General features: G+C 68.8%; 56 protein-coding genes (1 of these 56 running past the window's edge). 18 read left to right on the top strand and 38 right to left on the bottom strand.

The genetic code is table 11. From position 1 onward, the window contains the following. The coding region (locus ACFOMP_RS05715) for an exodeoxyribonuclease VII large subunit (RefSeq protein WP_379028476.1) at positions 1–437 on the top strand (437 nt) is incomplete at its 5' end. A gap of 49 nt (positions 438–486) precedes the next feature. On the opposite strand, the gene ACFOMP_RS05720 is transcribed toward ACFOMP_RS05715, so the two are convergent. From ACFOMP_RS05720 to ACFOMP_RS05740, 5 genes are all read right to left on the bottom strand, one after another. Beyond that, positions 487–1,719 carry an MFS transporter gene (locus tag ACFOMP_RS05720; protein ID WP_379028478.1) on the bottom strand — a complete coding sequence of 411 codons (1,233 nt, stop codon included), beginning with the start codon at positions 1,717–1,719 and terminating at the stop codon, positions 487–489. After that, positions 1,716–2,354 (bottom strand): bifunctional 4-hydroxy-2-oxoglutarate aldolase/2-dehydro-3-deoxy-phosphogluconate aldolase, encoded by a 639-nt coding sequence (locus ACFOMP_RS05725; protein ID WP_379028480.1) that lies wholly within the window; start codon positions 2,352–2,354, stop codon positions 1,716–1,718. The genes ACFOMP_RS05720 and ACFOMP_RS05725 overlap by 4 nt, the downstream gene beginning before the upstream one ends. Positions 2,355–2,535: 181 nt before the next feature. After that, on the bottom strand, positions 2,536–3,183 hold the full coding sequence (locus ACFOMP_RS05730; RefSeq protein ID WP_379028482.1) for a DUF1190 domain-containing protein: 648 nt from the start codon (positions 3,181–3,183) through the stop codon (positions 2,536–2,538). Between the two features lie 3 nt (positions 3,184–3,186). Next, positions 3,187–4,410, bottom strand: coding sequence for a glutathionylspermidine synthase family protein (locus ACFOMP_RS05735; RefSeq protein ID WP_379028484.1), 1,224 nt, complete (start codon positions 4,408–4,410; stop codon positions 3,187–3,189). A 101-nt stretch (positions 4,411–4,511) separates the two neighbouring features. Continuing rightward, positions 4,512–5,219: a VIT1/CCC1 transporter family protein gene (locus tag ACFOMP_RS05740; RefSeq protein ID WP_379028486.1), complete on the bottom strand. Its 708-nt coding sequence runs from the start codon at positions 5,217–5,219 to the stop codon at positions 4,512–4,514. 211 nt (positions 5,220–5,430) lie between these two features. On the opposite strand from ACFOMP_RS05740, the gene ACFOMP_RS05745 reads away from it, so the two are divergent. Beyond that, positions 5,431–6,180, top strand: a complete 750-nt coding sequence (locus ACFOMP_RS05745) for an SDR family oxidoreductase (RefSeq protein WP_379028487.1) — start codon at positions 5,431–5,433, stop codon at positions 6,178–6,180. Here ACFOMP_RS05745 and ACFOMP_RS05750 read toward each other — a convergent pair. The 4 genes from ACFOMP_RS05750 to ACFOMP_RS05765 are packed head-to-tail and all read right to left on the bottom strand — an operon-like array spanning position 6,177 to position 9,643. Further along, on the bottom strand, positions 6,177–7,022 hold the full coding sequence (locus ACFOMP_RS05750; protein WP_289895271.1) for a metal ABC transporter permease: 846 nt from the start codon (positions 7,020–7,022) through the stop codon (positions 6,177–6,179). The two genes, ACFOMP_RS05745 and ACFOMP_RS05750, sit on opposite strands and share 4 nt — an antisense overlap. Beyond that, positions 7,022–7,882 carry a metal ABC transporter permease gene (locus ACFOMP_RS05755; RefSeq protein ID WP_289895272.1) on the bottom strand — a complete coding sequence of 287 codons (861 nt, stop codon included), beginning with the start codon at positions 7,880–7,882 and terminating at the stop codon, positions 7,022–7,024. The genes ACFOMP_RS05750 and ACFOMP_RS05755 overlap by 1 nt, the downstream gene beginning before the upstream one ends. After that, complete coding sequence (locus ACFOMP_RS05760) at positions 7,879–8,745, bottom strand: manganese/iron ABC transporter ATP-binding protein (RefSeq protein ID WP_289895273.1); 867 nt, start codon at positions 8,743–8,745, stop codon at positions 7,879–7,881. The genes ACFOMP_RS05755 and ACFOMP_RS05760 overlap by 4 nt, the downstream gene beginning before the upstream one ends. Then, the gene (locus ACFOMP_RS05765; RefSeq protein WP_289895274.1) at positions 8,738–9,643 is read right to left on the bottom strand and encodes a metal ABC transporter substrate-binding protein; all 906 of its coding nucleotides are present in this window, start codon (positions 9,641–9,643) and stop codon (positions 8,738–8,740) included. The genes ACFOMP_RS05760 and ACFOMP_RS05765 overlap by 8 nt, the downstream gene beginning before the upstream one ends. Before the next feature lie 105 nt (positions 9,644–9,748). Between ACFOMP_RS05765 and ACFOMP_RS05770 the strand changes: the two genes are divergently transcribed. Next, positions 9,749–10,171 carry a Fur family transcriptional regulator gene (locus tag ACFOMP_RS05770; RefSeq protein ID WP_379028490.1) on the top strand — a complete coding sequence of 141 codons (423 nt, stop codon included), beginning with the start codon at positions 9,749–9,751 and terminating at the stop codon, positions 10,169–10,171. Further along, positions 10,168–10,527: a YigZ family protein gene (locus ACFOMP_RS05775; protein ID WP_379028492.1), complete on the top strand. Its 360-nt coding sequence runs from the start codon at positions 10,168–10,170 to the stop codon at positions 10,525–10,527. The genes ACFOMP_RS05770 and ACFOMP_RS05775 overlap by 4 nt, the downstream gene beginning before the upstream one ends. Here the strand turns inward: ACFOMP_RS05775 and ACFOMP_RS05780 are convergent. From ACFOMP_RS05780 to pth, 3 genes are read right to left on the bottom strand one after another with little or no spacing between them, the layout of a single operon-like run. Beyond that, positions 10,524–10,898 (bottom strand): DUF2237 family protein, encoded by a 375-nt coding sequence (locus ACFOMP_RS05780; RefSeq protein WP_289895277.1) that lies wholly within the window; start codon positions 10,896–10,898, stop codon positions 10,524–10,526. The two genes, ACFOMP_RS05775 and ACFOMP_RS05780, sit on opposite strands and share 4 nt — an antisense overlap. A gap of 3 nt (positions 10,899–10,901) precedes the next feature. Further along, positions 10,902–11,951, bottom strand: a complete 1,050-nt coding sequence (locus ACFOMP_RS05785) for a DUF2332 domain-containing protein (protein ID WP_379028494.1) — start codon at positions 11,949–11,951, stop codon at positions 10,902–10,904. Beyond that, on the bottom strand, positions 11,951–12,655 hold the full coding sequence (pth, locus tag ACFOMP_RS05790; RefSeq protein ID WP_379028496.1) for an aminoacyl-tRNA hydrolase: 705 nt from the start codon (positions 12,653–12,655) through the stop codon (positions 11,951–11,953). The genes ACFOMP_RS05785 and pth overlap by 1 nt, the downstream gene beginning before the upstream one ends. A 195-nt stretch (positions 12,656–12,850) precedes the next feature. Here pth and ACFOMP_RS05795 point away from each other — a divergent pair, with 195 nt between their 5' ends. The 5 genes from ACFOMP_RS05795 (at position 12,851) to ACFOMP_RS05815 (ending at position 16,629) form a co-directional block, all read left to right on the top strand. Beyond that, entirely contained in the window at positions 12,851–13,480 is a 630-nt protein-coding gene (locus ACFOMP_RS05795; RefSeq protein WP_379028497.1) for an ATP-dependent Clp protease proteolytic subunit, read from the top strand. Positions 13,481–13,643: 163 nt separating this feature from the next. Continuing rightward, a complete protein-coding gene (gene clpX / locus ACFOMP_RS05800) occupies positions 13,644–14,909 on the top strand; it encodes an ATP-dependent Clp protease ATP-binding subunit ClpX (protein WP_289895281.1) in 1,266 nt (421 codons plus the stop codon). 361 nt (positions 14,910–15,270) lie between these two features. Further along, a complete protein-coding gene (locus tag ACFOMP_RS05805) occupies positions 15,271–15,645 on the top strand; it encodes an NADH:ubiquinone oxidoreductase subunit NDUFA12 (RefSeq protein ID WP_289895282.1) in 375 nt (124 codons plus the stop codon). Between the two features lie 4 nt (positions 15,646–15,649). Further along, positions 15,650–16,117, top strand: a complete 468-nt coding sequence (mlaD, locus tag ACFOMP_RS05810; RefSeq protein ID WP_289895283.1) for an outer membrane lipid asymmetry maintenance protein MlaD — start codon at positions 15,650–15,652, stop codon at positions 16,115–16,117. After that, positions 16,114–16,629 (top strand): DUF2155 domain-containing protein, encoded by a 516-nt coding sequence (locus ACFOMP_RS05815; protein WP_379028498.1) that lies wholly within the window; start codon positions 16,114–16,116, stop codon positions 16,627–16,629. Before mlaD ends, ACFOMP_RS05815 begins: the two co-directional genes overlap by 4 nt. On the opposite strand, the gene aat is transcribed toward ACFOMP_RS05815, so the two are convergent. The 6 genes from aat to tkt form a co-directional block, all read right to left on the bottom strand. Further along, positions 16,593–17,231, bottom strand: a complete 639-nt coding sequence (aat, locus tag ACFOMP_RS05820; protein WP_289895285.1) for a leucyl/phenylalanyl-tRNA--protein transferase — start codon at positions 17,229–17,231, stop codon at positions 16,593–16,595. The two genes, ACFOMP_RS05815 and aat, sit on opposite strands and share 37 nt — an antisense overlap. 38 nt (positions 17,232–17,269) lie before the next feature. Beyond that, complete coding sequence (gene accC / locus ACFOMP_RS05825; protein WP_379028500.1) at positions 17,270–18,619, bottom strand: acetyl-CoA carboxylase biotin carboxylase subunit; 1,350 nt, start codon at positions 18,617–18,619, stop codon at positions 17,270–17,272. Between the two features lie 7 nt (positions 18,620–18,626). After that, positions 18,627–19,151 carry an acetyl-CoA carboxylase biotin carboxyl carrier protein gene (accB, locus tag ACFOMP_RS05830; RefSeq protein WP_379028502.1) on the bottom strand — a complete coding sequence of 175 codons (525 nt, stop codon included), beginning with the start codon at positions 19,149–19,151 and terminating at the stop codon, positions 18,627–18,629. A 98-nt stretch (positions 19,152–19,249) separates the two neighbouring features. Beyond that, complete coding sequence (locus ACFOMP_RS05835; RefSeq protein ID WP_379028504.1) at positions 19,250–20,140, bottom strand: lysophospholipid acyltransferase family protein; 891 nt, start codon at positions 20,138–20,140, stop codon at positions 19,250–19,252. Positions 20,141–20,151: 11 nt separating this feature from the next. Beyond that, a complete protein-coding gene (locus ACFOMP_RS05840) occupies positions 20,152–21,078 on the bottom strand; it encodes a DMT family transporter (protein WP_379028506.1) in 927 nt (308 codons plus the stop codon). Between the two features lie 217 nt (positions 21,079–21,295). Continuing rightward, positions 21,296–23,314 carry a transketolase gene (gene tkt / locus ACFOMP_RS05845; protein ID WP_379028508.1) on the bottom strand — a complete coding sequence of 673 codons (2,019 nt, stop codon included), beginning with the start codon at positions 23,312–23,314 and terminating at the stop codon, positions 21,296–21,298. A gap of 558 nt (positions 23,315–23,872) precedes the next feature. Between tkt and ACFOMP_RS05850 the strand changes: the two genes are divergently transcribed. Then, positions 23,873–25,363 carry a nucleobase:cation symporter-2 family protein gene (locus tag ACFOMP_RS05850; protein WP_379028510.1) on the top strand — a complete coding sequence of 497 codons (1,491 nt, stop codon included), beginning with the start codon at positions 23,873–23,875 and terminating at the stop codon, positions 25,361–25,363. Here ACFOMP_RS05850 and ACFOMP_RS05855 read toward each other — a convergent pair. From ACFOMP_RS05855 to ACFOMP_RS05870, 4 genes are read right to left on the bottom strand one after another with little or no spacing between them, the layout of a single operon-like run. Next, positions 25,357–26,748: an HlyC/CorC family transporter gene (locus tag ACFOMP_RS05855; RefSeq protein WP_379028512.1), complete on the bottom strand. Its 1,392-nt coding sequence runs from the start codon at positions 26,746–26,748 to the stop codon at positions 25,357–25,359. The two genes, ACFOMP_RS05850 and ACFOMP_RS05855, sit on opposite strands and share 7 nt — an antisense overlap. Next, a complete protein-coding gene (locus tag ACFOMP_RS05860; protein WP_379028514.1) occupies positions 26,745–27,719 on the bottom strand; it encodes a tyrosine recombinase in 975 nt (324 codons plus the stop codon). The genes ACFOMP_RS05855 and ACFOMP_RS05860 overlap by 4 nt, the downstream gene beginning before the upstream one ends. 7 nt (positions 27,720–27,726) lie before the next feature. After that, positions 27,727–29,364, bottom strand: coding sequence for a hypothetical protein (locus ACFOMP_RS05865; protein ID WP_379028516.1), 1,638 nt, complete (start codon positions 29,362–29,364; stop codon positions 27,727–27,729). Beyond that, positions 29,351–29,599, bottom strand: a complete 249-nt coding sequence (locus tag ACFOMP_RS05870; protein WP_289895295.1) for a hypothetical protein — start codon at positions 29,597–29,599, stop codon at positions 29,351–29,353. The genes ACFOMP_RS05865 and ACFOMP_RS05870 overlap by 14 nt, the downstream gene beginning before the upstream one ends. 124 nt (positions 29,600–29,723) lie before the next feature. On the opposite strand from ACFOMP_RS05870, the gene ACFOMP_RS05875 reads away from it, so the two are divergent. Further along, the gene (locus ACFOMP_RS05875; protein ID WP_289895296.1) at positions 29,724–30,260 is read left to right on the top strand and encodes a shikimate kinase; all 537 of its coding nucleotides are present in this window, start codon (positions 29,724–29,726) and stop codon (positions 30,258–30,260) included. Then, positions 30,257–31,363 carry a 3-dehydroquinate synthase gene (gene aroB / locus ACFOMP_RS05880; protein ID WP_379028518.1) on the top strand — a complete coding sequence of 369 codons (1,107 nt, stop codon included), beginning with the start codon at positions 30,257–30,259 and terminating at the stop codon, positions 31,361–31,363. The genes ACFOMP_RS05875 and aroB overlap by 4 nt, the downstream gene beginning before the upstream one ends. On the opposite strand, the gene mnhG is transcribed toward aroB, so the two are convergent. The 15 genes from mnhG to proS all read right to left on the bottom strand — a co-directional run bounded on the left by mnhG (position 31,360) and on the right by proS (position 45,576). After that, the gene (mnhG, locus tag ACFOMP_RS05885; RefSeq protein ID WP_379028520.1) at positions 31,360–31,830 is read right to left on the bottom strand and encodes a monovalent cation/H(+) antiporter subunit G; all 471 of its coding nucleotides are present in this window, start codon (positions 31,828–31,830) and stop codon (positions 31,360–31,362) included. The two genes, aroB and mnhG, sit on opposite strands and share 4 nt — an antisense overlap. Beyond that, positions 31,827–32,108 carry a K+/H+ antiporter subunit F gene (locus ACFOMP_RS05890; protein WP_289895299.1) on the bottom strand — a complete coding sequence of 94 codons (282 nt, stop codon included), beginning with the start codon at positions 32,106–32,108 and terminating at the stop codon, positions 31,827–31,829. Before ACFOMP_RS05890 ends, mnhG begins: the two co-directional genes overlap by 4 nt. Then, a complete protein-coding gene (locus ACFOMP_RS05895; RefSeq protein WP_019353229.1) occupies positions 32,105–32,593 on the bottom strand; it encodes a Na+/H+ antiporter subunit E in 489 nt (162 codons plus the stop codon). Before ACFOMP_RS05895 ends, ACFOMP_RS05890 begins: the two co-directional genes overlap by 4 nt. After that, entirely contained in the window at positions 32,590–34,320 is a 1,731-nt protein-coding gene (locus ACFOMP_RS05900; RefSeq protein WP_289895300.1) for a monovalent cation/H+ antiporter subunit D, read from the bottom strand. Before ACFOMP_RS05900 ends, ACFOMP_RS05895 begins: the two co-directional genes overlap by 4 nt. Then, entirely contained in the window at positions 34,317–34,661 is a 345-nt protein-coding gene (locus tag ACFOMP_RS05905; protein ID WP_019351253.1) for a Na+/H+ antiporter subunit C, read from the bottom strand. Before ACFOMP_RS05905 ends, ACFOMP_RS05900 begins: the two co-directional genes overlap by 4 nt. Next, a complete protein-coding gene (locus tag ACFOMP_RS05910; protein ID WP_379028523.1) occupies positions 34,661–37,540 on the bottom strand; it encodes a monovalent cation/H+ antiporter subunit A in 2,880 nt (959 codons plus the stop codon). The genes ACFOMP_RS05905 and ACFOMP_RS05910 overlap by 1 nt, the downstream gene beginning before the upstream one ends. A 163-nt stretch (positions 37,541–37,703) precedes the next feature. Further along, on the bottom strand, positions 37,704–38,954 hold the full coding sequence (locus ACFOMP_RS05915; protein ID WP_379028525.1) for a type III PLP-dependent enzyme: 1,251 nt from the start codon (positions 38,952–38,954) through the stop codon (positions 37,704–37,706). Further along, positions 38,947–39,183 (bottom strand): acyl carrier protein, encoded by a 237-nt coding sequence (locus ACFOMP_RS05920; protein WP_379028527.1) that lies wholly within the window; start codon positions 39,181–39,183, stop codon positions 38,947–38,949. The genes ACFOMP_RS05915 and ACFOMP_RS05920 overlap by 8 nt, the downstream gene beginning before the upstream one ends. A 4-nt stretch (positions 39,184–39,187) precedes the next feature. Next, the gene (locus ACFOMP_RS05925) at positions 39,188–40,777 is read right to left on the bottom strand and encodes an AMP-binding protein (protein WP_379028529.1); all 1,590 of its coding nucleotides are present in this window, start codon (positions 40,775–40,777) and stop codon (positions 39,188–39,190) included. After that, positions 40,770–41,336 (bottom strand): serine O-acetyltransferase, encoded by a 567-nt coding sequence (locus tag ACFOMP_RS05930; RefSeq protein WP_379028531.1) that lies wholly within the window; start codon positions 41,334–41,336, stop codon positions 40,770–40,772. Before ACFOMP_RS05930 ends, ACFOMP_RS05925 begins: the two co-directional genes overlap by 8 nt. 99 nt (positions 41,337–41,435) lie before the next feature. Then, positions 41,436–42,488: a glycosyltransferase family 61 protein gene (locus ACFOMP_RS05935; RefSeq protein ID WP_379028533.1), complete on the bottom strand. Its 1,053-nt coding sequence runs from the start codon at positions 42,486–42,488 to the stop codon at positions 41,436–41,438. A 61-nt stretch (positions 42,489–42,549) separates the two neighbouring features. Then, entirely contained in the window at positions 42,550–43,704 is a 1,155-nt protein-coding gene (locus tag ACFOMP_RS05940) for an SGNH/GDSL hydrolase family protein (RefSeq protein ID WP_379028535.1), read from the bottom strand. 81 nt (positions 43,705–43,785) lie between these two features. Further along, positions 43,786–43,911, bottom strand: coding sequence for a hypothetical protein (locus ACFOMP_RS05945; protein WP_379028536.1), 126 nt, complete (start codon positions 43,909–43,911; stop codon positions 43,786–43,788). Beyond that, positions 43,908–44,042, bottom strand: coding sequence for a hypothetical protein (locus ACFOMP_RS05950; RefSeq protein ID WP_019352128.1), 135 nt, complete (start codon positions 44,040–44,042; stop codon positions 43,908–43,910). Before ACFOMP_RS05950 ends, ACFOMP_RS05945 begins: the two co-directional genes overlap by 4 nt. Before the next feature lie 181 nt (positions 44,043–44,223). Continuing rightward, positions 44,224–45,576, bottom strand: coding sequence for a proline--tRNA ligase (gene proS / locus ACFOMP_RS05955; protein WP_379028538.1), 1,353 nt, complete (start codon positions 45,574–45,576; stop codon positions 44,224–44,226). Positions 45,577–45,704: 128 nt separating this feature from the next. On the opposite strand from proS, the gene ACFOMP_RS05960 reads away from it, so the two are divergent. The 4 genes from ACFOMP_RS05960 (at position 45,705) to ppx (ending at position 51,509) form a co-directional block, all read left to right on the top strand. Then, positions 45,705–47,009 carry an AI-2E family transporter gene (locus tag ACFOMP_RS05960; protein WP_379028540.1) on the top strand — a complete coding sequence of 435 codons (1,305 nt, stop codon included), beginning with the start codon at positions 45,705–45,707 and terminating at the stop codon, positions 47,007–47,009. A 3-nt stretch (positions 47,010–47,012) separates the two neighbouring features. Then, a complete protein-coding gene (locus ACFOMP_RS05965; protein ID WP_289895309.1) occupies positions 47,013–47,702 on the top strand; it encodes a DnaA ATPase domain-containing protein in 690 nt (229 codons plus the stop codon). 32 nt (positions 47,703–47,734) lie between these two features. Next, entirely contained in the window at positions 47,735–49,900 is a 2,166-nt protein-coding gene (locus ACFOMP_RS05970; RefSeq protein WP_379028542.1) for an RNA degradosome polyphosphate kinase, read from the top strand. A gap of 67 nt (positions 49,901–49,967) precedes the next feature. Then, positions 49,968–51,509, top strand: coding sequence for an exopolyphosphatase (ppx, locus tag ACFOMP_RS05975; RefSeq protein WP_379028544.1), 1,542 nt, complete (start codon positions 49,968–49,970; stop codon positions 51,507–51,509). A 161-nt stretch (positions 51,510–51,670) separates the two neighbouring features. Here ppx and ACFOMP_RS05980 read toward each other — a convergent pair whose 3' ends face one another. After that, entirely contained in the window at positions 51,671–52,720 is a 1,050-nt protein-coding gene (locus ACFOMP_RS05980) for a dipeptidase (protein WP_379028546.1), read from the bottom strand. 145 nt (positions 52,721–52,865) lie between these two features. Here ACFOMP_RS05980 and ACFOMP_RS05985 point away from each other — a divergent pair, with 145 nt between their 5' ends. Together ACFOMP_RS05985 and parA are read left to right on the top strand one after the other, a co-directional pair. Further along, positions 52,866–53,189 carry an antibiotic biosynthesis monooxygenase family protein gene (locus tag ACFOMP_RS05985; protein ID WP_019351580.1) on the top strand — a complete coding sequence of 108 codons (324 nt, stop codon included), beginning with the start codon at positions 52,866–52,868 and terminating at the stop codon, positions 53,187–53,189. A 114-nt stretch (positions 53,190–53,303) separates the two neighbouring features. Continuing rightward, positions 53,304–53,521, top strand: partial view of a ParA family partition ATPase gene (gene parA / locus ACFOMP_RS05990; protein ID WP_289895314.1) — the 5' portion only. It continues 418 nt past the right edge of the window; 218 of the gene's 636 nt are visible here — the first part of the coding sequence; it begins with the start codon at positions 53,304–53,306; its stop codon lies beyond the right edge, outside the window.

Consider the following 53,521-nt stretch of genomic DNA (forward strand, 5'->3'; position numbering starts at 1 on the left):
AGCGCCTGCCGCTGTCGCTGGCCCGGCTGCGGCAGCGCCGGGCCGAGCGGCTGGCCGATCTGGGTCAGCGGCTGGAACGTGCCCGGTCGCGGATGCTGGCCGACAGCGCCCGGCAGCTCGCCCGCGACCGCGCGGCGCTTGACCAGTTCGCGGCGCGGCTGGCCGCCGGCGCCACCCGCCTCCTGCCGCCGCGCCGCGAGGCGCTGGAGCGGCTCGACCGGCTGCGCCAGACCCTGGGCTATCGCGAAACCCTGCGCCGCGGCTTCGCGGTCGTGCATGGTCCCGCAGGCCTGCTCACCTCGGCCGCGGAAGCGGCGCAAACCCCGCGCTTCGAGATCGAGTTCCACGACGGCCGCATGGCGGCCCGCCCCGACGCGCCGCCGGCCAAACCCGCCCGCAAGCCAAGGCAGCCCAAGGGCCAGCCATCGCTGTTCTAGAAGCGGCGCCGGCGCGTCCCGCCGGGGGACGCGTCTCCAGACCGCGCCCCTAGCGCGCGATCTCGCGCGGCCGCAGCATCAGCCACAGAAGCGCGCCGCCCGCCAGCACCAGGAAGGGCAGCATGGCCAGGTTCACTGCGCTCCAGCCGGCCTGCGGCGAGCCGCCCATGCAGTTCATCAGCCCGCCCGAGGACAGCGAGGCCAGGAACACGCCGGAAAACACCACGGCGTCGTTCAGGCCCTGCACCCGCTCGCGCTCCTCGGGGCGATAGGCGCGGGTCAGCATGGCGGTGGCACCGATATAGCCGAAGTTCCAGCCCAGCCCCAGCAGGATCATCGCCAGGTAGAAATGCGACAGCTCGACCCCGGACAGCGCCACCGCCCCGGCGCCGGCCAGGATCGCCAGGCCCAGCATGACGATGCGGGTGGCGCCGAAACGGGCGATCAGATGGCCGGTGAAGAACGAGGGCGCGAACATCGCCAGCACATGGCCCGAGACGATGTTCGCCGCATCCGCCGTGGCGAAGCCGCAGCCCACCACCGCCAGCGGCGCCGAGGTCATCACCAGGTTCATCAGCGCATAGGAGACCATGCCGCAGATCATCGCCACGGCGATCTGCGGCACCCGCAACAGCGCACCCAGCGGCCGGCCCTCGGCATGGCCCCCGGCCGGGGCGGGCGGGCGCGGGATGTCGAGAAAGGCGAAGATCGCCGGGCCGAGCAGGTTCAGCCCGATGATCGCCGCATAGGTGGCCAAAAAGGGGATGGCGGTCAGGTCGGCGGTCAGCCGCACCAGCAGCGGGCCGGTGAAGGCGGCGGCAAGCCCGCCGGCCAGAACCCAGGAAATGGCGCGCGACTGGAACTCGGGCGGGGCGCAATCGGTGGCGGCGAAGCGGAAGAAGCCCTGCGCCGCCATATAGACCCCGGTGAACAGCGCGCTGGCGGTGAAAAGCCAGAAATTGCCCGCCGACAGCGCATAGGCCGCGATCCCCGCCCCCAGCGCCGCCGAGCCGCAGGAGAGCAGGAACCCGGCCCGCCGCCCATGCCGGCGCATGAAGCCCGAAAGCGGCCGGGCTGACAGCGCCGAGCCCAGGATCATCATCGACAGGGGCAGGGTGGCGATGCAGGGATTGGGGCTGAGCATCTGGCCGGCCAGCCCGCCGACGATGAAGATCATCGACATTTGCGCCCCCAGGAGCGCCTGGGCCAGCAGCAGCACGATGACATTGCGCCGGGCGCGGCGCATGGCGTCGGGACCGGCAAGATCGGGTGCGGCGGTCATGTCAACGCGACGGCCTCACGGGCGCGGGTTTCGATGGCCTGCCAGTCGCCGGCGGCGACATCGGCATCGGGGGCGATCCAGCTGCCGCCGACGCAGACCACGTTCGGCAGCGCCAGGTAGTCGGGGGCGTTTCGCGGCGTCACGCCGCCGGTCGGGCAAAAGCTGACCTGCGGCAGCGGCCCGGCCAGGGATTTCAGCGATTTCGCCCCGCCCGCCGCCTCGGCCGGGAAGAATTTCAGCATGGAATAGCCCAGCTCCATCGCCCGCATCACCTCGGAGGCGGTGACCGCGCCGGGCAAGAGCGGCAGGCCGATCTCCTCGCAGGCCCGGGCCAGCCGCTCGGTCAGGCCGGGCGAGACGGCGAAGCTGGCGCCGGCATCCTTGGCGCGTTTCGCGTCGTCGGGGGTCAGCACCGTGCCGGCGCCGACATGCCCGCCGGGAACCTTCGCCATCTCGCGGATGACGTCGAGCGCGGCGGGAGTGCGCAGCGTGACCTCCAGCACCGGCAGGCCGCCTGCGACCAGGGCGGCGGCCAGCCCCTCGGCGCGGCCGGCGTCGCCCACGACCAGAACGGGGATCACCGGGGCGAGTTCGCAAAGCGCGCGGGTGTTCCGGGACTGGGTTTCGGGGGTCATGGCGGGCCTCGTTCTTGCGGAAACTGCCGGCAGGTTGCGCTTTTCCGCGCGGCTGCGCAAGGGTCGGTGTTAGCGTTAACTGCCGTCAAGGGGGCGGGCTTGCCGGGGCAGGGGCTGTCCGCCCCCCTGACGGCTGGCGCCGCCAATCACCCCGGCGCGGATTTCGGCAACGGAACGCCCCTCAGCCGCCGAAGCTGCTGCGCCCGCCCGAGCGGGCGGTGGAGGAAGCGCCGAAGCCGCCGCGCTGGCTGACCTGGGCGGCGCTCATCGGCGGCTTGCCGATGGTCGAGGGCGCGCGCTGGAAGGTCGTGGCCGACACCTTGCCGGCGCCGCGGTTGCTGGCGAAGCTCTGGTCGCCCTTGGGGGTGGAATAGCGGCCGTCGGCGGTGTTCACCATCGGCTGCGAGAAGATGCCGCCGCCGCGCGACAGCATCGAGCCCATCATGTAGCCGACCAGCAGCGGCATGAAGGAAAAGCCGCCGCCGGAATTCTGCGCCTCTTGCGTCTGCGCCGGATCGCCGCCGCAATTGCCGGCGCCGTGTTCCTGCTCGCACAGTTCCTTGGATTCATAGCGCGGGGCGGTTTCCATGAATTCCTGCTGGGCGGCGGCGAAGTTCTTGCGGCAATCCTCTTCGGTGAACCACAGGGTTTCCTGCTTGCTGGCGGCGATGCAGCTTTCCAGGTCGGGAAAGCTCTGCGCGTCCATGCGGTCGTCCTCGCAGCCGGCCAGCGCCAGGGTGGCGGTTCCGGCCAGCACCAGGGCGACATGGCGGCCGCGCTTGCGGGCGGGGCGCTTGCCGGGATCGGGATTGGAGAATGCTTCGGTCATGGATCAGCCCTCGATGAAATGCGGCTTGAAGCGGGACAGGTTGTGGGTGATGCGCGAACGGTCCTCGCGCAGGCCGAGGCCGCAGCAGGCCTCGCCGACGATCCAGGCGCCGAGCACCGGATGGAAGCCGCCCAAATCCGGCAGCGGCGCCAGGGCCTGCACGATCATCGGGTGGTGCGAATAACTGTCGTCCTGGGTGCGCGCCACTTCGCGCCCCTGTTCGTTGATCACCACCCCCGCACCCTCGCGCGAGAAGATCGGCTTGGTCACATGGCCGTGCGCCAGCGTCTCGCGCGCCGCCTCGAAGGCCGCGGCCACGGCGGCGGCGGGGCTGCCGCCGGCCAGCGCCTCCTGCACGTCATCGAGGAAGAAGGCGGGCAGCAGGTTCGGGTGGCCGGGGAACATCTGCCAGAGCAGCGGCAGGATGCCCTTGTTCGACAGAACCGCCTTCCAGGGCGGCTCGATGAAGCGGGTGCCGGAGCTTTGCAGATGCGCGGCGAACTCGTCGCGCAGCATGTCCTCCCAGGGGTAGAGCTTGAAAAGCGTGCCGATGACGCGGGACTGCTCGTCGGCGAACTGGCCCTCCTCGGTCAGGCCGATCTGGCCGAGCGCGGTGAAATGCGCGCCCAGACCCGCCTCGCGCGCCGCCCAGGCCAGGGTCTCGACGGTGGCGTAATCCTCGGGATTGTCGGGATCGGCGGCGAAATGCACGTCCTCGCCATCGGCGCATATCTGCGTCCAGCGCGCCACGATCGCCTCGTGGATGCTGTTGAACTGGTCGCAATCCCCGTCGAGGACCCCCGCCGCCCGTTGCTGCTCGAACCAGAGCCACTGGAAGCTGGCGGATTCGTAAAGCGAGGTCGGGGTGTCGGCGTTGTATTCCAGCAGCTTCGCCGGACCGCTGCCGTCATAGGCCAGGTCCATGCGGCCATAAAGCTCGGGTTCGCCCCGCGTCCAGCTGGAGGCCACCAGATCCCAATGGCGCTGGGGAATGCCCAGCCGCGCCAGCCAGGTCTCGTCGGCGATGGCGCGGGCCACCGCTTCGCGGCACAGGGCATGCAATTCGGTCGCGGGCGCTTCGATGTCTTCCTCGATCTCGCGCAGGGTGAAGCGATAGGCGCTGGTCTCGTCCCAATAGGGCTCGCCGCCCATGTCGGCGAAGGTGAAGCCGAGCTTCTCGGCCTCGTCGCGCCAGCCGGGGCGTTCGGGAAGGGTGCGTTTTTCCATGATCTCTCCTTGCCTCCCGAGATAGGGCGGCAGGCCGGCCCGGCGCAACCCCGCGGGGCGCGGCGGGCGCTGCATTTTCGCGCGGTCGCCCGGAACGCAGCTCAGACCGCGACGCCGAAGAGCTTGCCGATCCCCGCCGTCACGGCCAGCGCGAAGATACCGCCCAGCACCACGCGCAGCACCGCCCGGCCAAGCGGCGCGCGGCCGGCCCAGGCCCCCAGCGCCCCCAGCAGCGCCAGGGCCAGCACCACCGCCGCCAGCACCGTCGCGATGACCGCGCCGCCCGGCGCGAAGACCGCCGCCAGCAGCGGCACCGCCGCCGCCAGGCTGAAGGTTGCGGCCGAGGCCAGCGCCGCCTGCAGCGGATTGGCGGCCAAGACCTCGCTGAGCCCCAGCTCGTCGCGCAGATGCGCGGCCAGCGCGTCCTGCTCGGTCACCTCGCGCGCCGCCTGCAGCGCCGTGCCGGGCGTCATGCCACGCGATTCATAGATCGCCGCCAGCTCGTGCAATTCGTCCTCGGGCATCTCCTTCAGCGCCGCGCTTTCGCGGGCGATGTCGGCGCGCTCGGTATCCGATTGCGAACTGACCGAGACATATTCGCCCATGGCCATCGACAGCGCCCCGGCGACCAGGCCGGCCAGCCCGGCGATCAGCACCGCCTCGCGTCCCGGGGCGGCGGCGGCGACGCCGGTGATCAGCGCCCCCACCGAGATGATGCCGTCATTCGCCCCCAGCACGGATGCGCGCAGCCAGCCCATGCGGTTGATATAATGCGGGTCGTCGGGATGGGCGCTCGGCTTCGGGGTCATCGTTTCCTCGTCTGGTTTTTGCCGCCAGCTTAACCGCAGGGGCGGTATTTGCCAGCCTTGCGTCCCGCGCCCGGCGCGGTCAGGCTGCGGACAGGCGAATCCCGCCGAAACGAGGGCGACGATGCGGCAGAACCCGGCCGGCCGCGGCCGCGGGAGGGTTGCAATCCGGCGCCAGACGTCATCACGCATGGTTTTGCACAAGGGGGATTTCATGCGGCTTCAGGGCAAGACGGCTTTGGTCACCGGCGCCGGCTCGGGCTTCGGACGCGGCATCGCCGAAACCTTCGCGCGCGAGGGCGCCAAGGTCGCGCTGCTGGACATCGACCTGGCGGCGGCCGAGACCGCCGCGCAAGACATCGGCGCCCCGGCCATCGCCATCGCCGGCGACGTCAGCCAGGCCGAGCAGGTCGCCGCCGCCGTCGCCCGGACGCGCGCGGCCTTCGGCGGGCTCGACATCGTGGTGAACAATGCCGGCTGGACCACGCCGAACGGGCCGCTTCTGGCCACCGACGAGGCGGCGTTCCGCAGGATCTACGAGGTCAATGTGCTGTCGATCTTTCACATGACCCATGCCGTGGTGCCCTATTGGCGCGAGCGCGGCCAAGGCGTGATGATCAATGTCGGCTCGACCGCGGGCATCCGGCCCCGGCCGGGCCTGACCTGGTACAATTCCTCGAAAGGGGCGGTGAATACCATGACCCGCAGCCTGGCGGCCGAGCTGGCCCCGGACGGGATCCGGGTGAACGGCATCGCCCCGGTGATGGGCGAGACCGGGATGCTCGGGCAGTTCATGGGCTGCGAGGACACGCGCGAGAACCGGGCCCGCTTTATCGCCACCATCCCGCTGGGGCGGCTGTCGACGCCGCGCGACATCGCCAACGCGGCGCTCTACCTCGCCTCGGACGAGGCCGATTTCATCACCGGCGTCATCCTCGAGGTCGATGGCGGGCGGACGATCTAGCCCGCGCTTTGGTCAACCGCGCCCTGCGCCCGCCGCGTGGCGATGTTGCGCCACAGGAAGGCCAGCACGAACAGCGCCGTCAGCACCAGCACGATGGTCGGCGCCGGGGCGCTGTTCAGCCAGAAGCTGGCCCAGACCCCGCTGACCGAGGCGAAGGCCGCGACGCCGACCGCGGCGGCCAGCATGGCGGGCAGCCGCCGCGTCATCAGGAAGGCCACGGCCCCCGGCGCGATCAGCAGCGCCACCGCCAGGATGATGCCGACCGCGCTGAGCATGGCGACCACCGTGGCCGAGATCATCGCCAGAAGCCCGTAATTCAGCACCTGCAACGCCAGCCCCGAGACCCGCGCCTGCACCGGGTCGAAGGCCAAAAGCGCGAAGTCGCGCCATTTCAGCAGCAGCGCCAGCCCGACCAGCGCCGAGATGCTGCCCGCGAGGCGCAGATCCTCGGGACCGACGCCCAGCATGTTGCCGAACAGGATGTGATCCAGGTGCAGATCGGTCTGGATCGCGGTGTAAAGCACCACCCCCAGCCCGAACATGCCCGACATGACCACGCCCAGCACCGTGTCGGCCTTGACCCGGCTGTTGCCCTGCAGCCAGCCCGACAGCATGGCACAGCCCAGCCCGGCCACGAAGGCGCCGAGGATCAGCGGCAGGCCGGCGATATGGGCCAGAACCACGCCGGGCAGCACCGCATGGCTGACCGCGTCGCCCATCAGCGACCAGCCCTTGAGCACCAGGAAACAGGACAGCAGCCCGGCGGGCAGGGCGACCATCAGCCCGATCAGCGCCGCATCGCGCATGAAGGGAAAGGAAAACGGCAGCAGCAGCCAGTCCATCACGCGGCCTCCTCCAGCGCCGCGCGGGCCCGGCGGCGGGCGGCGAGCAGGCCGTGTTTCGGCGCCAGCAGGAAGACGGCCAGGAAGATCAGCGTCTGCAGGCAGACGATCACCCCGCCAGTCGCGCCGTCCAGAAAGAACGAGACATAGGCCCCCAGCGCCGAGGTGGCCGAGCCGATCGCCACCGAGATCAGGATCAGCCGCGGAAAGCGGTCGGTCAGCAGATAGGCGGTCGCGCCGGGCGTCACCACCAGCGCCACAACCAGGAAGGCGCCGACGGTCTGCATCGCCGCGACCGTGCAGGCCGAAAGCAGGGTGAAGAACAGCACCTTCAGCGCCTGCGGGTTCAGTCCGACGGTGCGGGCATGGCTTTCGTCGAAGAACACCACCATCAGGTCGCGCCATTTCGCCGCCAGGATCAGCAGCGAGAGGCCGCCGATCAGCGCCAGTTGCAGCGTATCGCCGGGGGTGATCGCCAGGATGTTGCCCATGGTGATGGTCTGCACGCTGACCGCCATCGGATTGAGCGAGACCATGAACAGCCCCAGACCGAAGAAGCCGGTGAAGATCAGGCCGATGATCGCGTCCTCGCGCAACCCGCTGCGCTTGTTCAGGAACAGCATGGTCAGCGCCGCAAGCCCGCCCGACAGGAACGCCCCCAGCGCGAAGGGCAGGCCCAGCATGTAGGCCCCGGCGACGCCCGGCACGATGGAATGCGAAAGCGCGTCGCCGATCAGCGACCAGCCCTTGAGCATCAGATAGGCCGACAGGAAGGCGCACACCCCGCCGACCAGGCCCGAGACCCAGATCGCGTCGGTCATGTAGCCGTATTCGAAGGGCACCAGCAGGGTGCTGATCATTTCGATTCCGCCTCCTCGCGGGCGCTGCGCTGCCGGTCGTCGTAAAAGACCAGCGGCCGCTCGTCGTCCGACAACACGGTCAGCGCACGTGGGTCGTCGTCGTCATGCAGGCGCCGCCCGCCCAGCACGAAATGCCGCAGCACGCCGCCGAAGGCGAGGCGCAGATTGTCGGGGGTGAAGATTTCGGCCGTGGGGCCATGGGCCAGCACGGTGTTCTTCACCAGCACCACCCGGTCGCAATATTCCGGCACCGAGCCGAGGTCGTGGGTCGAGACCAGCATGACCCGCCCCTCCTCCCGCATCTGCTGCAACAGCGCGATGATGGCGGATTCGGTCTTGACGTCCACGCCGGTGAAGGGCTCGTCCAGCAGGATGACCCGGGCGCCCTGCGCCAGCGCCCGGGCCAGGAAGACGCGCTTCTTCTGGCCGCCCGACAGCTCGCCGATCTGGCGGTGGCGGAAGTCCTGCATGTTCACCCGCGCCAGCGCCTCGTCCACGGCGCGGCGATCCTCGGGCCGGGCGCGGCGCAGAAAGCCCATATGGCCGTAGCGGCCCATCATCACCACGTCCTCGACCAGCACCGGGAAGGTCCAGTCCACCTCCTCGGCCTGCGGCACATAGGCGATCAGGTTCTGGCGCAGCGCCTGCGGCACGGTCAGGCCCAGCACCCGCACCTTGCCGGCGGCGGCAGGCACGAAGCCCATCAGCGCCTTGAACAGCGTGGACTTCCCCGAGCCGTTCACCCCCACCAGCGCCGTGACCGAGGCTTGCGGCACGGAAAAGCTGGCATCGCGCAGCGCGGTGAAGCCGTTGCGATAGGCCACCGTCAGGTTGGATACCTCGATGCCGGGGGCGTCATCCATGGGACAGCCCCTTCACGATGGTCTCGGACGTCACGCGCAGCAGGTCCAGATAGGTCGGCACCGGCCCGTCCGGCTCGGACAGGCTGTCGACGTAAAGCACGCCGCCATAGCGCGCCCCGGTCTCGGCGGCGATCTGCCGGGCCGGGCGGTCCGAGACGGTGCTTTCCGAGAACACCACCGGGATCTTGTGCTGCTTGATCGCATCGACGACGCGGCGCACCTGCTGCGGCGTGCCCTGGGCATCGGCGTTGATCGGCCACAGGAACAGCTCGTTCAGATGGAAATCCCGCGCGAGGTAAGAGAAGGCCCCTTCCGATGTCACCAGCCAGCGCCGTTCCTCGGGCAGGGCGCGGGCGGCGTCGCGCAGCGGGCCGACGGTGCGGGCGATCTCGCCCTTGTAGCGGCCGGCATTGGCGCGATAGGTGCCGGTGCCCTGCGGATCGGCCTTGGACAGCGCGGCGGCGATGTTGTCCACATAGACCAGCGCCGTATCCAGCGCCATCCAGGCATGCGGGTTGGGTTTGCCGTCGTAATGTCCGCCCGAGATCGGCATCGGCGCGATCCCCTCGGTCAGCGTGGCCGAGGGCAGCGCGCCCAGATTGTGTAGGAACTGCTCGAACCACAGTTCCAGGTTCAGCCCGTTGCGCAGGATCAGGCGCGCGTCGCGGGCGCCGATCAGGTCGCTGGGCGTCGGTTCGTAATTGTGGATCTCGGCCCCCGGCTTGGTGATCGAAACCACCTCGGCCCGGTCGCCGGCCACGTTGCGGGCCATGTCGGCAAGGATGGTGAAGGTGGTCGCCACCTTGAGCCGGCCGGCCTGCGCCCGCGCCGGGCCGGAGGCCAGGGCGGGGGCGGCAAGCCCGGCAAGGGCCGTGGTCAGGAAAGTTCTGCGCTTCATGATCCGATTCTTGTGCTCTGGGCCTCGTCCTGTCGCCGTTATCTGCGAACCATTCTCAACTGTCAAGCCAGTTGCAATTTCTTCGCATCTGAGCCAGAAAACCGCATGGAGATCGAGACCCGCGCCCAATCCTTCGAGGACGCGCTGCGCCGTGTCGGCGTGCGCATCACCCGCCAGCGCGCCGCGCTGCTGCGGGTGCTGGCGGCGGCCGAGGACCATCCCGATGCGACGCAGCTGCACCAGCGGGCGACCGCGGCGGGGGCAGGGGTGTCGCTGGCGACGGTCTATCGCACGCTTTCCGCGCTCGAGGCGCAGGGCGTGATCCAGAAGCTGGAATTCGAGGGCGAGCCGGCCCGGTTCGAGCCCGCCGACGGCACCCATCACGACCACATGATCGACGTCGAGACCGGCGAGGTGATGGAATTCGTCAACGAGCGCATCGAGCGGCTGCAGGCCGAGATCGCCGCCGAGATGGGCTACGAGATCGTCCGCCACCGGCTGGAGCTTTACGTCCGGCGCCGCCGATGAGCCTGACGGTCTTCGACAAGATCATTTCGGATCGCGGTTCGCGCTATGCGGTGTCGGGCGGGCCGGCACGGACCCGCGCCGAGGCCGAGGCGCTGCTGGCCGAACTGCGCCGCAACAAGCGTTTCGCCAAGGCCACGCACAACACCTGGGCGGCGATCCTGTCGGGCGAGGCGGTCCGCGACGACGACGGCGAAAGCGGCGCCGGCCAGATCATCCTGCAGATGCTGGAACGCGCCGGGCTGGCCGACCATGTGGTGATCGTGACCCGCTGGTATGGCGGCAAGCATCTGGGCGGCGACCGTTTCCGGCATGTCGTCGATGCGGTGCGGCACTATCTGGCGCAGACCGGGCGCTAATCCTCGCGCCCGACCGCATGGGCGCGCAGCAGCGCCAGCGGCACGATCTCCAGCGTGCGGGCATGGGTGGCCTCCAGCACCACCTGGGGCGCGGCGAATTCCTGCGCCGCCTGCAGGAAGCGCGCGGCGCAAAGGCACCAGCGGTCGCCGGGTTTCAGCCCCGGAAAGCGGAATTCCGGCCGCGGCGTGCTCAGGTCGTTGCCCAGGTATTTCGACAGCGCCAGGAATTCGGCGGTGACGACGACGCAGACGGTATGCCGCCCGCTGTCCTCGGGGCCGGTATTGCAGCAGCCGTCGCGGAAGAATCCGGTCAGCGGCGCGGTCGAGCAGGTCTCGAGCCGGCCGCCAAGGACATTGAGCGCCGCGTCCATCCCTCAGGCCTCCCTTGGCTGCCAGTCGATCCAACGGGCATGGAAATCCGCCCGCCCCAGATCCCAGGCCCGCATGGCGCCCCCGGACCAGAGTCGCAGGCGCAGCCCCGCGCCATCGCCGCCGTCGTTTTCCATGGCGAAATGCGCCAGCGGCTGCGCGGCGTTGGCGCGCGCGCCGGCCTGTTGCAGCGTTGCCTCGATGCAGTCGCGGGTGGCTTGTGGAAAATATTGCGCAGCGACGGTGTGATAGACCAGCCGGCCATGCGCGGCCGAGCCTGCCAGTCGGGATTCAAGCCATTCGCCGGCATCGCCCCGGTCGACGCAAGGCGGATGCGCGGCCGCGACCGCCAGCGCCGCGCGCAACCGCGCCAGCCGGTCTTGCTGATCGGGCCAGACATAGGCCATCAGCCGGAACCCGTCCGCCGCCGGATCGAGCGGGTTCAGATCCACGCCGCGCGCCTCTCCGACCTTCAGTGCGGCGGCCGACGGCGGCGTGCCCCGCCAGCGCGGCATCAGCCGCACCTGCGGCACCGCTTCACCCGCCATCGTGGCCCGGGAACCTTGTTCATCGACAAGGCTATAGAGCGGAAAGTTCAGGTTGAGTCCGGCACTGGAGCCCAGTTCCAGCAGGTCGAAGCGCGTGCCAGGCAGCAACCCGGCCAGGAAGCGCGCCGCAGCGATCAGCACCGCCGAGCGGCCGACCTCGTTGGTCTGTGGCGGAGACTCGATGAAATCGAGGATATGATTCCCATGCATCTTGATTTCATTGAAAATATCCAGATCAAGCTGCGTGCCGCCACCCATGGCATAGGCCCGCGCCAGGTCGGGTGCGCGCCCCGACAGCGCCAGCGCATGCAGCGCCCCGCACAGCCGCAGCGGCAGCGAATCCGCGCCCACGGCCAGATCGCCCGGCCAGGTCTTCACCCGCCGCCCGACCGGCCCCTGGTCGGCAGCGATGATGCGGGTCAGTGCCTCGCAGATCCGCGCCGTCAGCCCCGAGCCAAGCTCTCGGCAGGTGCGGGTCTGATGCGCGAATGCCTCCTGCCAGGCCATCAGCGGAACCTGTCGCCAAGCGCGCGCAGCCGGTCGGCGAAGCTCGACGGCTCGGGCGGCGTTTCCGCTGCGGGTTTCGCTAAAGGTTTCAAGGATTTTCCTCCCGGATCCCCCGGTCGCGTGCCACTGTTGCGAGGCGGCGAGACCCGCACCGCCACGGCGTTCATCACCCGCGCGTCATCGCCCGCCGCCAGCGCCACGGCACCGTCCGAGATGCCGCGCAGCAGGTCGTCCAGCCCGGTCCCCTCGGCCTTGGCGAAATCCGACAGCACATAGCCCGCGACGCGATCCTTGTGGCCGGGATGGCCGATGCCGATGCGCAGCCGGCGATAGGATTCGCCGATATGCTGATGGATCGAGCGCAGCCCGTTATGCCCGGCATGGCCGCCGCCGGTCTTGAGCCGAACCTTGCCCGGCGCCAGGTCCAGCTCGTCATGCAGCACGATCACGTCCTGGGGGGTGAGCTTCAGATAGCGCATCGCCTCGCCCACCGACTGGCCCGACAGGTTCATGAAGGTCGCGGGCTTGAGCAGGGTGGCCCGCTCCTCGCCCAGCCGGCCCTCGGCCGTCTCGCCCTGGAAGCGGCTGCGCCAGGGGGTGAAGCCGTGGTCCGCGGCGATGCGGTCCACCGCCATGAAGCCCACGTTATGCCGGTTGGCGGCGTATTTCGCGCCCGGATTGCCCAGGCCGACGATCAGTTTCATGCGTTTCTCCGTGGCATGGCGCCAGCTTACCGGCGGCTCGGGGAAGGGGCAAATTTTATCGCTCTCTTGTCCTCGCGGGCTGGCGTTACTAAGACTCTGTCAACCTTTCGCGTCTAAGAGCGGTCCAGGGCGAGCACGCTCTTGGGTCGAATCGCGGAACGGACAGGCCAGGCAGGGACAAAAGCAAGGACAGACATGCACGATCCGGCAGAATTCTACATGAACACGCTCGTCCCGATGGTCGTCGAACAGACCAGCCGCGGCGAACGTGCCTACGACATCTTCTCGCGCCTGCTGAAGGAACGGATCATCTTCATGTCCGGTCCGGTTCATGACGGCATGGCGACGCTGATCTCGGCGCAGCTGCTGTTTCTCGAGGCGGAGAACCCGACCAAGGACATCAGCATGTATATCAACAGCCCCGGCGGCGTGGTGACCGCCGGCCTGTCGATCTATGACACCATGCAATACATCAAGCCGCGCGTCTCGACGCTGGTGGTGGGACAGGCGGCCTCGATGGGCTCGCTGCTGCTCTGCGCTGGCCAGCCGGGGCACCGCTTCTCGCTGCCGAACAGCCGCATCATGGTGCACCAGCCCTCGGGCGGCTTCCAGGGTCAGGCCACCGATATCCTGATCCATGCGCGCGAGACGGAAAAGCTCAAGCGCCGCTTGAACGAGATCTATGTCAAGCATACCGGCCGCACCCTGCAGGAGGTCGAGGAGGCGCTGGAGCGCGACCGTTTCATGTCGCCCGAGGAGGCCAAGGAATGGGGCCTGATCGACGAGATCCTTGAGGCGCGCGGCAAGGCCGAACCCGACAAGTGATCACGGCTGCGGGAAGCGGCCAAGCCTGACGTTTTGGGGATTGTGACGGGCCGGGGTGGCCCGTAACATATACACTGACGCGGGGCGTGGCCTGGCCACGCCGCAAAAAGGGCGGTCGTCCGGCACTTCTGCCGGGCCTCCGGGACAATACGAGGATCATCTGATGGCCAATCCGACCGGCGGCGACAGCAAGAACACGCTCTACTGCAGCTTCTGCGGCAAGAGCCAGCATGAGGTGCGCAAGCTGATTGCCGGTCCGACCGTGTTCATCTGCGACGAATGCGTCGAGCTTTGCATGGACATCATCCGCGAAGAGACCAAGTCCTCGGCCCTGAAATCCGGCGACGGCGTGCCCAGCCCGCGCGAGATCTGCGCCGTGCTGGACGATTACGTCATCGGCCAGGAACATGCCAAGCGGGTGCTTTCGGTCGCGGTGCACAACCACTACAAGCGGCTGAACCACAGCTCCAAGACCGATATCGAGCTGGCGAAGTCCAACATCCTGCTGATCGGCCCCACCGGCTGCGGCAAGACGCTGCTGGCGCAGACCCTGGCCCGCATCCTCGACGTGCCCTTCACCATGGCCGATGCGACCACGCTGACCGAGGCCGGCTATGTCGGCGAGGATGTGGAAAACATCATCCTGAAACTGCTGCAGGCCAGCGAATACAATGTCGAGCGGGCGCAGCGCGGCATCGTCTATATCGACGAGGTCGACAAGATCACCCGCAAGTCCGACAATCCCTCGATCACCCGCGACGTCTCGGGCGAGGGGGTGCAGCAGGCGCTGCTGAAGATCATGGAAGGCACCGTGGCCTCGGTGCCGCCGCAGGGCGGGCGCAAACATCCGCAGCAGGAATTCCTGCAGGTGGACACGACCAACATCCTGTTCATCTGCGGCGGCGCCTTCGCCGGCCTCGACCGCATCATCGCGCAGCGCAACAAGGGCACGGCGATGGGCTTCGGCGCCTCGGTCAAGGAAAACGACGACAAGGGCGTAGGCGAGCTCTTCAAGCAGCTTGAACCCGAGGATCTGCTGAAATTCGGCCTGATCCCCGAATTCGTCGGCCGCCTGCCGGTCATCGCCACGCTGGGCGACCTGGACGAGGCCGCGCTGATCATCATCCTGACCCAGCCCAAGAACGCGCTGGTCAAGCAGTATCAGCGGCTCTTCGAGCTGGAAAACGTCAAGCTGACCTTCACCGAGGACGCGCTGACCGCCATCGCCAAGCGCGCCATCAAGCGCAAGACCGGCGCGCGCGGGCTGCGCTCGATCATGGAGGACATCCTGCTGGATACCATGTTCGAACTGCCGGGCATGGACAGCGTCGCCGAGGTGGTGGTCAACGAGGAAGCGGTGGAGAACCCCGCCGCCAAGCCTCTGCTGATCCACACCGATTCGAAGAAGGAAACCGCGACCGCCGGCTGATCCCGGCGCCGGGTTTCCGATCCGCCCGGAACACGCGGGCTGCGCCGGGCCGCTGCCGCGGGACGCGCGCCGCAGGACGGGCAAGGCAGCAAGGGCCATCGGCTTGATGGCCCTTTCGCATGTCTGGCGGCCTTTGGCATCTGCTTTGGGTGTCGCTTTTCCGGCGGCCTTTGCCCGACGCAACTCTCATCGACCGGTCAGCGCCCCTCCTCGGCGATCCCCGGCTCGGGCAGGCCGCGCCGGGCCAGCGCCAGCTGCGGCCCGGTGCCGCGCTCGCGAAAGGTTTCGTCACGCTTCTCTGGACCTTCGGCGCGAGTTGCGCCATATCTCGGCCGACACCCGTATGAAGAGGTTCTGACCCATGTCGCTTCTGCTTCGCATCCTGACCTGGTGGAACAGCCAGACCCTGAACACCCAGGTCTGGACCAGGCTCTATGGCGAGAAGGTCGGCGAGGACGATCAGGGCAACATCTATTACCAGTCGGGCGGCGGCAAGCGGCGCTGGGTCATCTACAATGGCGAGGCCGAGGCGAGCCGCGTCTCGCCGGAATGGCATGGCTGGCTGCACCACACCTACAAGGAGCCGCCGACCCGCGAACCGCTGGCCCGCAAATCCTGGGAAAAGCCGCATGAGCCGAACCTGACCGGCACCGCCGCCGCCTATCACCCGGCCGGCTCGCTCTATCGTGCCGAGCCGGTCGAGCGGCGCGATTACGACGCCTGGCAGCCCGAGTAAGCGCATGAACAGCGCCGCGGAACGGGCCGAGCTTTGGGTTGGCGCGGCCGTTCTGGCCGTCGCTGCCGGCTTTCTGGCCTGGTCCACCTCTGGCAGCCCGCTGACCGCCCGGCTGGGCGGCGGCTATGAGTTGCGGGCGGCCTTTCCGAATGTCGACGGCATCGAGGTCGGCACCGAGGTCAGGGTCGCGGGCGTGCGCGTCGGCCGCGTCGCGGCGGTCGAGCTGAACCCGCAGACCTATTACGCCGAGGCCCGGCTGCGGCTGCCGCCCGAAATCCGCCTGCCCAGCGACAGCGCCGCGCTGATCCAGTCGGACGGGCTGCTGGGCGGCGCCTATATCGAGCTGCAGCCCGGCGGCGCGCCCGACGACCTGCAGCCCGGCGACGAGATCGAGGACGTGCAGGGCGCCGTCAGCCTGATCTCGCTGATGATGAAATTCGTGGATTCGCAAAGCTCGGAGGATGGAACATGACCGATCTTCTGGCCCGGACCTGCCTGTGCCTGCTGCTGGCCGCCACCGCCACCGCCTTCGCCACTCCCGTACGCGCGCAGGAGGAGGAACCGCCGGCCGAGGACCAGCATCTGATGGTCGACCCGGCCTTCAGCGACGATCCCGACGCGGTGGTCCCGGCCGAGCCCTCGGCCGCCGAGCGCCAGCGCGCCGCCGAGGCCGCCCGTGGCCCGGAAACCGCGCGCGGCAATGGCGCGCAGCTGCGCGGGCTCGACAAGATCACCGGTCGCACCGAGGATTTCAACCTGGCGATCGGCCAGACAGCCGAGTTCGGCCGGCTCGAGGTCAGCCTGGCCGAATGCCGCTATCCGGCCGCCGATCCCAGTTCGGACGCCTATGCCGAGCTGACGATCATCGACCGGCGCGCCAATGCGCGGCTGTTTTCCGGCTGGATGATCGCCTCGTCCCCGGCGCTTTCGGCGCTGGATGATTCCCGCTATGACGTCTGGGTTCTGTCCTGCAGCAGCGCCTGAGGGCTGGGCAGGCGATGCGCCCGGATATCGGCCCGGACCCGCAGCGCCGCGGCAAGCCGGTGGCGGTATTCCACCTTGGGAATGGTCAGCCCGCCCATCGAGGCCAGGTGCGGGTTGGGATATTGCGTGTCCCACAGCGTGAAACCGCAGCGCGCCAGATGCGCCGACATCCAGATCATCGCCGCCTTCGAGGCATTGCTGCGCCGCGAGAACATGCTTTCGGCGAAGAAAGCCCCGCCCAGGGTCAGGCCGAACATGCCGCCGATCAGTTCATCGCCGGCATAGACCTCGAGCGAATGGGCATGGTCCAGGCGGTGCAGCTCGCGGTAAAGCGCGAAAAGCGGCTTGTTGATCCAGGTCTCCTCGCGGTCGGCGCAGCCCAGCACGGTGCCGGTGAAATCGCGGTCGATGCTGGCCCGCCAGTCGCAATGCCGCAGGAAGCGCCGCATCGAACGCGAGATATGCACCCCGCCCACCGGCAGGATGCCGCGCAGCGCCGGGTCGAACCAGTAGAGCTGCGGATCGGTGGCGGATTGCGCCATCGGAAACACGCCCTGCGCATAGGCGGCCAGCATCCGTTCGGCCGTCAAGCCGCTGCTCATGCGCGGCCTCCGGGTCGTGCCGGCCGCACCAGCATGGCTCAGGCGGCGGCCATCTCGGCCAGCCAGCGCTCCAGCCAGTGGATCGAATAGTCGCCGCTCTGGATGTCGGGATTCTCGATCAGGGCGCGGAACAGCGGCACGGTGGTGTCCACCCCGTCCACGATCAGCTCGCCAAGCGCGCGGTTCAGCCGGGCCAGCGCCTCGGGCCGGTCGCGGCCATGCACGATCAGCTTGCCGATCAGGCTGTCGTAATAGGGCGGGATGCGATAGCCGTCATAGATGGCGCTGTCCATCCGCACGCCCAGGCCGCCCGGCGCGTGATATTGCGAGATGGTGCCGGGCGAGGGAATGAAGTTCGGCAGCCGCTCGGCATTGATCCGCACCTCGATGGCATGGCCGCGGATCTCGAGATCCTCCTGACGGAACTCCATGTCCTCGCCCGCGGCGACCAGGATCTGCTGGCGGACCAGGTCGACGCCGAAGATCGCCTCGGTCACCGGATGTTCGACCTGCAGGCGGGTGTTCATCTCGATGAAGTAGAATTCGCCGTCCTCGAACAGGAACTCGATGGTGCCGGCGCCGCGATAGCCGAGCTTCGCCATGGCATTGGCGCAGATGCCGCCGATGCGGGCGCGCTGCTCGGGCGTGATGACCGGGCCCGGGGCTTCCTCCAGCACCTTCTGGTGGCGGCGCTGCAGCGAGCAGTCGCGTTCGCCCAGGTGCACGGCCTTGCCGCGGCCGTCGCCGAAGACCTGGATCTCGATATGGCGCGGGCGCTGCAGATATTTCTCGATATAGACCTCGTCATTGCCGAAGGCGGCCTTCGACTCGGCCCGGGCGGTGCGGAAGGCGTTTTCCAGTGCCGCCTCGTCCAGCGCCACCTTCATGCCGCGCCCGCCGCCGCCGGCGGTCGCCTTGATGATGACCGGATAGCCGATCTCGGCCGCGACGCGCTTGGCGGCCGCCACGTCCGGCACGCCGCCCTCCGAGCCGGGCACCACCGGGATGCCTAGCGATTTCGCGGTTTCCTTGGCGGTGATCTTGTCGCCCATGATGCGGATATGTTCCGCCGACGGGCCGATGAAGGTGATGCCGTGATCCTCGACCATCTGCACGAAGCCGGCGTTTTCCGACAGGAAGCCGTAGCCGGGATGGATGGCCTGGGCGCCGGTGATCTCGCAGGCCGAGATGATGGCGGGCATGGACAGGTAGCTGTCGGTCGAGGGCGGCGGGCCGATGCAGACGGATTCATCGGCCATGCGCACATGCATGGCATCGGCATCGGCGGTGGAATGCACCGCGACCGAGGCGATGCCCATCTCGCGGCAGGCGCGGATGACGCGCAGCGCGATCTCGCCGCGATTGGCGATCAGGATCTTGTCGAACATCCCGGCCTCACTCGACGACCATCAGGGGGGCGCCGAACTCGACCGGGCTGCCGTCGTCGACGAGGATGCGCTTGACCGTGCCGGAACGCGGCGCGGGAATGTGGTTCATGGTCTTCATCGCCTCGACGATCATCAGCGTCTCGCCTTCCTTGACCTGCTGGCCGATGGCGACGAAGGCCGCCGCGCCGGGCTCGGGCGCCAGATAGGCAGTGCCGACCATGGGCGAGGTCACGACGCCGGGCAGGCTGGCCGGATCCTCGTTGCCGGCCGCGGCCGCGGCGGGGGCGGCCGGGGCGGCGGAGGCGGTAGCCGCCGGGGCTTGCGGCGCGGCCGGGGCGGCCACGGTCTGGATGATCTGCTTGTTCTGTTTCGACAGGCTGACGGTCAGGCGGTCGTTCTCGTCATATTCGCGCTTGACGGTCAGTTCGGTCAGTTCGTTGCGGTTGAGCAGCTCGGCAAGGGCCTGGATGAAGGCGACGTCGCCTTCGTGATGACGCTTTTCGTGACCAGCTTGTTTGGAATCGTCGCTCATGCCGTCCTCTGGATGTCGTTCATGGGGCCGCGTTCTCTGCGCGGCGGCTTGCGGGGCTTATAAACCGGACTGGAAGCCGAGGGAAAGGGATTTGCCGTCTAGCGCCGGCGTTTCCAACGCCGGTGGACCCAGAACCATTGCTCCATATGGGCGCGCACCAGGCGTTCCAGGTCGTCGTTCAGCGCCTGCATCATGGTCGCCGCATCGCTGTGCGCGACCGGCTCGCCGACCTCGACGCGAAAGCTCAGCCCGTCGGGCTGGCGCACCCCGGCGATGGGCAGGATCAGCGCGTCATAGCGCAGCGCCAGCTCGGCCGGGGTCAGCACCGTTTTGGTCGGCAGGCCGAAAAAACGCAGCTCGGTGCCGTGGTCGTCGAACTGGTCGAAGCCCAGCGCCATCCAGCCGCCGCCCTTCAGAAAGCGCAGCATGGCGGCCAGCCCGGCGCGGCCGCGCGGGAACATCGGCTCGGCGATGGCGCGCATGGCGGGGATGTAATGGCGGTTGAAGGCTTCGTTGTTCATCGGCCGGTAGAGCGCGCCGACCGGCCAGCCGCGCCCCGAAAGCGCGGCGCGCATGGCGTCGTAATTGCCGAAATGCGCCACCGCCAGGATCACCGGGCGGCCGGCCTGCGCCGCCTGTTCCAGCGCCGGCAGGCCGGGGCCGGTCAGCGGGTCCGAGGCGTGGATGCGGTCGGTGAACTCGGTGCCGGAATAGATCTCGGCCAGCGACCGGCCGGCATTGGCGGGCACGGCGCGAAGCAGGTGGCGCACCTGGGCTTCTGTCAGGTCGGGCCGGGCCATGGCCAGGTTGACGCGGATGCGGCTGCGCCAGCCGGCCAGCGGTCCCAACGCATGGGCAAAGAGCCAGCCCATCGCCGGGATGCGCCGCCGATAGGGCAGCAGCCGCGCCAGGCCCATGATGGCAAGGAAGGCGCCGTTGGCGATGCGGTCGCGCAGGGCCACCGGCTCGGGTGTGTCGGTCTCGCTCATCGCGGTCCTGTTCAGGCGGCCCGGTTCATCGCGCGGGCCTCGCGCATCCAGACATATAGTCCCGCCGCCACGATGATCAACGCGCCGACAAAGGTCCAGAGGTCGGGCAGGGTGCCCCAGATGAGCCAGCCCCAGATCCCGGCCCAGATCAGCCCGGTATAGCCGAAGGGGGCGATGGCGGCGGCCTCGGCCAGGGCGAAGGCCCGGATCAGCAGCGCCTGCGCCACCGTGCCGAGGCTGCCAAGCAGCAGGAAGGCCCAGAGATCGCCGGCGGCGACGGGCTGCCAGAAGAACGGCACCGCCAGCGAGGACAGCACCGAGCCGACCAGCGCCGACCACAGCACCGAGGTGGCGGTGGAATCGCTGCGGGCGATGCGGGTCAGGATCGCGCCGGCGGCATAGGTGAAGGCTGCGACCAGCGCCAGCAGCGCCGCCGGATGGAAGACGCCGGCGCCGGGGCGGATGATGATCAGCGCGCCGCAAAGCGCGGCGAGGATGCCGAGAATGCGGCGGATGCCGATGGATTCGCCCAGAAAGATCGCGGCGCCCAGCGTGATCAGCACCGGGTTGATGTCCATGATCGCGGTGGCCTCGGCCAGGCCGATGAATTGCAGCGCGCTGAAGAACAGCAGGATCGAGCCGAGCTGCGTGACGCCGCGGAAGAACTGCACCCCCGGCCGCCGGATGGCGAGCGCGCTGCGCAGCCGCGGCGCGAGAATGACCGCGACGATGGCCAGATTGGTGACGAAGCGGGCCCAGACCACCTGCACCGGGTGGTAGAGCGTCGAGAGATGCTTGCCGGTCGCGTCCATCAGCGTGAACAGGAAGATCGCCAGGAGCAGCAGCAGGATGCCGCGCAGTTGCGTGGCGCGGCCCGGATCGCCCGCGGGGGCGAGGATCTGCGGCAAGGCGCCGGGGCTGGGTTCGGGCGGTGTCATGGCAGGTCCCTCGTGCCGCCGTTATGCCTTCGGGCGGCGGCGGGGTCCATGGGGGCAGCGCGAGTGCCCCGGCCGCGCGGGGGCAGGGGTATTTGGAAAACGGTGAAAGCCGGGCGGGGTGGCCTTCCGGGGCGCCCGGCATGCGTGCCTGGGACACGAAGAAGCCGCCGGCCGGATGGAAAAGGGCCGCGCGCCGTGCGGGCGCGGCCCCAGGGGTTTAGCCGAGCAGGCGGCGGGCCTCGGCGGCGGCCGCCTCGGCGGTGATGCCGAATTCCTTGTAAAGCGTCGGGGCCGGGGCCGAGGCGCCGAAGCCGGTCATGCCGATGAAGCCGGAGGCTTCCTCGCGGCCGCGTTCGCCCAGCAGCAGCCAGTCCCAGGGCTGGCGCACCGCCGCCTCGATCGCGATGCGCACCGTGCCGGCGGGCAGGACCTGCCGGCGGTATTCCGCGTCCTGGTCACGGAACAGCTCCATCGACGGCACCGAGACCACGCGGGTCGGCACGCCCTCGGCCTCGAGCGTCTCGCGCGCGGCGACGGCGATCTCGACCTCGGAGCCCGAGGCCATCAGGATCACCCGGGGCGTGGCGCTGGCTTCGCGCAGCACATAGGCGCCGCGGGCGGTCAGGTTCTCGCCCGCGGTTTCGCGCAGCGTCGGCAGGTTCTGGCGCGACAGGGCCATGACCATCGGGGTGGATTCGCTCGACAACGCGATTTCCCAGGCCTCGGCGGTCTCGACCAGGTCGCAGGGGCGCAGGGTCAGGGTGTTGGGCGTGGCGCGGCAGATCGCCAGGTGTTCGACCGGCTGGTGGGTCGGGCCGTCCTCGCCCAGGCCGATGCTGTCATGGGTCATGACATAGGTCACCGGCAGGCCCATCAGCGCCGAAAGCCGCATGGCGCCGCGGGCATAATCGGTGAAGCACATGAAGGTGCCGCCATAGGGGCGCAGGCCGCCATGCAGCCAGATGCCGTTCATCGCCGCCGCCATGCCGTGTTCGCGGATGCCGTAATAGATATAGCGGCCCTGGCGGTTCTCGGGCGTGAAGGCGCCCAGATCCCTGGTCTTGGTGTTGTTCGAGCCGGTCAGGTCGGCCGAGCCGCCGATGGTTTCGGGCAGTTCGGGGTTGATGACCTCCAGCACCATTTCGCTGGCCTTGCGGGTCGCGAGTTTGGGCTTGCTGGCCAGCGCCTGTTCCTTGAGCGCCGCGATGGTGGGCGCCAGCCGGTCGCTGACGCCGCCCGAGATGCGGCGGGCGAATTCGTCGCGGTTCTGGGCCGCATCGACGCGGGTGGCCCAGGCTTCGCGCGCCTCGCGGCCGCGGGCGCCGATGGCGCGCCAGTCGGCCAGGATGTCCTCGGGGATCACGAAGGGTCCGTGTTCCCAGCCGAAGGCGGCGCGGGCGGCGGCGATCTCCTCGGCCCCCAGCGGCGAGCCATGGGCGCCGGAACTGTCCTGCTTCTTCGGCGCGCCGTAGCCGATGATGGTCTTGCAGGCGACCAGCACCGGACGGTCGTCCTGGCCGCTGGCGGCGTCGGAAAGCGCGCGCTCGATATCGGCCGGGTCGTGGCCGTCGCAGGACAGCGTGCGCCAGCCCGAGGCCTCGAAGCGTTTCAGCTGGTCGGTCGAATCCGACAGCGACACCCGGCCGTCGATGGTGATGTCGTTGTTGTCCCAAAGGACGATCAGGTTCTTCAGCTTCTGGTGGCCGGCCAGGCCGATCGCCTCCTGGCTGATGCCCTCCATCAGGCAGCCGTCGCCGGCGATGACCCAGGTCTTGTGGCTGCACAGGTCGGCGCCGAACTGGGCGCGCATCGCCTCCTCGGCGATGGCGAAGCCGACGGCGGTGGCGATGCCCTGGCCCAGCGGGCCGGTGGTGGTCTCGACCCCCTCGGCATGGCCGTATTCGGGATGGCCGGCGGTGATGGCGCCCCATTGCCGGAAGTTGCGGATCTGATCGAGCGACATCTGTTCGTAGCCGGTCAGGTAGAGCAGCGAATAGATCAGCATCGAGCCGTGACCGGCGGACAGCACGAAGCGGTCGCGGTCGAACCAGTTCGGCGCGGCGGCGTCGAATTTCAGGTGGTTGCGGAACAGGACCGTGGCGACGTCGGCCATGCCCATCGGCATGCCGGGATGGCCGGACTGCGCCGCCTCGACGGCGTCCATGGAAAGGGCGCGGATGGCGGTGGCGAGGCGCCAGTGGGCGGGATCGGCCTTGCGGCGGGCGGCGATGTCCATATCGGGCTTCCGTGCTGTTGGATGGCGGCACGTCCTGATAGGCAGGCAGGCGCGCGGTTGCAAGCCGCGATGGGTTCGGACCGGGCGGTTTGGCATGGCTGGAGATGTCTCCATCATCGGCTTTCGCCAGGATCGGTCGGCGCCCGGCCGATCTGTCTGCGCAACGTCGCCGGGGCGCCGGCGGCGGCAAGCCGTTTGCCATCCATGTCCGGCGCGGCGACATCCTGGACGGCGATCCCTGGTCCTCTTGCTCGCGGCCGTCCAAATACGTGCCGGACGAATTCTCCCGTGCCTGCGTTTCGGCAAGCAAGGGCCCGGTCATCGCTTTTTCCGACACGCCGGCCGCCGTCGCGTCTGTGGCAGGGCGACTTGCGGCGCAAGCCGAGCCCTGGCCGGATCGGCGGCTGGACAAGGTGCTGCGGCAGGCGCGGCGGGCGGGGTTGCCCGGCGGGCGCTGCTCGGCGGGTCTGCTCACGACATCGTCAGAAAGGAATTGCCAAAGCACCGGAGAGCCCGCAATCTGTCAATAAAACCAGCAATCTGGACAGGGAGGCCCCGATGGAAAGGTCTGCAACATCCGCGGTGGAGCCGGTCGACGAGATCCTGCCGCCGCTGCGCATGGCGACGCTGGGCCTGCAGCATGTGCTGGTCATGTATGCCGGCGCCGTGGCGGTGCCGCTGATCGTCGGCCGGGCGCTGAAGCTGTCGCCCGAGGATGTGGCATTCCTGATTTCGGCCGATCTGTTCTGCTGCGGCATCGCCACCATCATCCAGTCGCTGGGGGTGACGCGCTGGTTCGGCATCCAGTTGCCGGTGATGATGGGGGTGACCTTCGCCTCGGTCGGGCCGATGGTGGCGATGGCCAATGCCTATCCGGGGCCGGACGGCGCGCGGATGATCTTCGGCGCCATCATCGGCGCCGGCATCGTCGCCATGCTGATCGCGCCCTTCGTCGGCCGGATGCTGAAATTCTTCCCGCCGCTGGTGACCGGCACCATCATCCTGGTGATCGGCGTCACGCTGATGCGGGTGGGGATCAACTGGATCTTCGGCAACCCGGTCGGGCCGACCGCGCCCAAGCTGGTGGACCCGGTGGCGGCGGGCTGGCTGAACCAGTTGAAGGAGCTGGCCGGAACCGGCGCCGTGCCGGCGCTGCCCGAGGGCTTCGCCCCGGCGCCCAGCGTGCAGAACCCGCTTTACGCCCAGCCCATCAACATCGCCATCTCGGGCGTGGTTCTGGTGGCGATCCTGCTGATCGCGCGGCTTGGCCGCGGCTTCGTCGCCAATATTGCCGTGCTGCTGGGGATGCTGATCGGCGCGGCGCTGACCATCGTGCTGGGCCAGATGACCTTCGACAAGGTGGCCGAGGCGCATTGGTTCGGCATCGTCGCGCCCTTCCATTTCGGCATGCCGATCTTTGACCCGGTGCTGATCGTGACCATGGTGCTGGTGATGATCGTGGTGATGATCGAATCGACCGGCATGTTCCTGGCGCTCGGCGAGATGACGGGGCGCGAGATCACGCCCCGGCGGCTCAGCGCCGGGCTGCGCACCGACGGCCTCGGCACGCTGATCGGCGGCATCTTCAACACCTTCCCCTATACCTCGTTCAGCCAGAATGTCGGCCTGGTCGGCGTCACCGGCATCAAGAGCCGGTTCATCTGCGTCGCCGGCGGGCTGATCCTGATCCTGTTCGGGCTGGTGCCCAAAATGGGCGCGGCGGTGGAATCGCTGCCGACCCCGGTGCTGGGCGGCGCCGGCCTGGTGATGTTCGGCATGGTCGCCGCGACCGGCATCCGCATCCTCTCGACGGTGGATTTCGCCGGCAACCGCAACAACCTGTTCGTGGTGGCGGTGGCGCTTGGCTTCGGGATGATCCCGCTGATCGCGCCCGACTTCAAGCAATGGCTGCCGCATGCCATCCACCCGCTGATCGAATCGGGCATCCTGCTGGCCACCATCGCGGCGGTGGCGCTGAATGCTTTCTTCAACGGCACCGGCGGCAGCGCCGAGGACGCCAAGCGCGCCGCCAGCATGGCCGATCATTGATCGGCGGCGGACTCGCCGGTTGACGGCGCCTCGGCCAGGGGGCGGATGCGCAGGCGGGTGACGCGGTTCTCGCGCCGCGCCACCACCTCGAAACGATAGCCGTGGAACGAGAACACCTGGCCCGGCGCGGGGATCGACTGGGCCATGTGGATCACCAGCCCGGCGACGGTATTGGCCTCGTCGTCCGGCAGCGACCAGTCCAGCGCCCGGTTCAGGTCGCGGATGGTCATGGCGCCGTCGACCAGGTAATCGCCCTGCGGGTTGGGCACCAGCGATTGCGCGGCGTCCGTGTCGTGTTCGTCGGTGATCTCGCCGACGATCTCCTCCAGGATGTCCTCGAGCGTGATCAGCCCGCGCAGGCTGCCGTATTCGTCCACCACCAGCGCGAAATGCGTGTGCCGTTTCAGGAATTCGCGCATCTGCTCGTCCAGGGACGTGGTGTCGGGCACGAAATAGGGCGGCATGGCAGTGCTGAGCACGTCGAAATTGCGCAGCGCCTCGGGGTCGGTTTCCTGCAGCGCCTTGCGCACCCCGCGCAGCAGATCCTTGGCGTGGATCACTCCGATGACGTTCTCGCGCTCGCCGCGATAGACCGGCAGGCGGGTGTGCGGGCTTTTCAGCACCCGGTCCAGCACCTCCTCGGTGGCAAGGTCGGCGTCGATCATCTCGATCCGCGAGCGGTGCAGCATGATCTCCTCGACCGAGCGGTCGCCCAGGTCCAGCGCCCCCATCAGCCGGTCGCGCTCCTCCTTCTGCACGGTGCCGCTGGACTGGGCGATGGCCAGGGCGCCGGCGATCTCCTCCTGCACCGAGAAGACATGGCCGGATTGGTCGGCGCGCACCCCGAACAGCGCCAGGATGCCGCGCACCACCAACCGCACCACCGTCACCACCGGGGCCAGGATGCGGGTGCTGACGCCGATCGGGCGGGCGACGCGACTGGCCAGATCCTCGGGCGCAAGGATGGCATAGGTCTTGGGCAGCACCTCGGAGAAGATCAGCACCAGCGCCGTCATCACCAGCGTGGCCGCCGCCACGCCGCTGGAGCCCAGCAACCGGGTGAACAGCGCGGTGGCCAGGCTGGCGGCCAGGATGTTGACCACATTGTTGCCCAGCAGGATCGAGCCGATCAGGCTTTCGCTGTCCTCGGTCACCGCCAGCGCCCTTTGCGCGCCCTCGTCGCCCTTGTCGGCCCGTGCCCGCAGCTTGCTGCGGCTCGAGGCGGTCAACGCGGTCTCGGAACCAGAGAAGAAGGCCGAAAGCCCCAGCAACACCAGGATGGCGGCGCCGGTCAGCCAGAAGGCCATGTCATAGCCGGCCAGGCCGACAGCAGCGGCGGGGTCGGGGGCCGGGGCAGCGGCGGCCGCGGTCATCAGGGTGGTCATGGCGTGTCGCTCCGGCGCCGTTTGGCCAGCGGGTGATGGTTCAGCACCAGGTCGCGCATCCTTGCGTCCAGCACATGCGTATAGATCTCGGTCGTGCCCAGGTCGGCATGGCCCAGCAGCGTCTGGATGGCGCGCAGGTCGGCCCCGCCTTCCAGCAGATGCGTGGCGAAGGCGTGGCGCAGCACATGCGGCGAGACGCGGGAGGGGGCGATCCCGGCGGCGCTGGCAAGCTGGCCCAGCAGGCCGTTCATTGCCTGCCGGGACATGTGGCCTTCGCGCGAGGGGGCGGGGAACAGCCAGCGCGCGCCCTTGCCGGCGACCAGCCGGCCCAGCGGGCTGTCCTCGGGCGCGTGGTCGCGCAGCGCCAGCCAGACGGCCAGCGCGCGCCGGGCCGGGTCGCTCAGCGGCACCATGCGCTCCTTGCCGCCCTTGCCGCGGATCAGCAGCAGCGCCGGGTCGCCGCGGCAGGCGCCGACCGGCAGCGCCACCAGTTCGCTGACCCGCATCCCGGTGGCATAAAGCAGTTCCAGCAGCACCACGTTGCGGGCACGCTCGGTCTCGTTGCGGCCCAGCCGGGGCAGGGCGTCGAACATGGCCTGCACCTCGGCCCGGTCCAGCGTCTTGGGCAGGCGCTGCTGGCGGCCCGGACCGCTGATGCGGCCGGCGGGATCGTCCTCGCGCCAACCTTCTTCCAGCGCGAAGCGCATGATCTGCCGGATCGAGGCCAGCCGCCGCGCCCGGGTCGCGCGCGACAGGCCCTGCGCGTCGCAAAAGGACAGGTAGTCCTCGATCCCCTCGCGCGGGACCGAAAGCAGGGTCTGACCGCGGCGATCCAGCCAGCCGGCGAAATCCTTCAGGTCGCGGCCATAGGCCAACAGGGTGTTGCGGGCGGCACCGGCCTCGGCCGCCTGCGCGTCCAGAAAGGCCGATATGCGGCCCTGATCGCCCCGCCCGTCGCTGTTGCCGGTCATCGCCGGCTCACGGTGCGCTGCCGCCGCTGCCCGGCTGGGGCAGCAACACCGGGGCCAGGACCAGTTCGACCATGGCCTGCCGGGCGATCTCTTGCTGGCCCAGGACGCGCAGCACCCGCAATCCCTGCGCCGCGCGGGGCAGGTCGCCGTCCAGCCCGGCATCGACATCGGCCATGGCGCCCAGCAGCGCCTCGCCGCGCTTGTTGGCAAGGATGAGCTGCGCCGCGCCTTGCGGCACATTCCGTTCCGAAGGGCCCAGGAAGGCCGGGAACAGCAGCGCCGCGCGCTCGCTCGCCTCGCCCTCGGGCGGGGCGGCTTCCGGCTCGCCGCCGGCAAAGCGCAGCAGCCAGAGATCGAAGGCCGGGGCGTCGTCGGCGGGCGGGTCCGGCACCACCTGCGGCTGCGCCGCCTGCAATGCCAGCCACAGCGCGATCCGGCCCGGGCGGCCGTCCAGCCCCAGGGCGCCCAGTTCGGCCCCCGCCATCTCGGCCAGCGCCGGGCCCAGCCCGGCCGCGACCATGGCCTCGAAAGCCGGCGGCAGCGCCCTGGCGACGGCGGCATTGTCGCGCAGCGTCAGCGCGTCGTTCAGCGCCTGCATGGCCTCGGCGCGGTCCCAGACCCCGCCCGAGGCGGCGGGTTTTTGTTCCAGATAGATCATCCGCAGCTGCGAGGCCGGGATGGCGCCGGCGCGGGCCAGTCGTTCGGCCGCATCCAGCCGCGCCTTCCAGCCGCCGTTCTGGTCCAGGTCGGCCAGCGCGAAGGCCAGGGGCAGGCTGGTCGAGGCCAGGGGCTGGCCGATCGCCTCGTGCAGGCGCAGCTCCAGCGGCGTGACCACCGGCGGCGGCACCAGCTCCTCGGCGGCGTCGGAATAGCCGTCGTCGAGATAATGCGCCAGCAGCGCCGCCATCGGCGGGTCGATCTGGCCCATGGTTTCGGCGCCGTGGAACACCAGCGCCGCCGCGGTCCAGTCGCCGCCAAGCGCCAGGCAATAGATCCGGGCCGGGAAGCTGGGCGCGACGCCCGGGGTGCGGTCCATGATGCCGCAGCCCTGCGCCTCGTCGCCGGAAAGCAGGGCGATGTCGAACAGGCGGCGGAACCGCTCGGGATCGCCCGGGCCGGCGGCCTTGAGTAATTCCTTGGCCGCGCCGGTCGCACCCATGTCCAGCAGCTTGTCCACCCGGGCCAGGAACAGCGCGCCTTCCTGCCCCGGCTCGGCGCGGGGCGGGCGCAGCTGCGCGGCCAGCAGGCGGCGTTCCAGCCGCCGCAGCGCCGGCAGGCGCGGGTCCGAGCGGCCGATCAACTGCACCAGCACCGCCGAATCGCTGTCGCCCCACAGATCGCCCGGCAGGCCGGCGGCGCGGGGCGAGACGGTGCCCTTGCCGTCCGGATTGCCCTCGCCCAGCCGGGTCACGCCGACCGGCTCGACCGCGCCGGTGGGGGCGATGTCGCGCCGGCTCTGCCGCTTCAGCTCGGGCGGGCGCGGGTCGCCGGGCCGCCAGGATGAGATATTGTCCGGCTGCTGCACGCTGCCCGACAGCCAGTCGCTGGCCGAAAGCGGCGGCTTGGCCGCAACCGGCTGCGCGGAAGCCAGGCCTGCCGCCAGGGCAAGCGCAAGGCCAAGAAAGGGGCGTTCAGTCGAGGTCATCTTGTCCCGCATCGGTGCCGGCCGCCTGCGGCGCGGATTGGGCCGCCGCGTCCTGTTCCGGGCCGGGGGCCGGCTCGGCGGGCTCGGCCGGGACGGGCGTCTCGGCGCCCAGGTCCAGCTCGACCGGCATCCGCATCTCGCGCGGGTCCGAACTCATGTCGCCGAAATAGGCATAGCCCGCCAGACCCGCCAGAATCAGCAGGACCAGAACCGCCACCACTTTCAAAAGCCGCATGAAATACCCTTTCCGCCTCAATCCATTGCCGGTCTCATGCCGGTTCGCGCGAAATATATATGGCATTTCTCGAAAGATCACGCCATCAGTCACAGCCGTTGCAAATGACGGGTCCGGTGGGGTGATGCGGCGAAATATCGTGCTGATCGGGATGATGGGGGCGGGCAAGACCGCGATCGGCGGCGAGCTTGCGCGCCGGCTGCGCCGGCCGTTCTCGGATACCGATGCCGAGATCGAGCGCGCCGCCGCCATGACCATCCCCGAAATCTTTGCCCGCGACGGCGAGGAATTCTTCCGCGCCCGCGAATCGGAGGTGCTGGGCCGGGTCCTGGCCGCGGGCCGCGGCATCGTCTCGACCGGCGGCGGCGCCTGGCTGCGGCCCGAGAACCGCAGCCGCATCGGCGAGCAGGGGGTCTCGGTCTGGCTGGATTGCGATGCGGACACGCTCTGGCACCGGGTCCGCCACCGGCCGACCCGGCCGCTGCTGCAGACCGCCGACCCGCGCGGCACGCTGGAGCGGCTGCTGGCCGAGCGCAGCCCGGTCTATGCGCTGGCCGATATCCGCGTCCCCGCGCAGCGCGGCGACAGCATCGAAGAAACCGCGAATCGCGTGCTCGACGCCATCCGGGCGCATGATCCCGCGATCCTGGAGGGCAAATGAGCACCGAAACCGTTCACGTGGATCTGGGCCTGCGTTCCTATGACGTGCGCATCGGCCAGGGCCTGCTGGCCCGCGCCGGCGAGGAGATCGTGGCGCTGGCCGGCCGGCGCCGGGTCGCCATCCTGACCGACGAGACGGTCGCGGCGCTGCACCTGCCGGCGCTGCAGCAGGCGCTGGCGGGCGCGGGCATCGCGGCCCCGGCGCTGGCGCTGCCAGCCGGCGAGGCGACGAAATGCTGGGCGGAACTCGGCCGCGCCGCGGAATGGCTGCTGGCGCAGAAGGTCGAGCGCAAGGACCTGGTCATCGCGCTGGGCGGCGGGGTGATCGGCGATCTGGCCGGTTTCGCTGCCGCGATCCTGCGCCGGGGCGTGCGCTTCGTGCAGATCCCGACCACGCTGCTGGCGCAGGTGGACAGTTCCGTCGGCGGCAAGACCGGCATCAACAGCCCGCAGGGCAAGAACCTGATCGGCGCCTTCCACCAGCCGGCGCTGGTGCTGGCCGATATCGACGTGCTGGGCACGTTGAGCCCGCGCGATTTCCGCGCCGGCTATGGCGAAGTGGCGAAATATGGCCTGCTGGGCGACGAATCCTTCTTTGAATGGCTCGAGGCCAATGCCGCCGCCCTGGCCGCCGACCCGGCGCTGCGCCAGCGCGCCGTGCGCCAAGCGGTCGAGATGAAGGCCGGCATCGTCCAGCGCGACGAAACCGAGCAGGGCGAGCGCGCGCTTTTGAACCTGGGCCATACCTTCGGCCATGCGCTGGAATCGGCCACCGGCTATTCCGACCGCCTGCTGCATGGCGAGGGGGTGGCCATCGGCTGCACCCTGGCCTTCGAACTGTCGGCGCGGATGGGCCTGTGCAGCCAAGAGGCGCCATCGCGTGTCGCGGCGCATTTCGCCGCCATGGGCCTGCCCTCGCGCATCGCCGACATTCCCGGCGGGCTGCCCGACGACGAGGCTTTGGTCGCGCTGATGGCACAGGACAAGAAGGTGCAGGACGGCCGGCTGCGCTTCATCCTGGCGCGCGGCATCGGCCAGGCCTTCGTCACCGATGCGGTCGATCCGGCGGCGCTGCGGGCGGTGCTGGCGGAATCGCGGCGCTAGTCGCCGCGCCGCCGTTCCGGTTCCCCGTCGCCGTGGGGCAGCAGGCCCTCGTCCACCACGCCCTCGCCATAGCCGGTCACGTCGCGCGGCGCCGCCGGATGGCCCTCCTGGGTCTGGGGGCGCGGCGGCACCGCCTCGTCATGGCCCAGCTTGGTGTCGCGGTCGCGCCGCAGCGCCGCCCGGCCCAGCATCAACAGCGTGATCGGCGTGGTCGCCATGATGAAGATGCCGACCATCAGCTCGTGCATGACGAGGCGCCCTTCCAGCAGCGTGAACATCAGCATCGAGGCCAGGATGATGAGCAGCGTGCCGTAGCTGTAGCCCAGCGTCGGCGCGTGCAGCCGCTGATAGAAGCTCTTCAGCCGCACCAGCCCCAGCCCGCCCAGCACGGTCAGCGTGGCGCCGATGACGACGAACAGCGCGACGATCAGCGCGGCCCAGGGCGGCAGAAGCTCGAGATGCCTCATTCGATCACCTCGCCGCGCATCAGGAACTTGGCCGCGCAGACCGTGGTGACGAAGCCCAGGACGGCGATGACCAGCGCGCCCTCGAAGAAGAAGACGTTGCCGTTTCCCATGCCGATCACCAAAAACAGCAGCATGGCGTTCATGTACATGGTGTCCAGCGCCAGCACGCGGTCCTGGGCGCGCGGCCCGCGCAGCATCCGCCAGCAGGCCAGCGCCAAGGCCAGGATCAGGGCGATCTGGGCATAGCCCAGGGCGAAGCGGAGGATTTCGGCGGTCATTCGAAAATCTCCATGAGCAGCGCCTCGTAACGGTTGCGGACCAGATCCTGCCAGTCGTCCTCGCTGCGCAGGTCCAGCACATGCAGCAGCAGCCGGCCGCTTTCCTGCTCGAACTCGATCCAGGCGGTGCCGGGGGTCGCGGTCAGGATGATCGCCAGCACGGCGATGGCGTTCGGTTCGCGCAGTTGCAGGGTCAGCTCGACGAAGCCCGAGTGATAGGCGGGGTGGGTCGGCCCCAGGATCAGAACCCGCGCCACCGCGATGTTCGAGCGCAGGATGTCCAGCGCCACGATGAAGAACAGCTGCGGAATGGCCAGCCAGCGGCGGAACTTGGGCTTGGCCGGATGCAGGTGTTCGACCGACCAGCCGGCGATCAGGGCGATGAAGGTGCCAAGCAGCAGGTTGCCCAGCGAAAAGCTGGTCAGCACCAGCCACATCAGCACCAGTGCAAGCGACAGGACCGGATGCGGGATGGCGCGGCTCATTCCCCGCCCTCCTCGATCTGGTCGGCATCGTCGGCGGCGGTCGGATCGGGGGCGCTGTTCTGGGCCGGCGCGGCGCGCACGTCCTGCGCCCCGGCCAGCACCGCGTTGCGATAGATCCCCGGCTCCAGCAGCGCCACGGCGGTGGCGCGGGTGTAGTTGAGCAGCACATCGGCGCGCACCGTCTGCAGGGCGATCATCGCCAGCAGGAGCACCACCGGGATCACCTCGAGCGCCAGGATGCGCGGGGTCGGGCCTTCCTCGGCCCAGAAGCGGCGGATGCCGAAGCGCATCAGCGCGATCAGCGCGCCCAGCCCCGACAGGATCAGCATGGCCGCATAGATCCACAGGATCACCGGCAGAGCGCCCGAGGCGTGCAGGTTGTCCTGCACCGCGCCCTGCAGGATGGCAAACTTGCCGATGAAGCCCGGCATCGGCGGCAGGCCGGCGATCATCGCCGCCACCAGGGCAAAGCACATCGCCATGGTCAGCCAGCTGACCGTGCGGGTGCTGGCCGGGGCGGTCATGTCCTCGACCGTGTCGAGCCCCATCGGCGCCCAGCGTTCGCTGAGCGGGTCGGCGACGTCCTCGGCCGGGGCGTCGTCATTGCCGCCGTCTCCGCGGCTGACCGGCTCGGCGATCAGGAAGAAGGCCGAGATGGCGGCGGTCGAGCCGATCATGTAGTAAAGCGCCCCCCCCAGCATTCCCGGCCCGCCGCCGGCCTGGGCAAAGCCGACCGCCGCCAGCACCGTGCCCGAGGAGATGATCGCCAGATAGCCGCCCTTGCGCGTCAGTTCCGGCGTGCCCAGGATTCCGATCATGCCGAAGCCCATGGTCAGCACGCCGCCGATCATCAGCGCCGGCGCGCCGAACCCGGCCGAGGGACCGGCATCCGGCCCCAGCACCAGAAGCGACAGCCGCAGGATGACATAGATGCCGACCTTGGTCATGATCGCCATGATGGCCGCGGCCGGCGGCGAGGCGGCGCCATAGGTCGGCGGCAACCAGAAACACAGCGGCCAGGCCGCGGCCTTGATCAGGAAGGCCAGCCCCAGGAAGGCCGCGGCGGCGTGGAACAGCATCCGCTCGGCATCGTCGAGCCAGTGGAGCGCCCGGCCGATATCGGCCATGTTCAGCGTGCCGGTGGTGCCATAGACCAGCGCCACCCCGATCAGGAAGAACAGCGAGGCCGCCAGGTTCACCGCGATGTAATGCAGCCCGGCCTTGATCCGCTCGGGGCCCGAGCCGTGCAGCATCAGCCCGTAGGAGGCCGCGAGCATCACCTCGAAGAACACGAAAAGGTTGAACAGGTCGCCGGTCAGGAAGGCGCCGTTCACCCCGGCCAGCAGGAACTGGAACATGCTGTGGTAATGCTGGCCCTTGCCGTGCCAGCCCGCCGCCGCATAGATCAGCGACGGCGCCGCCAGCAATGCGGTCAGCATCACCATCATCGCCGAAAGCCGGTCCAGCACCAGCACGATGCCGATCGGCACCGGCCAGTCCCCCAGCCGGTAAAGGCCGACCACGGTGCCGGCCTGCTCGCCCGCGGATTTCACCCCGGCCATCAGCTCGACGGAGGCCAGGAAGGTCAGCCCGACCGCCACCAGCCCCATGACCAGCTTGGTCTGCCGGTTGCGGTCGTTGTAGAACAGCATGATCGCGCCGGCGACCAGCGGCACCAGGATCGGTGCGATCATCAGGTGGTTGGGGGCGATGCCTTCGTTCATCATGGCTTGCGCTCCCTTCCATCGACATGGTCGGTGCCGGCCACGCCGCGCGCGGCGATCATGACGACAAGAAACAGCGCCGTGGTGGCGAAGCTGATGACGATGGCGGTCAGCACCAGCGATTGCGGCAGCGGATCGGCATAGGCGGTGGGATCGACGAAGCCGCCCTTGGGCATGATCGGCGCCGCGCCGATGTAAAGCCGGCCCATGGCGAAGATGAACAGGTTCACGCCATAGGCCAGCAGGCACAGCCCGACGATGACTTGGTAAGAGCGCGGCCGCAGGATCAGCCAGACGCCCGAGCCGCAGAGCACGCCGATGGCCAGGGCCAGGATCAATTCCATCAGCGGACCTCCTCGGTGTCGTCGGCGGGGCGCGGCCGCGGGGCGACGCGCAGCGACTGGTGGGCGATGGCGATCAGCATCAGCACGATGGCGCCCAGCACCAGCGAGAACACCCCGAAATCGAACAGCATCGCGGTCGAGAACGGCACCTTGCCGATCACCGGAATGTCCAGGTACTGCGCATGGGCGCTGAGGAACGGATAGCCGAAGATCCAGGCCCCGGCCCCCACCGATGCGGCGATGGTCAGGCCCGAGGCCATCCAGCGCACCGGCAGCACGGTCAGCCGCGCCTCGACCCAGCGCACATTCGCGGCGACATATTGCAGCAGCAGGCCGATGGCCAGCGTCACCCCGGCCGCGAAGCCGCCGCCCGGCAGGTCATGGCCGCGGAAGAACAGATAGGCCGAAAGCGCGATGATCGGCGCGAACATCCATTGCATCAGCACCGCCGGCACGAAGAGATAGGCTTCCAGCGCCTGTTCCTCGGCATCGAGCTGCGGGCGCGGCCGCTCGACGCTTTCCGGCGCCGGGCGGAAACGGCGCAGCAGGGCATAGACGGTCAGCCCGACCACGGCCAGCACCGTGATCTCGCCGAAGGTGTCGAAGGCGCGGAAATCGACCAGGATGACGTTGACGACATTGGTGCCGCCGCCCTCGACATAGGCGTTGCGCAGGAACCAGTCGCCGACCGAGGCGCTGGGCGGGGTCAGCAGCACCGCCAGCGCCAGCGCCGTCATGCCGCTGCCGCAGGCCAGCGCGATCAGCAGGTCGCGGAAGCGGCGCGAATGGGCGGCGAATTTGTTGTCGCCGGCGATCTCTGCGCTGCGCTTGGGCAGCCAGCGCAGGCCGAGCAGCAAAAGCGCGGTGGTCGCGATCTCGACCAGCAGCTGGGTCACGGCCAGGTCGGGGGCCGAGAGCCAGACGAAGGTGGCGCAGGTCACCAGCCCGGCACCGCCCATCAGCACCAATGCGGCGAAGCGGTGGTATTTCGCCTGCCAGGCGGCGCCAAGCGCGCAGGTGCCGCCGACCAGCCACAGCAGGGCAAAGACCAGCTCGCGCGAGCTGACCGAGGGCATCGGCACCACCCAGTCCAGCGTGCCGAGCGCGAACCAGGCCCCGGCCAGGCCCAGCAGCACGATGGCGCGCAGCTGCGCCTGCAGCCCGTTCGCCGACAGCACCCGCAGCGCCAGGCGCGGCAGGCGGATCGAAAGCAACTGCAACAGCCAGTCGAACCCGCGGCCGAAATCCAGCCGGCGCATCAGCCGCGTGCCGTCCTCGCCCGAATCGATCAGCCGGCGTGGCAGCAGATAGATCAGCGTGCCCAAGGTCATGGCGATCAGGCTCATGATCAGGGCCGGGGTCACGCCATGCCAGACCTTCAGGCTGAATTCCGGCAGCCCGGGCCCGACCACGGCCTGGCTAGCGGTTTGCAGCCAGGGGGTCAGGACCTGCTGCGGGAACATGCCGATGCCCAGGCAGATCGCCACCAGCACCGCCACCGGCAGGCGCATCAGCAACGGCGGCTCGTGCGGCTGCTGCGGCAGATCGGTCGCCGGCGGGCCGAAGAACACCGTGACGATGAAGCGCAGCGAATAGGCGGCGCTGAATGCCCCGGCCAGCACCGCGACATAGGGCGCCAGGTTGTCCAGCGGGCTGCCGTTGTTCCACAGATAGGTGGCCTCGAAGAACATTTCCTTGGACAGGAAACCGTTGAGCAGCGGCACCCCGGCCATGGCGCCCGAGGCGATGATCGCCAGCGCCGCGGTGACCGGCATGGCGCGCGCCAGCCCGGACAACCGGCGCATGTCGCGGGTGCCGGTCTCGTGGTCGATGATGCCGGCCGCCATGAACAGCGATGCCTTGAAGACCGCGTGGTTCACGATATGGAACACGGCCGCGATCAGCGCGAAGGGGGTGCCGATCCCGGCCAGCGCGGTGATCAGCCCCAGATGGCTGATGGTGGAATAGGCCAGCAGCCCCTTGAGATCGTGGCGGAACAGCGCCACCACCGCACCCAGCAGCAGCGTCGTCAGCCCGATCCCGGTCACCAGCTGGAACCAGGCCTCGGTGCCGCCCAGCGCCGGATGGAAACGCAGCAGCACGAAGACCCCGGCCTTCACCATGGTCGCCGAATGCAGGTAGGACGAGACCGGCGTCGGCGCCGCCATCGCATTGGGCAGCCAGAAATGGAACGGGAACTGCGCCGATTTGGTGAAGGCCCCGAACAGGAACAGCAGCAGGATCACCGGATAGAGCCGGTGCCCGGTGATCTGCGGCCCGGCCTTCAGCACCGCGTCGAGATCGTAGCTGCCGACGATCTGTCCGATCAGGATCATCGCCACCATCAGCCCCAGCCCGCCCGAGGCGGTGACGATCAGCGACATCCGCGCCCCGTCGCGCGCGTCCTGCCGGTGGAACCAGTAGCCGATCAGCAGGAACGAGATCAGGCTGGTCAGCTCCCAGAACACCACCAGCATGATGATGTTGCCCGAAAGCAGCAGCCCCGACATGGCCCCGGAAAAGGCCAGCAGGCAGGAATAGAGCCGCGGCACCGGGTCGTCGGGCGCCATGTAATAGCGCGCATAGAGGATGACCAGGAAGCCGATCCCCACCACCAGCACCATGAACAGCCAGGAAAACCCGTCGATGCGGAAGGTCAGGTCCAGGCCGATGGAACTGATCCAGTGGAAGGTGCCGGTGATGCTTTGATTGTCCGTCACCGCCGGGTAGAGCACGATCAGGATGGCCAGCGCCACGATCATGGTCAGCCCGGCGAGCCAGGCTTCGGCGTTGCGCGCCCCGATCGGAAGCGTGGCCGCCAGCGCGGCCGACACGAATGGCGTCAGAACAAGCAAGAGCAACAGGTTCTGTTCGACCATCGGCGTCCTTCTGCGGTTCGGGGGCTTGCGCGATCATAGCCGTCGCGGGGCGGAAAACACAACCGAGCCAATCAAGAAAATCGACGAGAAAGCCGCGGATCAGCAATATTTTATCGCCCGCCGGTCCGGCCTTCCGGCCCGCGGCGGCCGGCGCGGCCGGGGGTTAGTCTTTCCCCAGCCGCGACACGTCCCGGAGCTGCCCGCCGGTCGCCAGCAATTCCCGGGGAACGGGATGGCTGATGAAATGGATCGGGCTTGCCGTTGGGCCATAGGCGCCGCAGGCATGAATGGCGAGCAGGTCGCCCACCTCCAGCCGGGGCAGGGCGACGCCGCCGCCGAGCTTGTCGATCGAGGTGCAGAGCGGGCCGGAGATGTCCTGCTTTTGCTCGGGCCGGGCGCCGTCCTCATCGCCGCCGACCCGGTGCATGACGTAATTGCGCCGCAGCACCATGCCGAAATTGCCCGAGGCCGCCAGGTTCGCGTTCAGCCCGCCGTCGCAGATCGCGATGCGTGTGCCGCGCGATTGTTTGACCGAGACGACGCGGGTCACGAACCAGCCCGCCGGCCCGACCAGGTAGCGGCCCAGCTCCAGCTCCAGCCGGGTCGCGGGGAAGCGTCCGGCGAAGGCGTCGAGCTCCGGGCCGATCCCGGCGGCGATGGCGGCAAGGTCCAGTTCGCTGTCGCCGGGATGGTAGGGAATGCCGAGGCCCGCGCCGAAGACCAGCTTCTGCGGGGTAAGGGCCAGCGCCTCGCAGATCTCGGAGAAGACCTGCATGAAGATCCGCCAGTTCTCGCAGATCGCCTCGGGGCGCAGGCATTGCGTGCCGGAATAGATGTGCAGCCCGATGATGCGCAGATGGGGCAGGGCGGCGATGCGCGGCAGGATCTCGGCCGCATCCTCGACATCGACGCCGAACGGGCTGGGGCGTCCGGCCATCTGGTCGCCGAAACCCTTGGGCACCCGCGCCGGCGCGATGCGCACCAGGACCGGTTGCACCAGGCCCAGTTCGCCGGCGATGGCGTCGGCCAGTTCGGCCTCGCGCAGGCTTTCCAGCACCAGCTCGCCCAGACCCCCCGCGATGGCGGGGCGCAGCTCGGCCGCCTGCTTGGCGGGGCCGGTGAAGCTGATGCGCCCGGCCTCCCAGCCGGCCTGCATGGCCAGCCCGAACTCGCCGCCCGAGGAAATGTCGAGATGGTCCAGCCGGTCGCGCATCCAGGACAGCAGCGCCGGGTTGGGGTTGCTTTTCACCGCGAAGCTGATGGCGAACCAGCGGCCCAGATGGGCGCGCAGATGCGCCAGCCGCGCCTCGACCAGGTCGGTGGAATAGACATAGGCCGGGGTGCCGAAGCGCCCGGCGGCTTCGGCCAGCAGCCGGTCCGGCGCCGCGCCCTGGGTCGCGGCCGGGTCAGCCAAGGCTGTCGACATAGGCCAGGATCGCGTCGATGGTGTCGAAATTGTCCAGCGTCACATCGCCCGGCTGCACATGCACCCCCGCCTTGCTTTCGACGAAGCCGATCAGCCCGACCATCGAGACGGAATCCAGCATTCCGGTCGAGAACAGCTCGGTATCGCCGTCGATGGGCTGGTCGATGTTCAGCTCGGTCTGGACGTAGGAAATCAGCGCTTGCTTGCTCAGGCTCATGGTCTCATGCCTTCTGTCGTTCCTGCAGGGGGGCAGCCGCCTTGGCGGCCGAAATGATGGCGGGGCGATCCAGCTTGCCGCTGGCGGTGCGCGGCATGGCGCCGTCCCAAGGGTGGAATCGCTGCGGACGCATGTAATGCGGCATGGCGCGGGCGCAATGCGCGGCCAGCGCGGCCTCGGTCCCCTGCGGCAGATAGGTCACGGCGACGTGAACCGCCTGGCCCAGATCGGCATCCTCGACCCCCCAGGCCACCACATCGGCCACCAGCCCGCTTTGCGAGACCGCATCCTCGACCTCGGTCGGCGACAGGCGGAAGCCCAGCGTCTTGATCATCTCGTCCATGCGGCTGACGAACCACAGGTCGCCGTCCTCGTCCACGCGCACCAGGTCGCCCGACCAGACCACCGGCTGATCGCCCAGGACATCGGCAAGCTCGGGGCAGGGGCGGATCTTCTGCGCCGTCACCTCGGGTTTTTCCCAATAGCCCATGCTGACCAGCGGCCCGGCATGCACCAGTTCGCCCTGCTCGCCGGGACCGGCGACGCCCTCGCCATGCTTGATGGCAAAGACCTGCGCATTGGGAATCTGCCGGCCGATCGAGCCCATCTTGGCCGCGAATTTGGCCGGAGGCAGATAGGTCGAGCGGAAGGCCTCGGTCAGCCCATACATCAGGTAGATGTCCACGCCCGAAAACACCTGCGGCAGCGCCTGCAGGATGTTGGGGGGGATCTTGCCGCCGGTATTGGTGATGCGCTTCAGCGCCGGCAACGCCACCGGGTTTTCCTGCAGCAGCCGCACGATCTGGTTCCACAAGGGCGGCACGCCGGCAAGGCCGGTCACCGCCTCGGCCCGCGCCATGCGGATGATCTCGGCCGGCATGGTCAGCGGTTGGTGGACCACGGTGCCGCCGACCAGCAGCATGGTGGTCAGCTGGTTCAGCCCGGCATCAAAGCTGTAGGGCAGGACCGAGAGCAGCCGGTCGCCTTCCTCCAGCCCCAGATATTGCGCGACCGAGATCGCGCCCACGCGGATGTTGCGATGGCTGAGCATCACCCCCTTGGGCGCGCCGGTCGAGCCCGAGGTGTAGATGATCATCGCCAACCCTTTCGGGTCGCATTCGTCGGGCGCGGAGCCGCTGTCGGCCGGCAGGGCCGCCCACGGGTCCGCGCCCTGGACAAGGCCCTCGGCCTTGCCCTGAACCAGGTAAGCCGTGCCCTCGGGCAAGGCATGTTCGTCCGCAAGCCCGTTCAGCGCGTTGCGGGGCAGGATCACCGCCCGCGCCCGGCAGTCGCGGGCGACATAGGCCAGCTGCGCGGCGGTCCAGCGGATGTTCACGTTGACGACCACCGCGCCCATCTTCCAGGCGCCCAGCATCGCCGCGACCTCGTCGATGCCCTTGCGCAGGTGCACGATCACCCGATCGCCGGGGCGGATGCCGCGCCGGGTCAGCCAGTCGGCGACGCGCCCGGCCTCGGCCGCAAGTTCGGCATAGGTCGCCGCGCGGTCCCGGTCCACCGCCGCCACCTTCCCGGCGCGCTCGGGAAGATTGTCAGCCAGCAGCCGCCACATGCAGCGGTCGAAATCGTCACTCATGATCAGGGGCCCTTCCTTCGGCCGCGCTTGCCGGCGGGGCCTTTTTCTTGGCGGCAAAGATCGGCAGGCTGGGATAGATCCTGGCCGGAGAGCCGATCACCACCGAATCCGAGGGCACGTTGGTCGTTACAGCGGTATTGGCGCCGATCCGCACCCGGTCGCCGATGCGGATGGCGCCGAGCACCGTCGCGTTCACGCCGATGAACACGTCATCGCCGATCACCGGTGCGCCGGGACGCATGTTCGTGCCGATGGTGACGTTGTGCATGACGCCGCAACGGTCGCCGATGACCACGTCGGGATGGATCGAGAGCGAACCCTCGGCGTGGATGATGTGGAAATCCGCGCCGATGCTGACCTGCGGCGGGATCCAGACCTTGGTCACGTTGAGGATGAACAGCTTCATCAGCGCATAGGGCTTGCTCGCCAGCCAGCGCAGGGCCGGGTTCCGCAACCCGATGGCCCAATGACCGTATCGGTAGATCGCCAGCGAGACGAAGGCCGGGTCCGTCAGCGAACTGCCATGTCTCCTGTAGTCTTCCCTAAGGATCCTGAACATCACCACGCACTTGCTAATCAATTTGGCAGGAAAATCTGGCTCCCGGACCCATATTCCAATGTCTTGCGAGAAACTCAACCTGACTGTTAGGACGGGTTTTCAGGGTTCGGCGGCCGCGATCAGGTCAAGCGTGCGGCGGATCTGGTCCCATTCCACCCGATAGCCGCCGGCGGTGCCCGAGCCCACGACCATGGCATAGCGCTGCTGCCAGCAATCCGTCAGCAGCTTCAGCGAGGTGGTCACCCGGTCCGCCGGCTGCAGGGTCAGCAGCGTGCCGCCGGCCGGCATGGCGATCACGCCATGGGCAAGCTGGCTGCCCTCGACCCCCACCACCAGCCGGGCCGCGCCCGCCGCCTCGGCCATCTGGTCGGCATCGTGGCGGTCGACATAGAGCGTGCGGAAGCCGTATTCGACCTCCAGCCGCTCGGCGATCTCGGCCTCGTTCTCCAGGATGCGGGCGTCGCCGCTGGCGCCGCGGAAGATGAAGACGCCGGGCAGCGGCTTCAGCGCCCGGTCCTTGAGGATGCGGGCGCGATTCTCCTGCGCGCGGGCGCGGCGGTGGCTGTTGTTGTGCAGGTCGTCGAACAGGATCAGCTCGTCGAAATGCACCTCGCCGATGCGGCGCGGCGCCATGCCCAGCAAGGTCTCGTAGCGCGCGATATGCCCGCCGCGCGCCGGGGCCGAGGTGACGGGCGCCCCGGCCGCCTCGGCCAGCCGATAGGCCAGGCAATCGTTCAGCAGCCAGTTGCCGAACCAGCGATTGCCGATCCAGCTTTCGTAAAGCGCGCCCGACAGGCTGTCGCGCGGCCGCGGATAGGTCGGGCCGGAATGCCGGCGCTGGCGCAGGTGGCGTTCGGCGCCGCGCGCATGCAGCACGCCGTCGACGAAATCCACGTCGCGGAAGCGATAGCCCATGGTCGGCGGCGTGCGTTCGGCCGGATCGCCCTGCATCTGTGCCAGGATGTCGGGCAGGCCGCCGAACTCGGTCCGGGCGATATGCTCGACCTGATCCGGCAACCAGATCCCCGGCGCGATCTCGACCTCATCGGCCGGGCAGATCTCCCAGCGGTCGACGGCCGTGTCGAAGAACTCCGCCCGGCCCAGACCGAGAAGGCGACGCAGGCGGTTATGGATCGGTCTGAGGGAATGCATGGCGTCTCGGCTGGCGGGATCGGGACAAGTTTAGGGGGCGAGGGGAGCGGCGCAAGCGGGATCAGCCGCTTCCGGGCGGATCCTCCGCATTCAGCACCTCGATCAGCGTTTCGGCGATCATGGCGTGGTCCGCGGCCGAGGGGTGCCACAGGCAGGCATTGCGCCGTGGTTCGCCCAGGATCACCAGCCGGTTGGCGATGCCCCTGGCGGTCAGCAGGTCCGAGGCGCTGCGATGCGCCTCGACCAGCTCGGGGCCGTATTCGCCGAAGGCCAGAAGCACCATCAGCGCGCCGGGGTTCTCCTGCGCGCGGGCGGTGCCGAAATCGGCCAGCGCCGGGCCGAAATCGCGGCGCAGCTGGCTCTTGTCGGTCCAGCGCTCTCCCGGCGCCAGCTCGGAGCCGAAGACATTCGAGCCAAGCCCGATGACGATGATATCGGCCTGGCGCTGCGGCAGGGCGGTCGCCGCCGCATCCCCCGGCAGCGCCAGCGGGTAAAGCCGGTCCATGGTGTGGTCGGGGTCGGCACCGCCATAATTGCGCAGCAGGCCGATGCCGGAACGGGCGACCAGCCGATAATCCGCGCCGAGCGCCGTTGCCACCTGAGGGCCGAAACTGCGGCTGGTATCGGTGGCGGCATAGATCTCCTCGTCGCCGCAATCGCGGTGCTCGGCGGTGTTGGCAAAGCCGACGGTGTCGGAATCGCCGATGAACTCGATCAGCCGCCCCGGCTCCGGCGGCGGCAGGGCCTTGGCCGCGGCATCAAGAAGAAAGCCACCGAACAGCGCCGGCCCTTTCGATTCGCTGATCTTCTCGGCGCGAATCGCATGCGGACCGGGCGTCAGCCCGTCGATGCGCAGATCCTGTCGGCCGGGGCGAGAGATCTCGACCGGCTTGCCGTCCAGCACCACCCGCCAGCGATTGACCGCATCGTCGAAGCGCAGGGTGATGCCCGTCCCCTCGAACCGGGCCGCGGCATGGAATCCCGGCCATTCGTGGCGATAGCCCTGGGCGGGCCCGGCTGCGGCGCGGCCCGTCACCTTGGCGGACAGGGCGACCAGATCGGGCTGCGGCGGGACCAGCCGGACCCGAAAGCCCGCGTCCTTGGCCAGGCCGATCTGCGGCACCGGGATCATTGGCCGCGCCGGTCCCGGCCAGGCGAAGAAGCCGACCATCGCGACCAGCGCGATGCCGAAAACCGTGATGCCGATCGCTTTCATCCGTCCTGCACTCATCATACCCAACACACCGGCGATTCCGGCGATCCTGACCGAACCCGGCCGGCAAATCCAGCCGCGTCGTCAGCCGCGGAACCCGGCGCTCCCGATCGCGTCGCGGATGTCATAATGATGGTCGCCGATGAAGAAACCGTGAAGGACGATCTCCTCGGCATGGGTCGTCGGCCCGTGCAGGCTGTGATCCATCATTCCCAGCCCCGGGTTCTTCGTAAAATCGCCGCGACGATGGGCCGTGTCTCGACTTCGACCAGATAGGAGCCGTCCTGTCCCGTCACCCCGGTGATCGGCGCCTTCATCGTCACCACAACACTGTCACTCATTCACTTGCGGGGCAGGGAAGCGCACCATCGGAGCTTGTCAACGCCCAGGCGCGCAACGGCGCCCCACCATTCATCACCCGATCGCGCCATCGGAAGCCGGCGGCGCCGGGAAGGCGCCACCTCTCGATTTCACCGTTTTCCAAATACCCCCGCGGCCGCACCACCGGAACGGCCGCCCGGCTCATTGCGCCGCGTCGAAGACCGGCTGGTAGATCTCCTTCAGCCGCGCCACCGCCTCCTGCGGCGACAGCTCGACCGACTCGCCGGTCCGGCGCGCGGTCAGCTCGACCTTGTTCGCCGCCAGGCCGCGCGGGCCGACGGTGATCCGCCAGGGCAGGCCGATCAGGTCCATGGTGGCGAATTTCGCCCCCGCCCGCTCGTCGCGGTCGTCATAAAGCGGGTCCAGCCCCTGCGCCTTCAGCTCGGCGTAAAGCGCTCCGCAGGCGCCGTCGGTCGAGGCATCGCCCTGCTTGAGATTGACGATGCCGACATGGAAGGGGGTCACGCCTTCGGGCCAGATGATGCCCTTGTCGTCATGGCTGGCCTCGATGATGGCGCCCAGCAGGCGGCTGACGCCGATGCCGTGCGAACCCATGTGCACCGGCACGCGGGTGCCGTCGGGGCCGACCACCGTCGCCCCCATCGGCTCGGAATACTTGGTGCCGAAATAGAAGATCTGCCCGACCTCGATGCCGCGCGCCTGGCGGCGGCGGGTCTCGGGGATCTGCTCGAACAGCGCCGCGTCATGGGTCTCGTCGGTGCGGGCGTAGCGGCTGGTGAATTCTTCCAGCACCGCCTGGCACTCGGCCACGTCGTCGTAGTCGATGGCCCGGTCGCCGAATTTCAGGTCGGTGATCTCGCTGTCGTAGAACACCTCGGATTCGCCGGTCTCGGCCAGCACCAGGAATTCATGCGTATAGTCGCCGCCGATCGGCCCGCCATCGGCGCGCATCGGGATCGCCTGCAGGCCCATGCGCTCATAGCTGCGCAGGTAGCTGACCAGGTGACGGTTATAGGCGTGCAGCGCGTCTTCCTTGGTCAGGTCGAAATTGTAGCCGTCCTTCATCAGGAATTCGCGGCCGCGCATGACGCCGAAACGCGGGCGGATCTCGTCGCGGAACTTCCACTGGATGTGATACAAGGTCAGCGGCAGGTCTTTATAGCTGTTCACATGCGACCGGAAGATGTCGGTGATCATCTCCTCATTGGTGGGTCCGTAGAGCAGGTCGCGCTTGTGGCGGTCCTTGATGCGCAGCATCTCCTCGCCATAGTCGTCATAGCGGCCGCTCTCGCACCACAGGTCGGCCGATTGCAGGGTCGGCATCAGCATGGCGATATGGCCGGCGCGGGCCTGTTCCTCGTGCACGATTTGCTCGATGCGCCTGAGCACCTTGTAGCCCAGCGGCAGCCAGGAATAGATGCCGGCCGCCTGTTGCTTGATCATGCCTGCCCGCAGCATCAGCCGGTGGCTGACGATCTGGGCCTCTTTGGGGTCTTCCTTCAGGACGGGCATGAAATAGCGCGACAGACGCATGGCGAAATCCTCATGATGGCCGGGACGAGTTAGCGCAGAGCGGATAGCGGGGCAACGCCCTTCCTTGCAAGCGGCGCCGCGACCGTCCACATAGGAACGCGAACCCGGGACAGGAGCGGAAAACAGCCATGCAATTGCCGGTGCACAAACAGGTCCTGTATTGGGGCGCGGCGCTGGCCGTCCTGCTGCTGGCGCTTTGGGGGCTGGGCAATGCCATCATGCCCTTCATCATGGGCGCGGCGGTGGCCTATCTCTTCGACCCGCTCGCCGACCGGCTGGAGCGGCTGGGGCTGTCGCGCACCGCTTCGGTGGTGGTCATCACGCTTTGCGGCCTGCTGGTGGTGGTGGCGCTGTTTCTGCTGCTGGTGCCGGTGCTGGTCCGGCAGACCACGGCGCTGATCGAGACGGCGCCGCAGATGTTCCAGCAGTTGCAGCAATTCCTGATGACCCGCTTTCCCGAGATCTTCACCGAGGGCAGCCCGGTCAACACCGCGCTCACCAACATGGGCCAACAGATCAGCGAGCGCGGCGGACAGCTGGTCAGCACGCTGCTCGGCTCGGTCATGGGCGTTGTCAGCATGGTCATGCTGATCGTCATCGTGCCGGTGGTGGCATTCTACCTGCTGCTCGACTGGGACAACATGGTGGACCGGCTGGACGAGTTGCTGCCCCGCGACCATGCCGGCACCGTCCGCCGCCTGGGGCACGAGATCGACGCGGCGCTGTCGGGATTCGTGCGCGGGCAGGGCATGGTGATCCTGATCCTTGGCACCTTCTATTCGGTCTGCCTGGGGCTGGTCGGGCTGCCCTTCGGGGTGGCGATCGGGGTGATCGCTGCCTCGCTCTCGTTCATTCCCTATGTGGGTGTGCTGGTCGGCGGCGCCACTGCCATCGGCGTGGCGCTGTTTTCGTTCTGGGGCGAGCCGCTCTGGATCGGCGCGGTGATCGCGGTCTTCGTCATCGGCCAGATCGTCGAGGGCAACTACCTGCAGCCCAAGATCGTCGGCGGCCATGTCGGGCTGCATCCGGTCTGGCTGATGCTGGCCCTGACCGTTTTCGGCACGCTGTTCGGCTTTGTCGGGCTGCTGGTCGCGGTGCCGCTGGCGGCGGCGCTGGGTGTGCTGGTGCGCTTCGCGGTCGGACGCTACAAGGAAAGCGCGCTTTATACCGGGCGCGAGGTGCCTTCGCCGCCGGCCCCGCCCACCATGGTCGAGTTGGTGCCGCGCGGCACCACCGAGCGCGCGCGCCAATTGGCGCAGATGTCGCGCGACGTGGCGGTGGCGCAGATCCAGCGCGAGGAGCATCTGGCGCATCTGCTGGAGGAGCATCAGCATCGCCAGCATGCCGGCGAGGTGCCGGATGCCGAAGGCCCGCCCTCGCCCTCGGAGCTCTGGGCCGAGGCCCGCGAGAGCCGGGAAGGCAAGGACGGCTGAACGGTGGCAAGACAGCTGACCCTGGACCTGACGATGCCGCCGGCATCGTCGCGCGACGACTTCCTGATCACCTCGGCCAATCGCGACGCGCTTGCCATGCTGGACGAACCGGCGCGCTGGCCGCAGGGCCGGCTGCTGCTGATCGGCGCCGGCGGCGCCGGCAAGTCGCATCTGGTCGGCTTCTGGGCGGCCGAGCATGGCGCGCAGCTGTGTCAGGCCTGGACCCTGACCCCCGGAAATGCCGGCGATCTGGTGCAGCCGCATGCGGCGCTGGTCGTCGAGGACGCGCATGAGATCGGCGGCAATGCCACGGCCGAACAGGGGCTGTTCCACCTGTGGAATCTGGCCGGCGCGCGCCAGACGCTGCTGCTGATCACCGCGCGCACGGCGCCGCGCGACTGGGGGGTGATGCTGCCCGATCTGCGTTCGCGGCTGGAGACGGCCGCGCAGGCGATCCTTGGTCCGCCCGACGACGCGCTGCTGCCGGCGGTGCTGGTCAAGCTGTTCGCCGACCGCCAGATCCAGGTCGCGCCCGAAGTGGTGGACTGGCTGGCCTTGCGCATGGAGCGCGATCTGGACCTGGCCCGCCGCCTGGTCGCCGCCATCGACCGGGAATCGCTGGCCGACCGTCGCGCCATCACCCGGCGCCTGGCCGCCGAGCTTCTGGACAAGCTCACCCCCGCCGAAGCATGATCCCCCGCGCATTTTCCCGGAAGTTCCGTGACATGACCCAAGCCGATTTCCTGAAATCCCCCTTTTCCTCGCCCCGCGCACTGCCCGAAGGCACGCCCGAGGGGCCGGCGCGCTTCTTCAACCGCGAGATCAGCTGGCTCGCCTTCAACTGGCGGGTGCTCGACGAGGCGCGCAACCCGCGCGTGCCGCTGCTGGAACGGCTGCGCTTCCTGTCGATCTCGGCCACCAACCTTGACGAATTCTACACCGTCCGCGTCGCCGGCCTGCGCGAACTGGTGCGCGAGGGCAACACCAACCTTTCCGACGACGGGCTGACCGCGGCCGAGCAGCTGGCGCTGGTCAATGCCGATGCCCGCCGGCTGATGGGCGCCCAGCAGGCGGTGTGGACCGGCCTGCGGCGCGAGATGGAATTGGCCGACATCTCGATCCTGTCGCGCGGCCGCGTCACCCGGGCCGAGGAGGAATTCCTGCGCCGGCATTTCATGGAGCAGGTGTTTCCGGTGCTGTCGCCGCTGGCCATCGACCCGGCGCATCCGTTCCCCTTCATCCCCAACACCGGCTTCTCGCTGGCGCTGGAGCTGGCGCGGGAAAGCGACGGCCAGCAGATGCAGGCGCTGCTGCCGATCCCGCAGCAGATCGCCCGCTTCATCCCGCTGCCCGGCGGCAAGCGTTTCCTGCGGCTGGAAGACCTGCTGCTGATGCATCTGCCCAGCCTGTTTCCCGGCTATCGCGACATCGGCCATTGCGCCTTCCGCGTGCTGCGCGACAGCGACCTGGAGGTCGAGGAGGAAGCCGAGGATCTGGTGCGCGAGTTCGAGACGGCGCTGAAGCGCCGCCGCCGCGGCTCGGTCATCCGCCTGAAGATCACCGCCGGCGCCCCCGGCCGGCTGCGCCGGCTGATCATGGAGGAGCTCGAGGTCGATCCCGAGGAGGTGATCGAGGTCGAGGGCCTTCTGGGCATGGCGGATCTGCGCGAACTGGTTCTGGACGGTCGCCGCGACCTGCAATGGCCGGGCTTCACCCCGCGCGTGCCGGAAAGGGTCCAGGACCATGACGGCGACATGTTCGCGGCGATCCGGCAAAAGGACATGCTGCTGCATCACCCCTACGAGACCTTCGACATGGTGGTGCGCTTCCTGGCGCAGGCGGCGCGCGACCCGGACGTGCTGGCGATCAAGCAGACGCTTTACCGGACCTCGCGCGACAGCCCCATCGTCGACGCGCTTTGCGAGGCGGCAGAATCGGGAAAATCCGTCACCGCGCTGGTCGAGCTGAAGGCGCGTTTCGACGAGGCCGCGAACATCCGCCAGTCCCGCCGGCTGGAACGCGCGGGGGCGCATGTCGTCTATGGCTTCGTGCAATACAAGACCCATGCCAAGATCAGCACCGTGGTCCGGCGCGAGGGCGACCAGCTGGTCACCTATTGCCATTTCGGCACCGGCAACTACCACCCGATCACGGCGCGGATCTATACCGACCTGTCGCTGTTCACCTGCGACCCGGCGCTGGGGCGCGACGCCTCGAAGGTGTTCAACTTCCTGTCCGGCTACGTGCAGCCCGACGGGCTGGAAAACATGGCCATCTCGCCCATCGACCTCAAGGAGACGCTGCTGGGCCTGATCGCGCGCGAGGCGGAACTCGCCCGCCGCGGCCGGCCGGCCGAGATCTGGGCCAAGATGAACAGCCTGATCGAGAAGGACGTGATCGAGGCGCTTTATGCCGCGAGCCAGGCCGGGGTCAGGATCAACCTGGTGATCCGCGGCATCTGCGGGTTGCGGCCCGGCATCGCCGGCCTGTCGGAAAACATCCGCGTCAAATCCATCGTCGGGCGTTTCCTGGAACATTCGCGCATCGTCTGCTTCGGCAACGGCCATGCGCTTCCGTCGAAGCGGGCGCGGGTCTTCATCAGCTCGGCCGACTGGATGGGACGCAACCTGTCGCGCCGGGTGGAAACCCTGATCGAATGCTTCAACGAGACGGTCAAGGCGCAGATCACCAACCAGATCATGGCCGCCAACATGGCCGACGAGGCGCAAAGCTGGCTTCTGCAGCCCGACGGGCGCTATCTGCGCTATCTGCCGGCCGGCCGCGACGACCTGTTCTGCTGTCACAAGTTCTTCATGGAAAACCCCTCATTGTCCGGCCGCGGCAGCGCGGGCGCCCGGGACGTTCCGGCTCTGACGCACTCGACAGATTGACGCAAAGGGTTAATTGCCCCATCCAAGGCGCGCGTGCCCACGAGGTAACGGAATCGAGAGGAACCCGATGAACGGTGTCTTGACCGCTAGCGGAGAAACCATCGAGCCCTTCGGGAGATCGCTGTTCGAGCGGGCCTCGGAACGCTCGCTGAGCCGGGTGGGCGTGGTCGATGTCGGCTCGAACTCGATCCGCATGGTGGTCTTCGACGGCGCGGCGCGCTCGCCGGCCTATTTCTACAACGAGAAGGTCATGGCCGGGCTGGGGCAGGGACTGGCCACCACCGGCCGGCTGAACCCCGAGGGCGTGCAGCGCGGCATGGTGGCGCTGCGGCGCTTCGCCGCCCTGGCCGAGGGCATGGGCATCAAGCCGCTGACCTGCGTCGCCACCGCCGCCGTGCGCGAGGCCGAGGATGGCCCCGTCTTCCGCAAGGCGGTCGAGAAAGAGACCGGCCTCAAGCTGCATGTGATCGAGGGCGAGGAAGAAGCGCGGCTGTCCGCACAGGGCGTGCTGCTGGGCTGGCCGGATGCGAAGGGGCTGGTCTGCGACATCGGCGGCAACTCGATGGAACTGGCCGAGGTCGCCGACGGCGAGGTCGGCCGCCGTGTCTCGACGCCGCTGGGCCCGTTCCGGCTGCAGCAGGTCAAGGGCGGCGCCTCGGGCCTGCGCGACCATATCCGCAAGGCGATCGACCAGGCCGCCGCCGTGCTGGGGCGCGGGCATGAGCAGATCTACCTGGTCGGCGGTTCCTGGCGGGCGATCGCGCGGCTGGACATGGAACGGGTGAAATACCCGATGACGGTGCTGCATGAATACCGCATGTCGCCCGAGGCGGTGGCCGACACGGTGAAATGGATCGGCGACAAGACGGTGTCCGAAATGCGGGCGATGACCGGCATCTCGCAAAGCCGGATGGAGCTGGTGCCGCTGGCCAGCCTGGTGCTGCGCCAGCTGGTCGAAAGCATGAAGCCGAAATCGCTGGCCGTCTCCTCCTATGGCATCCGCGAAGGGCTGCTCTACGAGCAGATGCCCTCGGGCCTGCGCTCTCGCGATCCGCTGATCGAGGCGGCACGCTTCGCCGAGCGGCAGATGGCGCGGATGCCGGGGTTCGGCAAGAAGCTCTACCAGTTCCTCGAGCCGCTGTTCGGCGACCTGCCGCCCGAGCGCGACCGGCTGATCCGCGCCGCCTGCCTGCTGCATGACACCACCTGGCGCACCCATCCCGACTATCGCGCCGACGCCTGTTTCGACAATGTGACGCGGGCCAACATGGCTGCGCTGTCGCATCCCGAGCGGGTGTTCCTGGGCCTGTCGCTGCTGCATCGCTACAAGAACAGCCGCGCCAATTCGCCGATGGCGCCGCTGTTCGCGCTGCTCTCGGACAAGGAGATCCGCGATGCCGAGGTGCTGGGCAAGGCGATGCGCTTCGGCGCCATGTTCTCGGTCAAGGATCCGGCCGAGGCGGGAACGCTGAAGCTGCCGCCCAAGAAGAAGCTTTTGGAGCTGAAGCTGACCCGCACCGGCCGGGCGCTGATGGGCGAGGTGGCCGAGGCGCGTTTCCGGGCGCTGGCCGAGGCGCTGGGGGTGGCGCCGGTGGTGACGCAGGACTGACCGTCCCGGGTCGACCCTGCCCGAACGAGCCGACGGCTTCCCGGCGCCGCCGTCCCGGGCATCCTTGCCCCACGCCGCAGCGATCGTCCCGGCGCAGTCGCCGCAGGTCTGGTGTCAGATCGGGAGCCCCCGGCGATCCTTCGGACGCCGAGAGCGGTCCTTCAGGCGCCCCAGGTCCGTTCCAGCACTGAAAGCCAGTTCTTCCAGGCGATCTTTTCCACCAGATCGCGGCCATAACCATGTGCCAGCATCGCCTCGATCAGGTTCGGCAGCGCCGAGGCATCGGCCAGATCCTCGGGCATGTCGGCGCCGTCGAAATCCGAGCCGAGCGCGACGCCATCCTCGCCCAGCAGGGACAGCAGGTGGTCGAGATGGCGCAGCATGATCTCGAAGCCGTGCATCGGCTCGCGCCGGCCCTCGGGATGCAGGAAGCCCACGGCGAAATTCAGCCCGACCAGGCCGCCGGTGCCGGCGATCACCCGCAATTGCCGGTCGGTCAGGTTGCGCGAGCTGGGCGCCACGGCATGGGCGCAGCTATGGCTGGCGACCAGCGGCGCATCCGACAGCCGCGCCACGTCGTCGAAGCCCTTCTCGTTCAGATGCGACAGGTCCAGCATGATCCGCAGCCGGTTGCATTCCCGCACCAGATCCTTGCCCGCCTCTGTCAGCCCCGGCCCGGTATCGGGCGAGGACGGGAAGGCGAAGGGCACGCCATGGGCATAGCGGGTCGGCCGCGACCAGACCGGCCCCAGCGAGCGCAGCCCCATGGCGTGCCAGACATGCAGCGCGTCAAGATCGGGGATCGGCTCGGCGCCCTCGATATGCAGGATGGCGGCGATGCGGCCGGCGGCGATGCTGGAGCGCAGTTCGGCGGCGGTGCGGCAGATGTCCAGCGTGCCGGTCCGCGCCATTGCCATCAGTTGCCCGGCCTGGGCCAGGGCATGGGGCAGGGCCGCGGCGGCCGGCACTTCGGCCGGCAGCGGAAGCGTGAAGGGCGGGTTCTTCTTCAGCATCGCGGCCAGCGCATCGTCGGGGCCGGGCGGCGAGGGCGTCCAGATGGCGAAGAAGCCGCCGGCGAAGCCGCCCAACCTCATGCGCGGCAGATCCAGATGACCGGTGCCGTCGCCCTCGAGCCAGAGCCGGTCGCGCGCCGGCCCCGCGGCCACCATGCGCTGCAGAAAATCGTTGTGACCGTCAAAGACCGGAATCATCGCGCCTTCCTTTCGCTCAGTGGCCGCACCATGCGCCCGATGCCGGGAAGCTGCAACCTCCTGACCGGCAAGCCGGAAAACCGCTGCCATTCCCGCCGTCCTGCGCTAAGCTGCAGCTGTCGCGAGGCAAGAGGAGGCCCAGCCAATGACCCGGATCGCAAAGGAATTCGACGGCCAGACGGTGATCTGCACCTTCGAGGTGACACCCGGTTCGGCGCATGACGTGATCGACGCGCTGAACGATGCCTACAAGCATGTGATCAGCCAACAGCCCGGCTATATCTCGGGGGCGATCCATCTGAACGATGCGCAGACCCGCATCGCCACCTATTCGCAATGGCGCGACCGGCGCGACTATCAGGCCATGCTGCGCAGCCCCGAGATGCGCGAGAGGAACCGGGCCATCGCCGCCATGTGCCGGCATTTCGAGCCGGTGATGTACGAGGTGATCGACACCTGGCAAGCCTGAGGCGCCGGCCGATGCTGCGGCTGCGAAAAAGCCTCGCCTTGCGTGCGTTTCGCCCCTAGTCTGGCGGAAAACGGCCCGCAACGCCGGGCGGGCCGAGGCCGGAACGGAGGGCTCATGGCAGGACGCATCATCACGGTTGCCCAGCAGAAGGGCGGCTCGGGCAAGACCACCATCGCGGTGAATCTGGCGGTGGCGCTGCGCGGGCGCGGGCATACCGTCGCGCTGCTGGACACCGATCCGCAGGGCAGCATGGGGCGCTGGTTCCTGGAACGGCTGGGCCGGCTGGGCGAGGACGAGGCGCTGGAGTTCTCGACCTCCTCGGCCTGGGGGGC

The organism is Paracoccus simplex (genome assembly GCF_042648325.1).
Lineage (GTDB): Bacteria > Pseudomonadota > Alphaproteobacteria > Rhodobacterales > Rhodobacteraceae > Paracoccus > Paracoccus simplex.

Excerpts from the sequence above, each read along its gene's own strand:
- ACFOMP_RS05785 (WP_379028494.1), bottom strand. The coding sequence starts at position 11,951 with ATGGCCTGGCAGGAGGCATTCGCGCATCAGACCCGCACCTGCCGAGAG.
- ACFOMP_RS05865 (WP_379028516.1), bottom strand. The coding sequence starts at position 29,364 with ATGACCTCGACTGAACGCCCCTTTCTTGGCCTTGCGCTTGCCCTGGCG.
- ACFOMP_RS05890 (WP_289895299.1), bottom strand. The coding sequence starts at position 32,108 with ATGACCGCCGAAATCCTCCGCTTCGCCCTGGGCTATGCCCAGATCGCC.
- ACFOMP_RS05940 (WP_379028535.1), bottom strand. The coding sequence starts at position 43,704 with ATGAAAGCGATCGGCATCACGGTTTTCGGCATCGCGCTGGTCGCGATG.
- ACFOMP_RS05815 (WP_379028498.1), top strand. The coding sequence starts at position 16,114 with ATGACCGATCTTCTGGCCCGGACCTGCCTGTGCCTGCTGCTGGCCGCC.
- clpX (WP_289895281.1), top strand. The coding sequence starts at position 13,644 with ATGGCCAATCCGACCGGCGGCGACAGCAAGAACACGCTCTACTGCAGC.
- ACFOMP_RS05780 (WP_289895277.1), bottom strand. The coding sequence starts at position 10,898 with ATGGACGCGGCGCTCAATGTCCTTGGCGGCCGGCTCGAGACCTGCTCG.
- ACFOMP_RS05750 (WP_289895271.1), bottom strand. The coding sequence starts at position 7,022 with ATGGACTGGCTGCTGCTGCCGTTTTCCTTTCCCTTCATGCGCGATGCG.
- ACFOMP_RS05755 (WP_289895272.1), bottom strand. The coding sequence starts at position 7,882 with ATGATCAGCACCCTGCTGGTGCCCTTCGAATACGGCTACATGACCGAC.
- ACFOMP_RS05835 (WP_379028504.1), bottom strand. The coding sequence starts at position 20,140 with ATGAGCGAGACCGACACACCCGAGCCGGTGGCCCTGCGCGACCGCATC.
- ACFOMP_RS05720 (WP_379028478.1), bottom strand. The coding sequence starts at position 1,719 with ATGACCGCCGCACCCGATCTTGCCGGTCCCGACGCCATGCGCCGCGCC.
- ACFOMP_RS05855 (WP_379028512.1), bottom strand. The coding sequence starts at position 26,748 with ATGACCACCCTGATGACCGCGGCCGCCGCTGCCCCGGCCCCCGACCCC.
- ACFOMP_RS05905 (WP_019351253.1), bottom strand. The coding sequence starts at position 34,661 with ATGGAATTGATCCTGGCCCTGGCCATCGGCGTGCTCTGCGGCTCGGGC.
- ACFOMP_RS05900 (WP_289895300.1), bottom strand. The coding sequence starts at position 34,320 with ATGATGAACGAAGGCATCGCCCCCAACCACCTGATGATCGCACCGATC.
- proS (WP_379028538.1), bottom strand. The coding sequence starts at position 45,576 with ATGCGTCTGTCGCGCTATTTCATGCCCGTCCTGAAGGAAGACCCCAAA.
- ACFOMP_RS05985 (WP_019351580.1), top strand. The coding sequence starts at position 52,866 with ATGACCCGGATCGCAAAGGAATTCGACGGCCAGACGGTGATCTGCACC.
- aat (WP_289895285.1), bottom strand. The coding sequence starts at position 17,231 with ATGAGCAGCGGCTTGACGGCCGAACGGATGCTGGCCGCCTATGCGCAG.
- ACFOMP_RS05935 (WP_379028533.1), bottom strand. The coding sequence starts at position 42,488 with ATGCATTCCCTCAGACCGATCCATAACCGCCTGCGTCGCCTTCTCGGT.
- ACFOMP_RS05730 (WP_379028482.1), bottom strand. The coding sequence starts at position 3,183 with ATGACCGAAGCATTCTCCAATCCCGATCCCGGCAAGCGCCCCGCCCGC.
- ACFOMP_RS05770 (WP_379028490.1), top strand. The coding sequence starts at position 9,749 with ATGGAGATCGAGACCCGCGCCCAATCCTTCGAGGACGCGCTGCGCCGT.
- ACFOMP_RS05980 (WP_379028546.1), bottom strand. The coding sequence starts at position 52,720 with ATGATTCCGGTCTTTGACGGTCACAACGATTTTCTGCAGCGCATGGTG.
- accB (WP_379028502.1), bottom strand. The coding sequence starts at position 19,151 with ATGAGCGACGATTCCAAACAAGCTGGTCACGAAAAGCGTCATCACGAA.
- ACFOMP_RS05910 (WP_379028523.1), bottom strand. The coding sequence starts at position 37,540 with ATGGTCGAACAGAACCTGTTGCTCTTGCTTGTTCTGACGCCATTCGTG.
- ACFOMP_RS05895 (WP_019353229.1), bottom strand. The coding sequence starts at position 32,593 with ATGAGCCGCGCCATCCCGCATCCGGTCCTGTCGCTTGCACTGGTGCTG.
- ACFOMP_RS05870 (WP_289895295.1), bottom strand. The coding sequence starts at position 29,599 with ATGCGGCTTTTGAAAGTGGTGGCGGTTCTGGTCCTGCTGATTCTGGCG.
- ppx (WP_379028544.1), top strand. The coding sequence starts at position 49,968 with ATGAACGGTGTCTTGACCGCTAGCGGAGAAACCATCGAGCCCTTCGGG.
- ACFOMP_RS05760 (WP_289895273.1), bottom strand. The coding sequence starts at position 8,745 with ATGGATGACGCCCCCGGCATCGAGGTATCCAACCTGACGGTGGCCTAT.
- ACFOMP_RS05860 (WP_379028514.1), bottom strand. The coding sequence starts at position 27,719 with ATGACCGGCAACAGCGACGGGCGGGGCGATCAGGGCCGCATATCGGCC.
- ACFOMP_RS05930 (WP_379028531.1), bottom strand. The coding sequence starts at position 41,336 with ATGTTCAGGATCCTTAGGGAAGACTACAGGAGACATGGCAGTTCGCTG.
- ACFOMP_RS05925 (WP_379028529.1), bottom strand. The coding sequence starts at position 40,777 with ATGAGTGACGATTTCGACCGCTGCATGTGGCGGCTGCTGGCTGACAAT.
- tkt (WP_379028508.1), bottom strand. The coding sequence starts at position 23,314 with ATGGACATCGCCGCCCGCCGCAAGGCCGATCCCGCCCACTGGCGCCTC.
- ACFOMP_RS05945 (WP_379028536.1), bottom strand. The coding sequence starts at position 43,911 with ATGATGGATCACAGCCTGCACGGGCCGACGACCCATGCCGAGGAGATC.
- accC (WP_379028500.1), bottom strand. The coding sequence starts at position 18,619 with ATGTTCGACAAGATCCTGATCGCCAATCGCGGCGAGATCGCGCTGCGC.
- ACFOMP_RS05850 (WP_379028510.1), top strand. The coding sequence starts at position 23,873 with ATGGAAAGGTCTGCAACATCCGCGGTGGAGCCGGTCGACGAGATCCTG.
- aroB (WP_379028518.1), top strand. The coding sequence starts at position 30,257 with ATGAGCACCGAAACCGTTCACGTGGATCTGGGCCTGCGTTCCTATGAC.
- ACFOMP_RS05745 (WP_379028487.1), top strand. The coding sequence starts at position 5,431 with ATGCGGCTTCAGGGCAAGACGGCTTTGGTCACCGGCGCCGGCTCGGGC.
- ACFOMP_RS05765 (WP_289895274.1), bottom strand. The coding sequence starts at position 9,643 with ATGAAGCGCAGAACTTTCCTGACCACGGCCCTTGCCGGGCTTGCCGCC.
- ACFOMP_RS05920 (WP_379028527.1), bottom strand. The coding sequence starts at position 39,183 with ATGAGCCTGAGCAAGCAAGCGCTGATTTCCTACGTCCAGACCGAGCTG.
- ACFOMP_RS05970 (WP_379028542.1), top strand. The coding sequence starts at position 47,735 with ATGACCCAAGCCGATTTCCTGAAATCCCCCTTTTCCTCGCCCCGCGCA.
- ACFOMP_RS05775 (WP_379028492.1), top strand. The coding sequence starts at position 10,168 with ATGAGCCTGACGGTCTTCGACAAGATCATTTCGGATCGCGGTTCGCGC.
- ACFOMP_RS05960 (WP_379028540.1), top strand. The coding sequence starts at position 45,705 with ATGCAATTGCCGGTGCACAAACAGGTCCTGTATTGGGGCGCGGCGCTG.
- ACFOMP_RS05740 (WP_379028486.1), bottom strand. The coding sequence starts at position 5,219 with ATGACCCCGAAGCCGAGCGCCCATCCCGACGACCCGCATTATATCAAC.
- mnhG (WP_379028520.1), bottom strand. The coding sequence starts at position 31,830 with ATGAGGCATCTCGAGCTTCTGCCGCCCTGGGCCGCGCTGATCGTCGCG.
- ACFOMP_RS05795 (WP_379028497.1), top strand. The coding sequence starts at position 12,851 with ATGCACGATCCGGCAGAATTCTACATGAACACGCTCGTCCCGATGGTC.
- ACFOMP_RS05840 (WP_379028506.1), bottom strand. The coding sequence starts at position 21,078 with ATGACACCGCCCGAACCCAGCCCCGGCGCCTTGCCGCAGATCCTCGCC.
- mlaD (WP_289895283.1), top strand. The coding sequence starts at position 15,650 with ATGAACAGCGCCGCGGAACGGGCCGAGCTTTGGGTTGGCGCGGCCGTT.
- ACFOMP_RS05875 (WP_289895296.1), top strand. The coding sequence starts at position 29,724 with ATGCGGCGAAATATCGTGCTGATCGGGATGATGGGGGCGGGCAAGACC.
- ACFOMP_RS05950 (WP_019352128.1), bottom strand. The coding sequence starts at position 44,042 with ATGAGTGACAGTGTTGTGGTGACGATGAAGGCGCCGATCACCGGGGTG.
- pth (WP_379028496.1), bottom strand. The coding sequence starts at position 12,655 with ATGAAACTGATCGTCGGCCTGGGCAATCCGGGCGCGAAATACGCCGCC.
- ACFOMP_RS05805 (WP_289895282.1), top strand. The coding sequence starts at position 15,271 with ATGTCGCTTCTGCTTCGCATCCTGACCTGGTGGAACAGCCAGACCCTG.
- ACFOMP_RS05725 (WP_379028480.1), bottom strand. The coding sequence starts at position 2,354 with ATGACCCCCGAAACCCAGTCCCGGAACACCCGCGCGCTTTGCGAACTC.
- ACFOMP_RS05735 (WP_379028484.1), bottom strand. The coding sequence starts at position 4,410 with ATGGAAAAACGCACCCTTCCCGAACGCCCCGGCTGGCGCGACGAGGCC.